Raw genomic sequence first — 57,671 nt, forward strand, 5'->3', positions numbered from 1 at the left:
TGATGAACAGGCTTACTTTATCCCGTTTAGGTCGTCAACTGACCAAGTATTTAGGGGATGCCATTGGTCTCCTCGGCCCGACCATTCGGCTTTGTCCACTATGTGGCAAATCGGCAAAGCCTTTTTCATCCGAATTAACTTCCCTAAAGCCGGGGCAACGGGCCGCGCTGTCCCCAAGCTTTTATAAGCTGATTTGCAGGTCATGTCTATCCTCCATCCCCTGGATTCAGCAGGTACAATGCCGAATTTGCGGACGGGGGGTCTCTTGTCCAGACTGCATAAGACGAAGTGACACAGTCTTTGTTTGTAATAGGAGTGCTGTACAATATAGCAAGGAAATGCGAGAGCTTTTAGCCAGATATAAATATCGGGGAAATGAGACTCTGGAGCCGTATATAGGACAGATGTTGATGTCTCCTCTGACTGGGATGACGCTTGAATTAACGGGCCGGCTAGGGATTTACACGGGCAGCAGGGATTTTTTGGCTCAAAGACACTTTGATAGGCGGGGATTTTCCGTTTGGGATGCAATTACCTATGTGCCTGTTAGCACAGAACGTGCGGAGGAACGAGGATTCAACCAAGCAGAAAGACTGGCGAGAATCGTATCGCGCCAAACTCAAATTCCTCTGATGCATTTATTGGAGCGTAACCGCCATTCAGCTAAACAAAGCTTTAAGACCCGCTCGGCCCGCATGCAGGATATGGAGAGTCTTTTCGCTGCTAAACCGTTGGTTGTGGAGAAGCTTCTATTAGCAAATCCACGGAAAGAAAATCAACATACACTGCGACTGCTGCTCGTGGACGACATCTATACAACGGGAAGCACGATTCAAGCTTGCTCGGAAGCTCTGCAAAAAGCAAGCCCAACATGTATCGATATTTATGCTCTAACATGGGCGAGATCCTAATTGGAATCTATCACTTTTTTCCAGTTCATTAAGATTACTAGTGAAATTATTGTTTGTTTCAGCTAGAATAGATCTAATCATAACTTCAAAAGGTAGATCAGGGAGGTCGGAAATTAATGATGAATTTAGATAATTGTCCACGCTGCGGCAAGCTGTTCTCCAAGAACTTTCGTGACGTCTGTCCGGCTTGCATTAAAGAAATAGATAAAGAGTATGAGCTTTGCTCCGATTATTTGCGTAAAAACAAAGGCACAAATATAAATGATTTATCCAATGAAACGGGAGTATCCGTCCGCCAGATTACGAAGTTTGTTCGAGAAGGACGAATTTCGATTATTAATGCGCCAAATATGTCCTATCCGTGCGAGGTATGCGGTACGTTTATACGGGATAACAATATGTGCGATAGCTGTAGATCTCGTTTAATTAGCGATACAGGGAAGATGCGCAATGAGGATGCCAGAAGGGCTGAGGAGCTGGAAGCGCAGAAGGCTAACCAGAACATTTACAAAGGGATAGATCGCTATAAGGATCGTTAGAATTTATTAATATTTGTCAATCGTCGATATAACTATAAATTTCTTGGGGAATAAGCCGATAATACTGTTAAAGGTTATCGGCTTATTAGCATGTGTCCAAATAAATGAGGTGAATAAATTGAAGATAAATGAACCTGGTCGTATCCACTCGATTAACCAGTACCAGAAGAAGAATGACATGGCAGTGAATAATGCCAATAAGAAGCAGAAGAAGGATGAGGTGCAGATCTCAGCCGCCGCGAAGGAGATGCTCTCTACGAGTCAGACGAATAGCCCCGAACGCGCTAAGCAAATTGAGAGCTTGAAGCAGTCCATAACATCTGGAACGTATCACGTTGATTCAGGCAAGCTGGCTGAGAAGCTGCTTCCTTACTTCAGCAACAATCCAAGTGAATGAGGATAGGTGAACGGAGATGTCTCTTGAGTTAATTGCAGATACTCTGCAGCAGCAGTTAAAGCTTTATAGAACCCTGTTGGAAATTGAACAGAGTAAGAAGGACATGATTATTCAGAATGATGTTCTGCAATTAAATGTACACACTCAGAAGCAGAAGCTGCTTGTTGCAAAGGCAGAAGAGCTTGAGCGTATGCGAACCCAGCTGACCTCCCGTTATTTTAAAGATATCGGTTTTAGAATCCGCAGCGGTATTTTAGCTGAGCTGATTCGCTCCGTCACTGATCCTGTCATCAAATCCCAGCTAATGGAGATGCACGGTCAGCTCAATACGGTATTGGCTCAGCTTAAGGAAGCAAGTACTTTAAACCAGCAATTAATTAATCAATCGTTGTCTTTTCTGGATTTTTCAATCAGCCTGATGATGGATGACCCGAATGAGGATCTTGTCTATCAGCATCCGATGAATCAATATCCAGGCAGTAAGCGCAATGGATTATTTGATAGTAAAGCTTAAGGAGGAGACAAGCAGATGACCTCAACTTTTCATTCATTAGAGACATCGAAGCGAAGCTTGATTACACAGCAGGTCGCTTTGACTACACTCAGTCATAACATTGCAAACGCCAACACAGAAGGATATACACGGCAAAAAGTTACAATGGTGGCAACTCGTCCAATGGAAGCCTATGGCATGACGAAATCCACAGCACCAGGTCAAATCGGAACGGGTGTCGAGTATACATCTATTACACGTATTCGCGATGCTTTTCTGGATGCGCAGTACCGTGATCAATCGGATATTGCTGGAACAACGGCTGTGCAGATGGATACGCTGAGCAAACTTGAATCCTTTGTGAATGAACCTTCGGACACGGGTATTCGTACCGTATTGTCGGATTTCTGGAATGCTTGGTCAGATCTCAGCAAAGATCCAGAAAATGTAACGGCTCGCGAGATACTTGTAGAACGTACTCAAGCACTAACCGATACCTTTAATGGTCTTAGCAAGCAACTGTCCGATCTTGATACTGACATTAATATGACGATCGACACCTCGGCGGAGCAAGCCAATTCCATGATGAACTCCATCGCGGCGTTGAACGACCAAATTAAAAAAATAGAATCGCTTGGCGACAATGCCAACGACCTTCGCGACCAGCGTGATTTGTTAACGGATAAATTGTCCAAACTCGTCAATGTTACCGTTACGGATACAGAGGATGGTTATACCATTAATATGGGAGGTGCAAACCTCGTTACTGGTGGAGAAACGACACCTCTAACGGCTCTTTCGCTGGAGCAGTCCTATAATAATGGCACTCTGACTGGCGGAGAGGTTCACGGGATGTTTGTATCTTTGGATACAGTTGCTGAATTTGTCGGGCAGTTGGATACACTTGCTAATACGATTGTGAACGGCAAGTTCGATGTTACCATTCCTAAAGGCTCTGTCTTGCCGGGAACAACGGTACCTACAACTGCCGATCAAGTGATGACGGTCGACGGTATCAATGGGCTGCATCAGCTTGGATATACACTTGGCAATCCGGCTGCTGCTGGACAACCGTTGTTTACGATAAAAACAGGATCTACAACGTTAACTGCGGCAAGCATCCAAATTAACTCCGACATTGCTGCAGACTCAAACCTAATTGCTTCTTCCATGCGAACAACAACAGATGGTGCAGGTGTTACCACAGTCATAAAAGGCAATAACACTTTAGCGCTGCTCATGTCTCAAATGACCGAAGCAAAGTTCTCCTTCGATGAGACGGCTACTGGTGGCGGAATAAAGGAAGCTACATTAGGAGATTTCTACAGCGCCTTGGTAGGTGCGCTAGGAGTTAAGAGCCAATCAGCTGCCCGGGAAAACTCCAATGCGGAAGCCCAACTGGCTCAAGTAGATGGAAGCCGGATGTCTACTAGCGGTGTTTCCTTGGATGAGGAAATGTCCGATATGATTAAATATCAATATGCTTACAGCGCTGCAGCTCGTTTTATGACGACGTTTGATGAGATGCTGAACAAGCTGATTAATAATACGGGTGTAGTGGGTCGTTAATTTTAATTAGAATAATACTTTTCTCTAAACAGGGAGGTTTTAAGTAATGGCTCTTCGTATTACACAAGGTATGATGCATGCTCAGCTTACACGAAATATCAGCAAAAATTTAAATAAAATGGCGGATATTCAGAATCAGTCTTCCACTGGTATGAAGCTGCATAAGGCGTCTGATAATCCAGTAGGGATAACCTATTCCCTTCGCTATCGTACTGAGCTTGGCTCAAATGATCAGTATGAGAAAAATACAGACCAAGCTTTGTCTTGGTTGGATTATACGGATAGCGTTATTAACCAAGCGGGCGACGTTTTGCAGCGGGTTAAGGAGCTTGCAACCCAAGCGGCTAACGGTACTAATCCTCAGGAAGCGCTTGATGCCATTAAAAGTGAAATTGCTGAGTTGAAAACTCAGTTGGTTGATATTGCAAATAGTAAGTTTAACGGCAAGTATATTTTTAATGGTGAGAAGTTTAATGAGGTTCCTTTCGATACGTCAGCAGCTGGTTTTGATGCTAAAAATATTGTTACCGATACAGAAAGCGTTGAATATGCTTTAGGTGCCAATGTAACGGTGGGAATCAGCTTGACAGGAAATTCGGTATTTGGAGATGCAGATCCAGCTGGAACTGGCAACAATGTGTTTTCAGTCCTGGATCGCCTGATGACGGCTATGACTCCTCCAACTACAAGTTACGATGCTATTTCAAATGAAATTCCCAATATTGAAACGAGCATGGATCGGATGCTTAATGGCCGTGCTGCTATTGGAGCTAAAGTTAACCGGGTTGAGTTGATGCAAAATCGAATCGCAGACTTTAAATTAAGTCTTACAGACATGCAATCCAAAGTTGAGGATGCTGATCTGGAGCAGGTGCTTATTGATTCGACTACAGCGCAAAATATTTATCAAGCTTCATTATCCGTTGGGGCAAAGGTTATCAGCAAATCATTAGTAGACTTTTTAAGTTAATCTCATTAAGTTAGCATGATCACAAGAAGAAAAATAATGTAGAAGCTATGGAATCAGCAACGATGCCGTAGCTTCTTCATTTTTAAATAAAGGGAGCGGAGTTGAGCATAATGATAGTAGAAACAACGCGGTTCGGAGCACTTGATTATAGTCCGGAGCAGGTCATTTCATTCGTAGTGGGTATTCCGGGTTTTAAGCAGTATGACAAATTTATGATTGTTGGCATAGAAGATAGTCCTTTTCAGTATTTGCAGTCATTGGAGGATGGCGAGTTAGCCTTCATTATCGTATCGCCATTTGAGTTCGTTCCGAATTATGAGTTTGATTTATCAGATCAGGTAAAGGATGAACTTGAGATTACGGATGGAGAGAGCTTGGAAATCTATAATATTGTAAGAGTACCGGAAGAGCTGTCATCAGCTACGATTAATTTACTTGCTCCTATTATTATGAATAGGACGAAGCAAACGGCGGTACAATATATTTTGCCAAATAGCCCCTATTCCATTCAGCATCAGCTGTTCAGTGACGATTCGAAGACAGGAGGGGAATAGAATGCTGGTGCTTTCAAGAAAAAAAGGAGAATCCATTCTAATCGGTGAGCATATTGAGCTTACCGTCCTGGAGGTAGTGGGAGATACGGTGAAGTTAGGCATTAAAGCGCCTAAGGAAGTGGAACTTTTAAGAAAAGAGCTATATGTCTCTGTTGAAAATATGAACATGAATGCGGGGCAATCGGTTATTACGGCCAGCGAACTGAAAAATCAATTCAAAAATCTTAAAAAAAATTGATTTGGCTATAAACTCTTGGTTAAATATGCCGATAACTATAATAGAGCAGGATGAGCTTCACAGCTTAATCGGCTAACCACAAGGATGTGGGACTAAATAACCATTTCAGGGAGGAAACAACAATGCGTATTAATCACAACATCACAGCTTTGAACACTCACCGTAACATGACTTTGAACAACGCTGCTGCAGGTAAGAACATGGAGAAACTATCTTCTGGTCTTCGTATCAATCGTGCGGCTGACGATGCTGCTGGTCTGGCAGTATCCGAAAAAATGCGTGGTCAAATCCGTGGTCTTGAGCAAGCTCAAAAGAACGTTCAAGACGGTGTATCCTTCGTACAAACAGCTGAGGGCGCAATGAACGAAGTTAGCTCCATGCTGACTCGTATGAAAGAATTGAACGTACAGAAGCTGAACGACACTTACAGCTCCGGCGACAAAGCTAACATTGACGTTGAGTTGAACGAGTTGGGTTCGCAAATCACAAGCATCATGAATGATACTAAATTCAACGGAATGAATATTACTAGCGGTGCTACAATTCAATCCGATGATAATGCGCAAACGATTTCTATCGCAAGCATTAGCACTTCAGGTTTCAGCTCGCTTTCAAGCACTAGCAGTCTTTCCACAGTTGAAGCAGCTATTAAAAGTGTTTCCACTGAGCGCGCTAAACTTGGTGCTGTTCAAAACCGTTTGGAGTACACTTCCAACAACCTGGGTACAACTGTTGAAAACCTGACTGCTTCCGAATCCCGTATTCGTGATACAGACATGGCTAGTGAAATGGTTAAGCTTACGAAGAACAACATTCTTCTTCAAGCTTCCCAATCGATGCTTGCTCAAGCAAACTCGCAACCACAAGGCGTTCTGTCCTTGCTGCAATAATCGTTGCTCTGAGCGGAGAGGCCTTAGATTATCTAGGGCCTCTTTTTCTATAATTAAATGAAGAAATAGGATTGAAATAACGGTCTAAGGCTAATAAAATATGTGCTTCAATCCGATATTAAATATAGATAACCAATTTCATTTGAGGTGGGGAATGAAGATGAATATTTCATCTGTAAATACCACAGCGGGCTATACATCAGATAAGGCGGCAGGAGCCGCTCCAATAAAGCCGATTACAGGAGCCATTGGTGCAATATCTGGTCCTGGCACTACAATCGACGGATTTTCACAAGTAGCTTCTATTCAGGGTGATGACCAGCAGCTTACGAAGAGCGTTGATCGAGTTATAGAATCGCTTAGTGGGCCAGAGACAACTGTGGATCGCTCCGTACACGAAGAGACGAACCATATTATTTATAAAATTCGTAATAAGGATACGGGCGAAGTTATACGTGAAATCCCCGAAGAAAAGCTGCTAGATATGGCAGCTAAACTGATGGAGCTAAATGGTATTATCAATGGGATTTTAATCGACGAGAAGATTTAGAAGGAGGGGAATATTCATGGCAAACAGAATTACGGGTCTAGCCTCTGGTATGAACGTTGATGATTTAGTCAAGGAAATGATGAAGGCTCGCCGGACAAGTTACGATAATATGATCAAAAAACGCACGAAGCTGGAGTGGCAGCAAGAAGATTACCGGTCAATGAGTAGTAAAATTGTTGATTTCCGGAACAATAAACTATCCTCTTTTAATAAGGATTCAGCCATCAGTGCGAAAACATCGCAGGTTAGTGGAGATACGAATACACTGACTATCAATGCTACAGGCTCTACAGCGAATGGCTCTTTAAATGTAACGGTAGACAAGGTTGCTACAACTGGAAATAGTGTGTATACTTTTTCTGCTGCTGATAAAGGCAAGACCTTGGAAGATTTGGGATTTACTTTATCTGGAGCGGGCTCAAGTACAGTTAACGTTACAATCAACAATCAAACAATCAAAGTAAACAAAGATGCGAAGCTAAGTGATCTTGCAACAGCTATTAGCTCAAATGCAAGCACGCTTAAGGCAACAGCTCTATACGATTCGGCATCGGGGCAGTTCTCTATTTCTGCTACACAAACTGGTGAAAACCAATTGTCGTTACAAGACAACGTATTCACTTCCCAAACTCCGACAGGTGGACAAAATGGTACAGATGCAGAAGTGAAAATAAATGGTATCAGCTATAAACAGGCAAGCAATCGCTTTGCAGTTAATGGATTTGATTTTACAGTTAAAGCACAGTCATCATCAGCAGTTGCTACAACGATTTCTGCTGTACAGGATACAACTAAAATTATCGATACAATTAAATCGTTTATAACGGAGTATAATAGTTTAATTGGATCAGTTAATTCTGAGCTGTCTGAGGCAGTTAACCGCACTTATAAGCCATTGACTGCTGAAGAAAAAAAGGAAATGACCGATGATGAGATTAAGACATGGGAAGAAAAAGCTCGTAGTGGAACGTTGCGTAATGATAGCACACTCAGTACTATGCTTTCCGACTTCCGTATTGCGGCTACCTCGTTAGTTGCTGGAATTGTAGATGGTAATGGAAAAAAGATATCGATTGGAATAACAACTGGAACTTATACCGAAAAAGGTAAGCTAGTACTTGATGAAAGTAAACTTAGAACGGCGCTAGAGACTGATCCTGACAAAGTTATCAGCCTTTTCACTGCTAGAAGTACAGATACTTCACCCGGCAGTTCGACATCGGGAGTATTTGCCAAGATGACTACATCTTCAATGACAGCGTTGAAAAGTATGTCTACCAAAGCCGGAACTTCTTTAGTTAGTTCAGACTCTAGCGCAGCTTTCCTTGAGAGCTCACTCATTAGCGCGCAGCTTCGTACTATGAAAGATCAGGAAAGCCGGATGCTTTCCAGGCTTAATAGTATCGAAAATCAATATTTCAAGCAATTTAGTGCAATGGAAAAAGCAATCAGCAGCTTTAATACACAGTCATCTGCATTATCAAGTTTTACCAGCTAAAGGAGTGAGCCGGATTGTTAAACTCGCCGTATCAAATTTATCAGCAGTCCTCTGTTCAGACAGCGACACCTGGTCAGCTAATTATTATGCTGTATGAAGGAGCCATCCGCTTTACAAAAGCGGCAATTGACGGCTTGGAAAAGAAAAATTACGAAGCTACTAACAAAAACTTGAAAAAGGCACAGGCAATTATTCATGAACTGACAGCCTCATTGGATAACAATTTCGAAATTTCCAAAGAGCTTTCACGTATTTATGAATATATGCTGCATCTTTTAATAGAAGCCAATATGAAAAAAAATATAGCCGCAGCTAAGGAAGCGCTGGGGTATTTGCAGGAATTTCGTGATACATGGAAGCAAGCGATGTTAGCTGCTGCAAATGATGCACCAACAGGAGCTCCTCGATGATATCATCCTTGCAGTCTCTATATGATCAGACTCTGTATATAGCAGAACATATTCAAGAGACGAACTATGAAGAGTTAGTTGAATTTAGTGATTTTAGGCAAGAAGTGATTGTTGAATTGCAAAAGCAAACCCAGGTATCAGAAGAGATGATTGCGGTCATTCGTTTGATTGGCGAGTATGATAATACCATCATGGAACGTATGCAAGATTTGCAGAATGAAGCCGCTGCAGGTCTGAATAAAATCAAAATGCACCGAATACAAAAGCAGAAGTATGAACAAGGTTATTCGGTGGAGAGCTATTTTATTGACTATAAAGAGTAGGTATTCCTTTTATATGATAATGTATTTAAAAACCGTCGGGATGGTACTCTGACGGTTTATATTTTTCCAACAAAAAAATCCACTTTATGTTGTTATAAAAAGAAAGGGATTTTCATCTGATAACAAGCTTTATAATTATTAAAGTGAGGAGATTAGAATTATGGAGCAGCAGTGGGAGATAGAAGATACTTTTGAGGACATCAGCCTGTTTTTGCCTAAGTTGATTGCTGCCTCCGAAACGGTTCAGGATGCATTATACCAGCCAATTAAAGAGCCGTTTTGGGCCATGTTTGCTGATATAGTAGAAGGTGTAGATGACTTGTATCGTACTTTAAATACAATTGACAACCACCTTGTAGAGAATGGTGGTCTTTGCGTGACTCACGAAGTAATACAACGGTTTTCATCAGAACTTGGGAGCAGTTTTCAGCGACTTAATCGACATATGGACGAAGAAGACTATATTAGTGCTGGAGACAGTATGGGATTCGAACTAATCCCACTACTTCAACAGCTTCTATTGGAGTTGGGAGGTGAAGGGGCAAGATCGTATCAGGAAAAGTTGTTTAATAAAAATTTGAAGTATTTATCTGAGAAATATCCTGTAGTATTCGAGCAGATACATAAATTAAAAAGAAATAAAGTAAAATATCAACTGATGAATGCCAGGAATGGACAGCCTAATTTATGTATAGTTGATGAAGAGAACAAACCAACTTACTTATATAGTAAATATGATCCTAACAACGAAATTTTTCATTGGGTGAATCACATACGAGAAAAAGTCCATAACAAAACAGATATTATTATTTATGGAGTAGGATTTGGCTATCATCAATTAGCATATGCCCAAGCGTTTCCAGAGAATCACTTGCATTTTTATGAGCCTGATGAGCAGATATTAATAGAAGCAATGCATGTTGTAGAATTAATAGAGCTTCTTGATTTACCAAATGTAAAAAGCTTCACTGTAGGAGGCGGAGCAGTTACAAGGCATAGTATGCTGTACAGATTTTTAAAGTATTTAAAAGGAGATCCGGCTGTTATAGCACTGCCTGTTTATGAGAAAATTATGAAAGAAGCAGTATATGAATTCAGTAACGATGCTAAAATCACTATAATGAATTATAGCAGTTCGTATTACATGTATGAAAGATTCGGTATGGAGTGGATTGAAAACAGTATGTATAATTTGCCGGCCACACTTAACAGTCCATCAATACATAATTTAAAAAATCGTTTTGAAAAGGTTCCAGCCGTCATTGTTGGAGCAGGGCCTTCACTTACAGCAGATATTGATTATCTAAAAAGTTTAAAAAGTCATGCTTTTATTATTGCTGCTGGTTCATCTATTCAGTCCTTACTGCATTATGGTATTACGCCACATTTAGTAGTTAGTATGGATGGAGCTGAGGCAAACTACGAAGCCTTTAAAAATTTGAATATAGCAGGAGTTCCTTTGCTATACACTCCTCAAGTTAAATATCGGATACTAGAGGGGAAATCTGATTTGTTGTTACATGTTCATTTTAATAATGATTCTGTAACTAAATATTTTTTGAAGCCTACGGAGGATGAACCTGTTTTTTCCTCAAGTCATTCTGTCACGGGAACAGCAATTCAAGCAGCAGTCTACATGGGCTGTAAAGAAATTATTTTTGCAGGACAAGATTTGTCATATTCTCAAGACGCAATGTATGCTCCAGGAGCAAGACATATTACCCAACAATACGTTGAAAAAACACTAGCAGCAGCGAATCTAATGGTTGAAAATGTGGAGGGTTCATATAATCGAACGAATAAGGTTATGAAACTCATTTTAGCAGACATAGAAGATTTTTTAGCAGCATTGCCTGATATTCATTTTGTAAATACTTCCCGCAGCGGTGCTCTTATCCAACATACGAACTTTGAAGCTATGGAGAGTGTTTTAGGACGGTTGCAAAAAAACAAATTAGATAGTCACTTCTTTATCAAAGAAGTTGAAAAATTAACTGGTTACCCTCAAGAAAGAGTTAAACAAGCCACAGAAGCAATTGCAAGGCTGCCTCAGGAAATGTTTGCTTTTGAAGAGCGGTTAAAGCGCATTAGAAGAAATATTGATAAAGCCGTTGAGTACAGCCGGAAAAATCAGAGAAAAAGCTTAGCAGCCATTGATGCAATTGATAATGATTGGAAGGAATTGGTGACCAGCATGCCGTTTAGGGCATTTTGTTTTATGTTATTCCGTAATGAACTGAATGAGTTTGAGCGAGATTTACCCGAATTGGCTAATGAAGAAAATATTATTAAAAAATCGGGTTTGGCTCATACTATTTTGCTGCCGCTGGTCTCAAAAATAACTAAAAAGATTCCGGATTTAAAAGAAGTTATAGAAGGAACTATAAGAAGGTTAGAGGGATACAAAGGATAAGCAAAGGGGATTGTAATGAATAAATCTTTAACTGTTGAAGACTATATTGAAGATATTATACCATTTCTGCCCAAACTTATAGAGGCTTGTGAGTCCGTAGCTCCTCTATTTCATGGACCGGAAATTGAACCTGCGTGGGCTTCTTTTGGAGACCTTGTAGATGGAATGGACGATCTGTATAGAGCCCTACAATCTATTCAAAAAGAGCTGGGGGGTTCATTGATATATAGTGGACTGAACCTAATAATTGAATACGTATTAAATCAGTTTAAACAGAGATTTCAGCTTTTAAATCAATGTATAGATGATGAAGATTATATTGGTGCTGCTGATAGTATTCAGTTTGAGCTTCTGCCCCTTTTTAGACGATTAAAGGCTGAGCTTGGAGAGGAACACTCTGTTCAAGAGAAACGGTTTGCCGCTAATATGAATTTTTTAAAAAAAGGATATCCTGAAGTTCATGCCCAATTGTATTTTTTAACCATAGACTCCTCTACATACCGAATAGAGCATAGTAGAGATGGTGATGCCAATTTATCTATTTTGAAAGAAAAAGGGAATAAGCTTCGGTTTTACATATCTCATAATTTAGAGCTTAGAGTAAACCAATGGTCGAATGAATTATTGGGAAAGTTTTCGAGCGATAAAGAGGTTATTGTGTATGGCTTTGGACTTGGGTATCACATTACGGCTTTTGTTCATTCTTATCCTGAACTGCCACTTTTTATTTATGAGCCAGACCCGCAAATTTTGTTGATAGCCCTTCGAATAGTTGATTTGGAGAAGTTATTTACTAAAGCAAATGTTGTAGGATTTGAACTGTCTGTCGCTAAAGAGCGGCGAAAAGAAATATTTATGCGTTCAATAATTCCAACGCGAGAGCACCCGGTTATCGTCGTAACTCCAACATATGAAAGCTGGTTTGCATCAGAGAAAACAGATTTTATGAGGGAAGCTGAAATGGCTTACTATAACTATGCAAATCATGTTCATATCTATGAACGGTTAGGTATGGATTGGGTTAGAAATGGATTATACAATATGCCAGCTCTATTACAGTCTCCCCCTATATCTCAGATGAAGAAAGCTTTAATTAATAAAACGGTCATTATTGTTGGGGGAGGTCCTTCATTAGAAATGGACCTTGATCACTTGGGAAAAATAAAGGATCATGCTGTTATTATTGCAGCGGGCTCAGCAGCCCAAACTCTGTTGCATCATCATATTAAACCCCATCTTATCGTGTCTATGGATGGTGCTGAAGTGAATGTTCAGGCTTTTAAACATTTGGATCTTTCATCTATTCCAATGTTATTCTCGCCTACAATTCATTATCAAGTTTTGGAGTCGCTTCAACAGGAAATGCTACTTCATTTGTTTGTTGGGAGTGACTGGGTTTCAAAATATTTTCTAGGGCTTGGATTGGAAGATCCCGTCTTACAATCGAATCATACGGTAACAGGAACGGCTATTCAAGCTGCTGTGTATATGGGTTGTAAGGAAATTATTTTTGTGGGACAAGATTTCTCTTATCCTAACAATAGAATGTATGCCGCTGGAACGAAGCATATTACAGAAACGGATATCGCTAGAACGCTAGATGGCGCAAATGTAAAAGTAGAGAATGTGATGGGGACGCTTAATTGCACCACATATACACTGGCACTTGCTCTTGCAGATATTGAGAATTTACTGGCTAGTACTTCAGATGTTCGTTTAATTAACACTTCACAGAATGGGGCGAAAATCAAACACACGCAATGGGAGACGCTAGAAGCGGTTTATGTAAGGCTACAGAGTAATACTGTGGTTGGGAATGAATTTGCCTTACAGCTTAAAGTGGCAGAAAAATATGGGAATAAACGAAAGAAGGAAATAGTAAGCAAATTATCCGATTTGCCGCAAAGTGTATTTAATTGCTCTCAAGCGTTAAATGTTATATTGAAAAACATTAAAAAGCTTGGTCAGTATGGTGAAATGCAACTCGACAAATGTGTAAGCACAATAGATGAAATTGATAATAAATGGGAGTTTGTTGTTAATTGTGACGCTTTCAATGGATTATACATACAATCGTGCCGAGTAGAAATTGAACTATTCCAGTATCAACTTCACCGCTTATCGGAAGCTCGCAATATTAAGCAGCAAATAGCTTTTTACCAGGAGTATATGTGGCCCTTAGTGAAAAAGATGTCCAGTCAGACAGATACTTTGACTGAAATTGTAACAGAGCTTCAACAGCGTTTAACCCAAGTATAGGTGGGTAAATTATGTAAGCATTACAATGAAAAATCATAAAGAAGAAGGACTGCATGGGTACAAATTCCTTGCGGTCCTTCTTATAAATTAAGAGCAAGCAACCGATATACATAGTAGAGAGGCAAACAAAGATAGGCTATGTGTAAAGGTGAAAATGAGGTGCTTGGGTAAATGTATAATAATAAGAAAATTTTAATTACAGGTGGAACGGGGACAATAGGCTATCACTTGACTAAACATTTGCTTGCCTACGATCCAAGCGTAATTCGAATATTTAGTAGAGATGAATATAAACAGTATCAAATGAGCCAAGATTTTCACGAGCATCAAGATAAGATGCGTTATTTAATCGGAGATGTAAGAGATGAACAACGATTGCTGAGAGCGTTAGAAGATATTGATTTTGTGTTTCATCTCGCTGCAATGAAGCATGTACCGTTTTGTGAATATAATCCGTTTGAGGCTGTGCAAACGAATGTTATTGGGACACAAAACGTCATCCAGGCCTCCATTCAGGCTGGTGTGAAAAAGGTGTTATTTACTAGCTCTGATAAGGCGATTTCGCCAACAAATACATACGGTGCTACTAAGTTAATGGGAGAAAGGCTGATTTCGGCAGCAGAAAATCAGAAGGGCTCCAAGCAAACCGTATTTTCTTCCGTTAGATTCGGAAATGTTATGGGTTCCAGAGGCTCTGTCATTCCATTATTCAAGCAGCAGATTGTAAGAAAAGAAGATATTACTGTAACAGACAAAGAAATGATTCGTTATATGATGACCCCTAGTCAGGCAATTCACTTAATATTAGAAGCTAATCTCATGGCAACAGGTGCCGAAATATTTGTGTTAAAAATGCCTTTAATTAGAATTACAGAATTAATTGAAGTTATGCTAGAAGAGCTTGATCCTTCCGGAGAAGTAAAAATTAAAGAGATTGGACTGCGACCGGGAGAAAAAATGAGGGAAGAGCTTATGACAGAGGATGAGCTGCAGAAGGTGGTGGAAAATGAAAAAATGTATATCATTCCTTCTCCATACAGAAAAAATTATGAATTAAGCAAACTTAGTTTGAACTTAGATCGGCAAAATATTGATTTTATTGAAAACGAATTGATTACTAAAGAAAAGCTGAAAATATGGCTTCTTAATGAGGATCTCATTTAATTATATAACTAAGTAATAAGATTAATTTTTGACGGAGGTGGGCTGATGATTGAGTATATATTGGAAAAACTAGTAGATGAGAATTTGAAAATCTCCAATAAAAAAATAATAATATTTGGAACAGGTAGAGGTGCAAAGCTAGTTTTGTCTGGTTTGATTGGAATGAATCTTAAGTGTATGTATTTTATAGATAATAATAAAGCCTTATGGGATGAGTTATTTAAAGGAACTGAAATAGTTATAAGAAATCCGGAATTTTTAAAAAAAGAAAATTTGGAAGAAGTTATGGTTCTTATAGCTAGTTCGTACTATTTAGAAATAAAACCTCAACTGGACGAAATTGGTTTGAATGAAGATGAAAACTACATCCCTATGATCCCTTATTATAGTGAAGAAAATATAGGGGTTTCCGGTAATAAAGCTGCGGCTAGTATCCAGTGTGTTAATGGAGTTGAAATCGGAAAATATACATATGGTTATGAAAGATTATGTTATGATGGAACATTGCTAAAACGTGTAGGAGCATTTTGCTCTATTAATAAGACGGTACAAATTGCCGCAATAAATCATCCGACTGAGTATATCACTACACATCCATTACTTTATACAGATCCGAATAATATAATTCCTGACTCTGAGAATGTTCCTGGGTTGTTGAACACTGAGGATGTCAAGGAGCTTCATTCCATTTCAAATAATGGTGAAATCATCATTAAAAATGATGTCTGGATTGGTGCAGGGGTATGGATTCTTCCATCTATTACTATAGGGAATGGTGCAATTATAGCAGCTGGAGCTGTAGTAACGAAAGATGTTCCGGATTACGCGATTGTAGGTGGGGTCCCTGCAAGGATAATAAAATACCGTTTTGATCAAGAGAAAATTGATTTGCTTCTTGCATCTGAATGGTGGAGCTGGACTGATGAGGAAATAAAAAAGAATGGTGCTCATTTTAGTAATAATGATTCTTTTTTTGAGATGATAGGTCAGGCTGCCATTGTATAAGATTTGTGATGAGTTTGTATAGTAACTTAAATATTAGCTATGGGGTGAGAATGTGAATGAGCTAAAACCTTATTACTTTATCGATCTTAAAGAGCACACAGATGGCAGAGGTTCACTAATTGCTGTTGAAAATAATGCAGATGTCCCTTTTGAAATTAAGAGAGTATACTATTTATATAATTTACAAAAGGAGCATCCTCGTGGTTTTCATGCCCATAGAGAGTTAGAGCAAATCATTGTTTGTTTAAACGGTAGCTTCACAATGGTTTTAGAAGATGCATTTTCTCGGAACAAGCTTGTTTTGAATAACTGTTCTAAGGCTTTGTATATCGGCAACAATATCTGGAGAGAAATGCATGACTTTTCAGATGACTGTATTATTATGGTGCTTGCAAGTATGAAATTTAATGAAGAGGAATATGTAAGGGATTACGTGGATTTTTGTTTGATGGTGAATAAATTTACGGAAGAGGTCAGCTGAAATGATATCTTTTTTGAATTTGAAAGATATTAATCTAAGATTTAAAGATGACATCCTAAATAAGACGGAACAGTTTTTGAATAAAGGTTGGTACATTCTTGGTGACTATGTCAAAGAGTTTGAAAGTGATTTTGCAGCTTTTTGTGGGACCAAGCATTGTATAGGTACTTCAAATGGCCTGGACTCACTCTTGCTTTTATTAAAGGCATACGGTATAGGAGAAGGGGATGAGGTAATTGTTCCTTCTAATACCTTTATCGCTACGATTTTAGCTGTAAGCAGTGCTGGTGCCAAGCCTGTATTAGTAGAACCTGAGCTTACGTCATATAATATAGATTGTAATCTAATTGAAAAAGCAATTACTAAAAATACAAAGGCAATAGTTGCGGTTCATTTATACGGACAGTTATGTAATATGGAAAAAATAAAGAAAATTGCTGATACCTACAATTTAATTGTTATGGAAGACGCTGCACAAGCTCATGGAGCCATGAATGGCGGAAGGCGTGCTGGGAATTTAGGCGATGCAGCGGGCTTTAGTTTTTTTCCAGGTAAGAATTTAGGTGCTTTAGGGGATGCTGGAGCTATTACGACGAATGATGATGTTATAGCCGAAAAGGTTAAATCACTTCGCAATTACGGATCTCTTGCAAAGTATGAATTTGAATATAAAGGATTTAATAATCGTCTCGATGAATATCAAGCCGCTATTCTTCAAATAAAGCTCCCATACTTGGATCTGGATAATGAGAGAAGAAGAGAAATTGCGGCTTATTATAGAGCTAATATCAGCAATGAGAATATCTTATTACCTAAGGTTGTTAACGGCGAGGAAATAAGCCACGTATGGCATTTGTTTATTATTCGGACGCAAAATCGAGAGCAGTTGAAGAGTTTTTTGGAGGAGAACGGTATTCAAACACTCATTCATTATCCGATTCCTCCACACAAGCAGAAATCATATGTCGAACTATCGGATATGGATTTTCCGATAAGTGAAAAAATTCATTTGGAAGTGTTGAGTTTACCACTTAATCCGATACTTTCTGATCAAGAAGTTAGATATATTGTGGATGTGATCAATCGTTATGAATCTTAATGAAATCGTTTCTTTTTATCGTAGCACACCTGTTGAAGGAGAGTTCGTTAGATTACTTCCATATACAGAGCAATTCAATACGAAAGTAGTAGAGTTGAGAAATACAGCAAGAGCAAGGTATTATTTGAATCAAACTTTGGAGTCCTCCATTGAGGGGCAGCAAAAGTGGGACAAAGAATATATAAGACGTTCAAATGATATTTATTGGATGATCGTCGACCGTGAAAGTCGTGTATTGGGTACGACTTCATTGTACGATATTGATATGGTTAAGGGAGTCGCTGAAAAAGGGAGACTGGTTACTGATGAATCATTAGTCGCTGGGAAACCCTACGTTCTTGAAGCGGAACTACTGCTTATGAATACTGCCTTTCGTCATTTAGGTTTGAAATCGATTATTACAACGGTAAGACATGATAACATGAAAATGCAATCTATTAATTATCGTTTTGGTTTTAAAGAATTAAAGAGAAAAGAAATGAATAATGTAGAGTACATTGTGTATAATCTAATCAAAGATCAGTTTAACGAAAAAAAATTACAAGATATTTTATACCACTGGAGGAACAGAAAATGAGTGAACAAAGAGTAAAAGAAGCATTTGTAGAGGCTTTGGAGATTGCTGAGGAGAAGATTACGGATCAATTGGAATATAATTCGCTACCTGAATGGGACTCCATTTCACATATGGCATTGATTGCTGCTTTGGAAGAGAAATTTAACATTATGCTGGATACCGAGGATGTAATTGATATGAGTAGTTATGGTAAAGCAAAAGAAATTCTTTTGAAATATGGAGTGGAGTTTTAATGTTTTTATTATCCGATAAAGTGGCTTGGATAACAGGAGCCTCAAAAGGGATTGGGAAAGAAACGGCTAGAACCTTTGCGGAAGCCGGTTGTCATTTAATTATTAGTTCTCGCAATGCTGATGCATTAACAGAATTAAAGGGGGATTTAGAATTAACTTATAAAGTTAAAGTGATCTCGATTGCTTATGATGTCATGGATTCGAAGCAAATAAGTGCTGCTGCGAATGAAATTAGTAAAACTTTTGGTAAATTGGACATTTTGGTAAATAATGCCGGAATTATGAGAGATAGTTTGATAGGTATGATTAGAGATGAAGATATTCAAGAATTATTTAATACGAATGTCAGCTCTTTGATTCATCATATCCAGATGGCATCACGTCTAATGAGACGTAATAAAGGTGGGGCTATTATAAATATTAGCTCGATTGTAGGCAGATTTGGAAGTCCGGGACAGACTGTATATTCTGCTAGCAAAGCGGCGGTAATAGGACTGACACATTCTTCGGCAAAAGAGCTAGGCCCATATCAGATAAGGGTAAATGCAATTGCTCCTGGATTCATTCAAACGGATCTAGTATCAGGGTATCGAGAAGATAAGGTCAGCTCAATATTAAGTAGTATACCGTTAAGAAGACTAGGAGAGCCTCATGATGTTGCTAATCTGGCTCTTTTTTTAGCTAGTCCAGCATCCTCTTACATTAACTCGCAAGTAATAGGAATAGACGGGGGGATGATCCTTTGAGTTTTTGGAATTTGCCGGAAATAAATCATACAGTATTGTATGATGAGATTAATAATAGTGAAGTGAGCTATAAGGAACTGCAGTTGAGCATAAATGATTATAAAGAATTATGGGGGAAACATTTTAATAGAAAAACCTTAGGATTTATACTTTGTGAAAATAATAAACAATCAATTATATGTTATTTAGCCGCATTGCAAGCCAAGCATGCGGCTACTCTTGTAGATGCTAACATAAATGAAGGTTTGATTGACAAACTAATTCATTCCTATTACCCAGACTGGATTATGGGTCCCAGAAGTTTGTACGCTATTTTCGAGAAGAGTTATACTGTTGTAGTGGAACATGATGAATACTTTATAGCAATAAAAAGCGAAATGCAAGATTTGGAAATATATGAGGACTTAGCGTTGCTGCTCCCGACTTCTGGATCAACGGGCTCTCCTAAATTAGTACGCCTTTCTTATGGAAATTTATCTAGTAATGCGAATTCGATTGTGGAATATCTGAAAATTTCACCCGAAGACATAGCGATTACTTCGCTACCTATGTATTATTCTTATGGACTATCGGTTATAAATACTCATTTGGCGGTAGGCGCGAGTATAGTGCTGACAAAGAAAAGTGTAGTATCAAGAGAGTTTTGGAATTGTATGGACGCTTATAAAGTGAGTTCTTTTTCTGGAGTTCCTTATACTTACCAAGTGTTATGCCGATTAGGTTTAGATAAGATGAATACCCCGCATATCAAATATTTTACACAAGCTGGTGGGAGAATAAATCCTGATATAGCTGAGAAAATAGCGGCGCATGCTTTTGATAACAATCAATCGTTCACAATTATGTACGGTCAAACAGAAGCTACTGCTAGAATAAGCTATCTCCCCTTTGAAAAGTTTGAATCGAAGAGAAAATCAATTGGAATCGCTATACCTGGTGGTAGAATAGAAATTGATTCTCAGACAGACGAGTTAATTTACTATGGTAACAACGTCATGCTTGGTTACTGCAATGATCGAACTGATTTAAACCTAGGTGATGAGTTGAAGGGTGTACTATTTACTGGTGATATAGCTATGCAGGATGAAGAAGGATATGCCTATATTATTGGGAGAAAGAAAAGAATTATTAAGTGCATGGGAATAAGGGTGAATATGGATGAGATCGAAAAACAACTAGAGCAGGTCGTTGATAAAGATGTGGCTTGTTTAGGAACCGACGATCAATTGCTTGTGGTTATATCTAATGATAACGATTATGAAAAAATTAAATTATATCTTTCAAAAACCTATAAATTTCATCATAGCATGTATAAAATAGTGACACTCCCTAATATTTTTTACACGAATGCAGGCAAGAAGGATTATGGGAGAATGAAAGAGGTGTTACTCCATGCTGAATGATGTTGTGTTTAATGCAAATCCCTATTTATTAAAAAAGGAAGAAAAGTCAGCTATTAATAATGTTATATGGAATCAATTAACAGAGTGGCATCGGGCAGAGTCAAACTCGGCATATGCTCAAATTGTCCAGAAATTATTTAAGTCAAGCAGGGAATCGAATATTAGTGAAATTCCGTTTATTCCTGTGCAGCTATTCAAAGAGCTTGAACTAAAGTCTGTTAGAGAAGATCAAATTATTAAAGTTTTAGAATCAAGTGGGACGACTTCCGCGAAGAAGTCTAAAATATATTTGGATAAAGAAACCGCGCTAAGGCAGACTAAGGCATTGTCTACTATTGTTCAATCCTTTATAGGCAATAAACGTATGCCAATGATTATTGTTGATAGTGAAAGCACTTTGAAGAATAGAAGATCATTTTCAGCGAGAACAGCGGCTATATTAGGCTTCTCCACATTTGGGAGAGATCACTTCTTTCTACTAAATGATAATATGGAAATAAAGTGGGATGAATTAAAAGAATATCTAGCGAAATATCAAAATGAAAGCTTTTTGCTATTCGGTTTTACTTATATTATTTGGAACTACTTGTGCAAAGAATTGTTGGCAAAAAATATTGAATTGGATTTAGAATCTAGCATACTCATCCATGGCGGTGGATGGAAAAAATTTGAAGAAGAGAAGCTTGAGCGGGCACAATTTAATAAAATGCTGAAGCAATTATTGAATATTCCACACGTTCATAATTATTATGGCATGGTTGAACAGGTAGGCTCAATCTTTTTTGAATGCGAACATGGTGTACTCCATACACCAGACTATGCAGATATAATCATTAGAGACCCTTACACTTTAGAAATTATGCCATTTGGGAAAGAGGGATTGATTCAAACTCTAAGTACCCTTCCTAAAAGCTACCCTGGACATAGCCTGCTAACAGAGGATGTAGGAGTTATACATGGAGAGGATATTTGTGCATGTGGAAGGAAAGGGAAGGTATTCACTGTGCTAGGAAGATTACCGGCCTCGGAAGTAAGAGGTTGTAGTGATACCTTTACAACATAAAAATAGGAGACTAAAGATGGATTTCATACATCCCGAAAGCTCGTCGGAAGAATGGGTAGGTAAGATACAAGAAGTTTTTTCTAAGGACACCTTAATACCCTTTGATTCAACTGTAATAGGGTTTGCTGTAGAGCTATCTCGACAGCTATTACAAGATAAATCATTTAGGAAATATCCAGAAATGGTTGCACTTGGGTATTGGCTCAGGCGCTCAAATCTTATGAAGTTAAAAGAAGAATTGGAATTACGAAATACTAACCTAATCTATAAGGGTAGAGGTACTGCACTTCATTTTGCTCCAGCTAACGTCGATACCATATTTGTATATTCATTTATTATTTCTCTACTTAGTGGTAATTCCAATATTATTAGACTTTCCTCGAGAAGAAGCGAAGTATTGGAATTATTAGTGGAGGGTATTGTAGCTATTCTAAAAAAAGAGGACTTCATAGAAATAGCTTCCCGTTTATGTATAATAAGATATGATCATTCGGAAGAGATTTCGAGAAAACTATCAGAATGCTGCCATATAAGAGTAATATGGGGTGGAGATCAGACGATTCAGGCTATTAGATCCATTCCTTTGAATCCCCTAGCAACAGAGGTTGCCTTCGCCGACAGATTTTCCAGTGCGGTATTCCTTGCTTCGGGCATTCTTTCGGCAGATCAGGGTGAGTTAAGATCGTTTGTAGCAAAGTTTATGAATGATGTCACTTTATTTGGGCAGCAAGCTTGCTCATCACCTAGGCTTATTTATTGGGTTGGTACTGAAGAAGATGTTAGGGAAGCCAAGGAACGATTCTGGATGTATTATAAAGTGGCATTTGAGGAGAAGCAAAGTCCATATAATCCAGCAGATTTAATTAAAAGAATGACAAGTTCCTTTATTTATTCTGCGAGTGAAGACGTAGGGAATGTGGATTTGTTAGAACATAATGATATAGCCGCTATTATTGATTTAAACGTTGTCAACAACCAAGTGAAAGCTTTACATACCGGACTGGGGTTATTTCTACAAAAAGAACTGAGAGACTTAGATAGTCTTGCAAGTTCGTTTGAAGACAAAGACCAGACTCTATCATATTACGGTTTAAATAAAGAGCAAATAGATAAATTAGCCTACCTAGCATGCAGAAGAGCAATTGATCGAATAGTACCTGTAGGCAGTGCTTTAGAATTTACGCCAATATGGGATGGCATGGACTTGTTCGAAACCTTCACAAGAAAAGTTTTTGTTAAATATTTATAAACGGGGGAATTAGTAAGTGGGCGAAGAATCTAAGCTAGTATCTGTTATTATTTCTGCATATAATCATCAAGATTATGTTCAGTGCTGTTTAAAAAGTTTTATTAAGCAAACTTATCCTAATATTGAACTGATTTTATTTAATGATGGCTCATCAGATCAAACCCATGAAAAAATAATGGAAATCTATGAAGAACTGGACGAGAGGTTCGAGAGATTTATATATCAGAATAAAGAAAATGAAGGTATCAGTGTTAACTTTAATAAAGGCATAAAGATGGCCGAAGGAAACTATATAAAAACATTTGGTTCAGACGATATTCTTATGCCTGATGCTATATCAACTTTGGTAAACTTTCTGGATGATAACCGTGAGTTCCATATAGCGTATGGTGATGGTTATCATGTTCACACAAAAGAAACCTTATTAGATAATATCGTTTTTGAGGAAAAATATAGATTTTCTAAAATTTGTGATTTTAAATCTGGAGATATTTATAATAATTTACTTGAAATGCTTCCTGAAATGTCAACTTGGACAGTTCTGTTTAGGAAAGAGTGCTTTGAAGAACTAGGCTGCTATGACGAAGATCTTCTATGTGAAGATATGGATATATATTTACGTTTCTCTAAAAAATATAAATTTGGTTACATAGAAGAGATTTTAGCTTTGCATCGTTTTCACGGAGAGCACGCTGGATTGAATCCCGATGTCATGCTCTCCAGTCTCGATAAGATGCTACTTAAGTATGATAGAACGAATTTTTTTAATAATCGGGAAGAAAGAGAAAAATTTGTTGCGATTATTGAATGGACAAGAAGAGTGTTACAATACTATGATTATAATCCCCTTATAAACGGCAAGAAGCTTATTATTTGGGGTACGGGAAGTTTTTTTGAGAAATATAAAGACTTTCTACATTATGAAATAGCATATTTTGTTGATTCAAAGGCACAGGGTGAAAATACAAGGGTATACGGGAAAAACGTCTACTTGCCAGAACAGCTATTGCTTGAAAATAAAAATGATATCTTTATAGCTGTAATGAGCTCATTCTATAAAGAAATATATGTTTGGTTAGAAGAAAATGATTTTGAATTTCAGGGCCAGTATTACTAGAAGGGAGTACGAAGTTGGATAGTAACAACGTAGTGAAAATTTCCGTAATGATGACCGTGTATAATAATGAAGATTTTATCAAGGAAGCCATTGAAAGTGTACTTTCGATTGACTATCCCAATTTGGAGTTTGTTATTGTTGATGATGGGAGTACGGATACATCTGCAGATATCTACAATACTTTCGCAAGCGGTGATGATCGTTTTATTATTGCTAAGCACTATGTCAATCAAGGCATTCCACAAGCAACAAAAACAGGGTTGGATCATTGTACAGGAATGTATATTATTTTCGCAGCGGCAGATGATATTACTTTGCCAAATCGCGCAAAGGCGGTTTTGGATAAATTTAATGAGTCTAGTGAAATTGGTATCGTTATGTCAACTGCAATTATCATTAATAATGAATCCGAGGAAACGGGAGCACGGTATGTGTTTCCGGACTATCTTAATGATTCAAATATTACATTGGAGCAGCTTAAAAGGAACTACTGTCTTGGAGCAGCAATGGCATTGAAAAACACCCCTGAAATTTATCGCGCTGAACATTTTCTTCAACACTCTGATGACTACCAAATTGCTTTAGAGTATATCCTTTCAGGTTATAGCATAGGGATCATACAAGAGGAGTTAGTCAAATACCGGATGCACGAGAATAACTTTTCAAATCAGCACGGAGTCATGAAAAAGAATGTTACACGTACTCTGGCCAATTACAAATCTAATCGTTTTATCGAAATTTTTAATAATCAGGGATTTATACAAAGTGAAGTATATCTGAGTATTAGCATTTTTGAATTATTTAGAGGTGGGATTTCTGTGGCTGCACAGTACTTGCTGAAAGTCTCCCCAGATCAGTTGCCCACGAAGAGACAGGCTTATGAGTATTATTTTTATAGTTCAGTTGTGGCCTATAAAGAATCAGATAAGCAAACATGCTATTCATATTTAAAAGAAGCAATGAACTTGAACGGTCAGGAGCCTTCTGGCTTGAACAATATGGCTGTACTTGTGATTGAGTTGTTTAATGATATTGAGAAGGCGAAGGAATATCTGATGCAAAGCATGAGTCTGAATCTCAACTATCAGGATGCATCAAAAAATTTATCATTATTAAATGACAGCACGGCAGCACTTAAATTTACGGAACGTATTATAGAAAGTGCTCAATTCAGAAAAATGAACCTTTAATAGGACCACTTAGATGGTGCTTGTGAAGCCATTGTAGGAAACAGGGAAGGAAGTTGCTTCCCTGTTTTTTTACGCAATGATATTGTATTCCTCTTCACAAGCTAGTATTTTTCGAAAGTAGTTGCATAGGATTTGCCCTTAGCTTTAATGAGCCAATCTTCCTTCAACAACTCCAACGCATAAACATTATGAAACTTATTGTATTTAAAAATATGGTCACGATAATGCCCAATCTCTCTATATCCGTGCATCATATGTATCTTGATGATATTATGATTTCCTTCCATGACTTCGGCATTCAATTTTTGTAGCTCTAATTCATTGAAAACATAATGATAAATATAGGGCGGAATCAACGCTCCACTTATGCCATAGTTAGGCTCACCAATGTAGTAGCCCCAGTAGGCGCGTTTATTGGTCCAATCAATTCCATTTAGGGATACAAGACCGACAAGGGTGTTTTTAATAGAAATCATCCAATACATATCGGTAGAGGAAGCGGTTATTTTTTGAAACCATTTCCTGTGCTTATCAAGGTTGTAAGCAATATCGGTAAACATAAACTTTGTTACATGCTCACTAGTTCTCCATCTCAATACCAACTCAAGGTGTTCTTCCTTCATCTTAATAAATTCAATCATTAGGCTCACCTTTCTGTTCTATTGCATGTGTTGGGCTAATGCTTAATCGTTTCATAATTTTAGGAACAATTATAGCATATTATAATAGTAAGGGAATTTACTCTATTCGGAACGGCTCAGTTGACCGATAAAAATACATATAGCTTATATATCAAAATTGAGAAACGTTATACTTATGGAAGCCGTTAATGAGTAGGAGGAATAGGTTCATGAATATAATTGTTATTATACAGGCTAGAATGGGCTCATCGCGACTCCCAGGGAAAATATTGCTGCCGCTAAATGGTGATTCTGTTCTCAATTATGTTGTGAACCGAAGCAGGAAGATTAACTCTGTTCGAGAGGTTATTGTAGCCACATCTGTATTGCCTGGGGATGATGCGATTGCAAGCTGGTGTGCGGACAATGGAGTTGCTTGTTTCAGAGGCTCAGAGCTAAATGTACTATCCCGATATTACGATTGCGCTGGTCTGTATAAACCTGATTATATTATTCGAGTTACTTCGGACTGTCCGTTTGTTGATTATCAACTCGCCAATCATATTGTGGCGGCTATGCAGGAGCAGGCTTCTGATATTGCGCTTTTGGAAGGATTGCTTCCTAGAGGGCTGGCAGTCGAGATGATTTCTTATGAGGCTTTGACGAGAATCAAGCATGCCCTGACCGAGGAACGCCACCGGGAACATGTGACTTATTATGCATATGAATATGCTGAGCAATTCTCAAGCACGATCATTCAAGTGCCAGAAGAACTGAGGCATCCAGAGTTGAGAATTACACTTGATACGGCTGAGGATTATGACTTATGCTGTGCGGTTGCAGAGGCATTTAAGGGCGATATGGAAGTGGATTCAGCTAATGTTGTACGTTATTTATTAGATAATCCGGATATAGCCCGATTAAATGCTCATATTGAGCAAAAGCCGGTTGTATAATGGGAGCGGCTGTCATCGTAAGAGCAGATGCTTCACAAGCCATAGGAACAGGACATATTATGCGCTGCTTATCCCTTGCGGACGAGCTGGCCGCTTGCGGATATAGCGTTTTATTCATTAGCCGGATGTTGGAAGGCAATCTTCAAGACTATATCATTCAGCGAGGGCATCGTTGTACAATGATTCACTCGTCGGATTCTTTAAATCGAACGGACCGGGATGGAATTCAGGAGGATGCTGAATATACGATCCAATCATGTTTGGCGGAGAAGCCAAAGTTACTCATTGTTGATCATTATGCACTTGATGCGTTTTGGGAAGAAAGAGTAAGGCCGCATGTGGGACAGCTAATGGTGATTGATGATTTGGCTAATCGCCGACATTTGGCACATATCCTCTTGGATCAGAATTTAACGCGAGATCAAAATAGCCGTTACCGGAATTTGGTTCCAGACGACTGTAGGCTGCTGCTCGGCCCTGCCTATTTGCTGTTAAGACCTTCATTTTATGAGCAAAGGGCCTCTTTGAGACAAAGGGGGGAAGAATTCAATCGACTCCTGATTTTTTTTGGCGGCAGCGATCCAACTCATGAAACAGTCAAGGCACTGAACGCATTAAAAGTTCTAGCATCTCCAGCCTCAAGCAATAAAAAACTTTTTCATACTGATGTTGTAGTCGGCACAGCAAATTCTCGCCTGGAGGAAATAATACAGCTTTGCAGTGATATGGCAGATGTTACGTTACATATTCAAATCGAATATATGGCAGAGCTGATAGCAAAGGCTGATTTTGCTCTTGGAGCGGGCGGAGTGGCTATGTGGGAGCGTTGTTATTTAGGTCTCCCTTCAGCGGTTGTCGTTGTAGCCGAAAATCAGGTTGATACCGTCAGCTTGGCTGGCCAACTGGGTGCTATTATCGATATGGGCTCGCATGAACAAATAAATTCAGGGCATTATGCCGATATAATGAATAAAGTTTTGAATTCAGCCTACTCATTAGGTTCTCTGGGTGCCAGAGCATTGGAATTAATGGATAGCCAGCCTGGCCAAATGCAGAGCAGAGTAATTAAGGTTATAACGGAGGAATGATTGCGTAATGAAGGACATTAACATTTTAGACCGTATGATTGGGAAAAAAAATAAGCCCTTTTTGATTGCTGAGATGTCAGGCAATCATAATCAATCACTTGAGCGCGCGTTGGCTATCGTAGATGCTGCGGCAGATGCAGGTGCAGATGCACTCAAGCTGCAAACCTATACGGCTGATACCATGACGCTAGACATTCATGAAGGTGATTTTTTTATTTCGAGCCCAGAAAATTTGTGGCAGGGAACATCTCTATATAAGCTTTATCAAGAAGCCTATACACCATGGGAATGGCATAAGCCGATTTTTGATCGTTGTCGTGAGCGCGGCATGATTGCTTTCAGTACACCTTTCGATGCGAGTGCTGTGGATTTTCTAGAACAGTTGAATGTCCCAGCCTATAAAATTGCATCGTTTGAAAATACAGACATTCCCCTTATTCGCAAAGTGGCTGCTACAGGCAAGCCAGTCATTATTTCGACAGGCATGGCTTCCATCGCTGAATTGGATGAGACGGTACGAGCGGCCCGAGAAGCAGGGTGCGAAAATCTTGTTTTATTAAAATGTACAAGCACGTACCCTGCGACTCCGGCTAACACCAATTTATTAACAATCCCTCATATGGAGCAGCTTTTTCAATGTCAAGTGGGATTGTCCGATCATACGATGGGGGTAGGGGTTTCAGTTGCCAGTGTGGCAATGGGGGCTACTGTTATCGAAAAGCATTTTACGCTTTCGCGAGCCGATGGAGGTGTGGATTCCGATTTTTCTTTAGAACCGGAGGAATTTAAGGCGCTTTCTATAGAGACTGAACGTGCATGGCAGGCTATCGGAACCATACTCTACGGGGCAACAGAGGCAGAACAGGATTCCAAAAAACATCGCCGCTCCTTATATATCGCAGAAGATATGAAGGCAGGAGAAATGTTTACAGAACAAAATGTAAGGGCAATTCGGCCTGGACTAGGTCTCCCCACCAAATATATGGAGCTTATTATGGGAAAACAGGCGCGAACTGATTTGAAGAAGGGTACCCCGCTTTCATGGGACAACCTCTAGGAAACCAACAAAGAAAGGGTAGCCGCTGTGAATAAAGTGAATGAACTAGAAGCAATGGACAAGCTGTTTGACCGTCTTTTCCCAATATGCCGGAGCATTACAGGGGAAGGGGTACGCGAGACCATTGATATATTGTCCGAGTATGTCCCCCTCGAAGTATTTGGCGACCCGACAGGCAAGCAGGTATTCGATTGGGAAATTCCTAAGGAATGGGTCATTCGCGATGGATGGCTGAAGGCACCGGACGGGCGCAAGCTCGCGGATTTTAAAAGCAGTAATTTGCAAATTCTCAATTACAGTACGCCAGTTCATGTCAAACTTTCACTTGCAGAACTGGAGAGTCACTTGTTCTCCATACCGCATCTCCCGGAGGCTGTTCCCTATGTTACCTCGTACTATAAGGAGCGCTGGGGATTTTGTCTGCCCCATCGAGAGCGGGAGCAATTGAAAGAAGGGGAGTACGAAGCATTCATTGATAGCGAGCATATTGTTGGGGAGCTCAACTATGCCCATTGTGTGCTTCAAGGAGAGACGAATGAAGAAGTGCTAATTAGTACCTATATTTGCCATCCGTCGATGGCTAATAATGAGCTCAGTGGGCCACTAGTTGCTGCTTGTTTATATAATCGGATTGCAAAATGGAGCAAACGCCGTTATACATATCGGTTTGTTTTCGTGCCAGAGACGATTGGCAGTATAACATACTTACATCGATTCGGTACAGAATTGAAACAAAATGTTCGTGCAGGTCTAGTATTAACTTGTTTGGGCGGAGCAGAGTCTCTAAACTATAAGCTTTCTCGTTCGGGGGCTAACCCGCTTGATCGGATTTGGCAGCAGCTTCTTGAACGGGAGGAGCTGAATGGCATTACGAGGCCTTTCACCCCAGCTTTTGGATCGGATGAGCGTCAATATTGCTCACCAGGCTTTAATCTCCCTGTTGGCCAGATGGCACGGACAGTATATGGGATGTATGATGGCTACCATAATTCATTGGATACAAAAGAAGCTATGACCATTGAGGCATTACAGCGTAGTGTGAATGAATTGGAAGAACTGCTGAAGCTGAATGAAGCAGAAGGATATTATATAAATCTTTCCCCATATGGTGAAGTAAAGCTAGACAAGCATGGGCTGTATCCGGATATAAATTCACCCGTGAATCGTTCTCAGTCTACGAATGAAGTTATGGACAATCGTAGGCAGCTGAACATTATTTTGACCCTATTAAACTACGCGGATGGTGAGCATTTGTTAACGGAGATAGCTGACTTATGTGAATGCAGTATAGCCACAATCATCCCGTTCATTGAACAATTGAAAGATAAAGGAATTATTCATGGCCCTTATACAGAGAAAGGAAAGCTGCTCCTATGAAATTAATATTTTTGACAGGCTCCCACCCGAGGCATTTGCATATAGCAAAACGATTGCATGAAGAAGGGCTGCTTCAAGCACTGCTGATTGAGAAGCGGGAGGAATTTATTCCAAGCCCGGATCCAAGCTGGGCGAAACTGGACAAAAACAATTTTATTCGTCATTTTCAAGACCGTCATAGTTCGGAAGAGCGGGCATTTGGTGCCATAGATTTAGACGGATTTGATGGGATTATGGTGCGTGAAGTAACGATAGATCAATTAAATAGCAGCGAGACCAGACAATGGGTGATTGAGCAAAATCCCCAGGCTGTAGTGAGCTATGGCATTCATAAGCTTGATGAAGAGACGCTGAGCGTTTTCCCGGAAATATCCTGGAATATACACGGTGGCTTATCTCCTTGGTATCGAGGGAACATCACGCTTTTCTGGCCATTCTATTTCCTGAAGCCGAACTGGGCGGGTATGACGATTCATCAACTGACTTCCCAATTGGATGGGGGAGCCGTCATTCATCATTCTGTGCCTGAGCTGCACCGGGGGGAAGGTCTGCATGATGTTGCCTGTAATGCGGTTAAGCAGGCTGCCGAGGATCTCATCCAACTTTTTAATAAGATGGGTGAAGGTCAATCGTTTAAAGCAATTCCGCAGCGATCCAGCGGCAAGCTGTTTACATCGAAAGATTGGGCTCCACAGCATTTAAGGCTGGTATATAACACATTTAATAATGATATCGTTGATCGTTATTTGGACGGAGAGCTAGGTCATGAAGAACCTAAGCTTGTTAGAGCTTTTTAATTTGATTTCAGGATAAGAAGAATATCCTTTAGGAGGACTACTGTGAATATATTGCTGACCGGCGGAGCTGGTTTTATTGGAAGATGGGTAGCCAAGCAACTGCTTGAGGATGGCCACAACTTATGGATTATTGATGATTTATCTAATGGCAGGGAAGCGAATATTGAGGAATTTCGCCAGCATTCGCGTCTGGAGCGTTTCATTGAGGGTTCAATACTCGACGAGTCTTTGCTGAAGCAGCTTTTCGAAGAAAATAAATTCGACATTTGCTATCATCTAGGCGCATCTATAAATGTACAGGATTCTATAGATGATCCTCGCACTACCTTCAACAATGATACAATTGGAACCTTTCATGTGCTGGAGCGGGCTCGTAAGCATAATGTCAAAGTCGTATTTATGAGCACCTGCATGGTTTATGACCGTTGTACGGAAGAGAGCGGAATTGCAGAGCATCATCCGATCAAACCGGCTTCGCCTTATGCAGGCGCCAAAATTGCTGCTGAAAATATGGTACTGTCGTATTATCATGCATACGGTTTGCCGACGGTTGTTATACGTCCATTTAATACCTATGGTCCGTTTCAGAAGACCGGAGGCGAAGGCGGAGTTGTAGCTATTTTCTTAAAGAACAAGCTAGCAGGCAAAGATTTGAATATATACGGGGAAGGTACGCAGACGCGTGACCTGCTGTATGTGGCGGACTGTGCGAGATTTGTCGTTGAAGCAGGCTATTCCGATAAAGTGAACGGAGAAATCGTCAACGCGGGCTTGGGCCGGGACATTTCGGTTAATGAATTGGCGAAGCTCGTGCTGGAGGGGGATGAATCCCGTATCCGTCATGTTGAGCATATCCATCCGCAGAGTGAAATTCAGAAGCTGCTTTGCAACTCATCCAAAGCCTTTGGGCTGCTTGGCTGGAAGCCAGAGGTGACTCTGGAAGAAGGTATTAAGCGGACAGAGGACTGGATTCGCGTAACGGATTTGATTTAACTTAGGAAAGGCGGCAGATCAGATGGAATATGCGGGACCAGTTAGAGAAACGCTGCTGCCTTATGGCAAGCAGTGGCTGGATGAAGAGGATATCGAGGCTGTGGTGCAGGTTTTGCGCGGCGAGCTTATTACTCAGGGTCCAGCTATTGAGGGGTTTGAGCGCCGGGTAGCGGAATACGCCGGCGTTCGTTATGCGGTTGCTTTTTGTAATGGAACGGCGGCCCTTCATGGCGCCTGTTTTGCTGCGGGCATCGGTGCTGATGATGAGGTTATAACAACGCCAATTACCTTTATAGCCAGCAGCAATTGTGTATTGTATATGGGAGGCAAGCCAGTTTTCGCAGATATATTGCCTGATACCTATAATATCAACCCGGCTGAGGTAGAGAGGCTAATTACGAGCCGTACCAAGGCGATTATTCCGGTGGATTTTACAGGACAGCCTGTAGATATGGACCGAATTAATGAACTGGCTCGCAAAAATAATTTGGTCGTCATTCATGATGCCGCCCATTCTCTAGGAGCCTCTTATGCAGGGCAGAAGGTAGGCTCATTGGCACATATGACGATGTTCAGTTTCCATCCTGTCAAACATGTGACTTCAGGAGAAGGCGGGATGATCGTAACCGATGACGAGCATTATTATAAACGTCTGCTATTGTTTAGAAACCATGGTATGACACGGGATGCTGCTGTTATGCAGAAAAATGACGGCCCCTGGTATTATGAAATGTCGGAGCTAGGCTTCAATTACAGAATGACAGATATTCAAGCAGCATTAGGCCATTCACAAATGGGCAAGCTCGACCATTTTGTAGATCGCAGACGGGAGATTGCCGCGGCTTATAACGAGGCTCTATCCGGCTTGGATGGGTTAGTCCTGCCGTTCCAGCACGAGAAAAGCGACTCCAGCTGGCACTTATATATGATCCGCTTTGAGCAGGGCAAGTTTACGGCTGATCGCAGGGAGATTTTTGAGGCATTTAGGGAAAATAATATTGGGGTTAACGTTCATTATATCCCTGTGTACCACCAGCCATTTTATAAGAATAAGGTTAATAAGGTAGTGCATTGCCCCGAAGCGGAGACGTATTATCAAACCTGCATTACACTTCCATTGTTTCCAAGGATGAATGAGCAGGATGTAGCAGATGTAATAACAGCCGTGTTGAAAATATATAAACAATATTATGCCGTAAGGTAACTCACTGGTGATGGCAATATGGATAAATACTCGATTCTTCATATTGTAAAAGCAGGCGCAGGTACTTTGAAGGGTTGTTCGGTTCTTAGGACAGAAAATAGCCTACACAACAACAATGTATTCGCTTACAATAAATTGTTTGACAATTCTAATAACGCGGTGTTATAGTCAAATTGTGGGCCACATGAGTAAGGTGTTTCACAGTATTTGAAGATGAAGGGACTGTTTATGCATGCAAGGTAAAGTTAAATGGTTTAACGCGGAGAAGGGTTATGGATTTATCGAAACTGATCAAGGCGGCGACGTATTCGTTCACTTCTCGGCTATTCAAACAGAAGGCTTCAAAACTCTTGACGAAGGCCAAGCGGTTGAATTTGACATCGTAGAAGGCGCACGCGGTCCACAAGCTGCTAACGTCACTAAACTGTAATCATCAGGCTGCAATAGCCAGTCTATAGGATTCATTTATATGTAAACTTTAAGCTCCGGGCAACCGGAGCTTTTATTTTGCCGAATGGCACTAGGTGCTTGTTAATCTGTGCTCGTTCAAACCTTCGACATAAATTATTAGAAAATTCTAAATTAATAGAAAATAGTTTTACTATACCTCCCCTACTATGTTATAATAAGAACATGTAAAGGAGGCATGCCCCATGGAATACATCATTCGAGGTCAACATTTACAAGTGACAGATGCACTCAAGGAATATGTCGAGAAGAAGCTCGGCCGCTTAGAGAAGTATTTTGAAGCCCCTACCTCCGAAACAACCGTAACCTTATCGGTGACGAAAGGCATACACGCTGTCGAGGTCACGATTCCGATTGCCCGCAACTTTTTGAGAGCAGAGGAAAAAAGTGCCGACATGTACGCCTCTATTGATACAGTTGTGGATAAGCTGGAAAGACAAATTCGCAAGCACAAAACGAAAGTTAACCGTAGATTCCGCCATGACAGCGGTGTGAAATCGCTATTCAGGGAAGAAGGCTCCGCCGTAGGCGTTCTCGAGCATGAGGAAGAGGATTTCGAAGTCGTAAGAACGAAGAAATTCCTGCTTAAGCCGATGGATGTGGAGGAGGCCATTTTGCAAATGAATATGGTCGGCCATAACTTTTTCGTATTTGCCAATAGCATTAATGAAGAGGTGAACGTCGTGTACAAACGCGATGATGGAACATATGGATTAATTGAACAAGGCTAATACAAGGCCAGTCGTACTTATACATTTATTGCAATTTCAAGCCTTTCCTCCTGCGGGAGGGAAGGCTTTTTCATTTTTTTGGAATGGTGCATTTATCCATAGGAGACAATGCTGTTTTTTAATAGGTAGACGTTTTGATTTCGCCCTCTGCGCGATGTATAATGAACTCAGTTGAAAACATAGACGGTTCGCCTTTTTTCTTTTCGAAAGGTTTATTATATTCTTACCTGAAAATAATGGTGATGCGTTGCGGTGCATCCTGCAAACTGTTACAATTTAAGGCAAACAAGCGTAAGGTGAAAGGGGAAGCCCCATGCTCGGATTAGTGAAAAAAATATTTGGTGATGCGAACGAGCGCGAGGTTAAACGCCTCACGCGTAAAGTAGAAGAAATTAATGCACTGGAGTCAACCGTATCGGCTTTGTCCGATGAGGAACTCACAGCTAAAACAGCACAATTCAGAGCTCGCCTTGCTAAAGGGGAGACGATTGATCAAATATTGCCAGAAGCTTTTGCAGTTACGCGTGAAGCTTCGAAGCGTACGCTCGGCATGCGTCATTTTGATGTGCAGCTGATGGGCGGTATCGTTCTTCATGAAGGCAAAATCGCTGAGATGAGAACCGGTGAAGGTAAAACGCTCGTGGCGACACTGCCTGTATATTTGAACGCGCTATTGGAGAAAGGTGTACACGTCGTAACGGTCAATGATTATTTGGCCTCCCGTGACAGCCAGCTGATGGCTCAGCTTTACAATTTCCTCGGCATGACGGTCGGCTGCAACTTGAACGGCTTATCGCATGAGGAGAAGCAAAGCGCTTATGCTTGCGATATTACGTACGGTACGAACAATGAATTTGGCTTCGATTACTTGCGCGACAACATGGTTCTCTACAAAGAACAAATGGTTCAGCGCCCGCTTTATTTCTCAATCATTGATGAAGTGGACTCCATCCTTGTCGATGAGGCGCGTACACCGCTAATTATTTCGGGACAAGCTGCCAAGTCGACTGATCTTTATTATTCCGCGGACCGCTTCCTGAGCCGTTTGAAGGCGGAAGAGGATTACACGATTGATGTGAAGCTGCGCAACGTTATGCTGACGGAAGAAGGCGTGGAGAAGGCTGAGAAGGCGTTCCATATTGAAAATCTTTTTGATCATGAAAATGTGACGCTCAATCATCATATCCAACAGGCGCTTAAAGCTAATGTTATCATGAAGCGCGATGTCGATTATGTCGTTCAAGATGACGAGGTTATTATCGTCGACGAGTTTACGGGACGTTTAATGTCGGGTCGTCGATACAGCGATGGCTTGCATCAAGCGATTGAAGCGAAGGAACAGCTCAAAGTACAAAATGAGAGCATGACCTTGGCGACGATTACGTTCCAGAACTATTTCCGGATGTATCGCAAACTTGCGGGCATGACCGGTACGGCGAAGACGGAGGAAGAAGAGTTCAAGCGGATTTACGGCCTGGACGTTATTCAAGTTCCAACGAACCGTTCGATGATTCGTAAAGATCTTCAAGATGTCGTCTATAAATCGGAAACAGGCAAGTTTAATGCTGTTGTTGAGGAGATCGTTGCTCGTCACGCGAACAAACAGCCCGTGCTGGTTGGTACGATTTCCATTGAAAATTCCGAGAAGCTGGCAGATATGCTTAAGCGCCGCGGCGTTGGACATAAAGTACTCAATGCGAAGTTCCATGCGGAAGAGGCTGAAATTATTTCGCGTGCCGGTCAAGCCGGATCTGTTACGATTGCAACAAACATGGCAGGACGCGGTACCGACATTATGCTTGGCGAGGGCGTAGCTGATTTTGGCGGCCTCCATATTATTGGTACGGAGCGCCATGAGAGCCGCCGGATCGATAACCAGCTGCGTGGTCGTGCAGGACGTCAAGGTGATCCGGGCTCGTCGCAGTTTTATTTGTCGCTGGAAGATGAACTGATGCGCCGTTTTGGCTCGGATAACATTATGGCCATGATGGATCGTCTTGGTCTGGAAGAGGATCAACCGATCGAAAGCCGGATGATTACCCGTGCAGTAGAATCGGCTCAGAAGCGCGTAGAAGGAAACAACTTCGACCAGCGTAAAGTCGTTCTCCAATATGATGATGTCATGAACCAGCAGCGCGAAGTCATTTACAAGCAGCGTCTGGACGTGCTTACTTCCGATAACATCCGTGAAATCGTCATGGAAATGATTAAAGCGGTTATTGGCCGCACGGTTGAAGCTCATTGTACGGAGGATATTCCGGAAGAGTGGGATTTGGAAGCTATTATCGACTACGTAGATGCCAACCTTCTCAATGAAGGCACCGTCACAAGAGACAACATTTGGGGTAAAGAAATTGAGGAAATTACACAATTTATTTATGACAAAGTCGTTGCTTACTATGACGAGCGTGAAGCTGAGCTAGGCGAAACAACCATGCGTGAATTCGAGAAGGTCGTTTCGCTCCGCGCGGTTGACAGCAAATGGATGGATCATATCGATGCAATGGACCAGCTGCGCCAAGGTATCCACCTTCGGGCATACGGCGGCACAGATCCGCTTCGCGAGTACCAATTTGAGGGCTTTGAGATGTTCAAAGCGATGATTGATACGATTCAAGAGGAAGTTGCCAAATATATTATGAAGTCGCGCGTAGAGAGCAACCTGGAGCGCCAAGAGGTAGCTCAAGGCCAGACGACGACGAACAGCCCAGGCGAAAGCCAAGAGAAACGTCCGGCGAAGCGTCTGGACCGGGTTGGCCGCAATGATGATTGCCCATGCGGCAGCGGCAAGAAATACAAGCAGTGCCACGGTAAATAAGGTACTGATCGGATAGGCAAGGCTTAACGCGCCAGTGTGCGAAAGAGATGCGGCAGAAGCTGCTTCGCTTCGCAGCAGGCGCGTTTATGCCATCAGGAAGCAAAGCAAGTAAAAGCTGGGCAACCAGACAAGATAAGAAATTTGAGGTGAAACGTACGCTATGATAGAACCAACGGTGAAACAGGACTTGCGAGAAATAGCGAAGCGGCTCCAAGATCTCAGGGGGTCTCTTTGACTTAGATCTTAAGAATGAGCTAATCGCAAACTATGAGGAAAAAATGACGGCGCCTGATTTTTGGGATGACAATGACAAGGCGCAAAACGTGATTTCCGAAATGAATGCGGTCAAATCGGTCGTCGATCAATATTTGCGCTTGAATGGCGAGATGGAAGATTTGCAAACGATGCTGGAGCTGGCAGAGGAGGAGCAGGACGTGACGCTTGAGCCTGAGCTGCTGGAAGGAACAGCCCAGCTGCTGCGCAAGCTGAATGACTTTGAGCTGACGCTGCTGCTCAACCAGCCGTATGATAAGCTCAACGCTATCGTTGAGCTGCATCCTGGCGCCGGCGGCACCGAGTCGCAGGACTGGGGCCAAATGCTGTACCGCATGTATACACGCTGGGCGGAGAAAAGCGGCTTCAAGGTCGAGCTGCTTGATTATCTGCCAGGTGATGAGGCAGGCATCAAGAGCGTCACGATTTTGGTCAAAGGCTACAACGCCTACGGCTATCTTAAAGCGGAGAAGGGCGTACATCGCCTCGTTCGTATTTCACCATTTGATGCGTCAGGCCGTCGTCATACGTCCTTTGCATCTTGCGATGTAGTACCGGAAATCACCGATGACATCGATATCGAAATTCGCAGCGAGGATTTGAAGGTCGATACATACCGCGCAAGCGGGGCGGGCGGACAGCATGTCAACAAGACGGAATCGGCGATTCGTATTACGCATATTCCCTCGGGTATCGTCGTTGCCTGCCAGCAGGAGCGTTCGCAAATTCAGAACCGTGAGCGGGCTATGAATATGCTGCGTTCCAAGCTTTATGAGCGGAAAATCGAAGAGCAGCGTCAGCATCTCGCGGAAATTCGCGGCGAGCAATCGGAAATTGCCTGGGGCAGCCAAATTCGCTCCTATGTTTTTCATCCGTACAGCATGGTCAAGGATCATCGCACATCGGTGGAGACGGGCAATGTGGGAGCCGTTATGGATGGCGACCTGAACGCCTTCATCAACGGATATTTGCGCCATCAAATTCGCCACGACTAACAGCTGGTGATTGCTGCGTTCCTATAAGCTAACCCGAGTGCTGGGCATTTGCCGTAAAAGGCTATAAGGATACAGGATATGGATGAATACGCATGGATCAAGCCATATTGACGTAAGCTAAGAAGAGTTCCGACTCGAATAAGGGTGGAACTCTTCTTTTTTTATGAGCGTTTTACATAAGACTTTATGAATTTGGGTGGGATTTGATATGGTGAAAGAAATGAATGATAAAGGCAGCCGCAGGTCGTACACAGCTAAATCGACGGTAATAAATAAACGAATAAAGAAACCGCTCAGCCCTGGAAAACAGCTCTTTTGGAGCATGCTTCAGGTGCTGCTGGGCTCTTTTTTAATGGCGGCAAGCTTTAATTTATTTTTGGTGCCCAATGAGATTGCCTCAGGCGGCGTTTCCGGCATTTCGATTTTGGTCCAGCGTTTTGCTGACATTCCGCCAGCTTATACGCAGTGGGCTGTAAATATTCCCTTGTTTTTTGTAGGGCTATGGCTGCTGGGCAAACGTTATGCGCTTAAAGTGGCGCTTGGCTCCGTTGTGCTGCCGTTATTCGTTCTGTTTACTTCACACTGGGAAACACCAACGCATAATCCTTTGCTTGCAGCTATTTATGGTGGGATCGGTGTGGGGCTTGGACTTGGCATCGTCTTTCGCGGAGGAGGCTCGACGGGCGGGCTCGGCTTGGCTGCGCAAATTTTGCATCGGTACACGGGATTATCGCTTGGGCTCGCCGTTGCTATTTTTGACGGGTGTGTCATCATCGCGGCTGGTCTGCTTATTTCGCCGGAAGTGGCGTTGTATGCTTTAGTCGGGCTGTTTGTAACGAGCAAAACGATTGATATTATTCAAAGCGGACTGCCGGTTTCAAAGGTCGCTTTTATTATTAGCAGCGAGCCGGAAAAATTGTCGGAGACGATCCTTTATGATCTCGACCGCGGTTTAACGAAGCTTGATGGGCATGGCGGCTACAGTGGGGAAGGCCGGACCGTACTGATGGTCGTTGTGGGGCAGATGGAAGTGGCAAAGCTTAAGCAGCTCGTTCGAACGGTGGACCCGTCTGCATTTGTCATCATCAGCAACACATCAGAGGTAGTAGGGGAAGGGTTTAAGCTGGAATAGGAACAGCGAAATTGCTCCATAACAGCGGGTTGTTCGAGCATGCGAGGCACAAAAATACATCCATTCACTCATTGTATTAATATGAAATGACATGTATAATAATACGGAAAAACAGTTTGTTTTAATCGACTGCCGAATCATGTACAATATACTTTTAGATAGTCTCATAGGGAGAGATGATGGATATGAGCGAAAAACTGAAAATAGCTATTATCGGTTCAACCGGCTACGGCGGCGTTGAGCTTATTCGATTGTTAGCCTCACATCCTCTTGCTGAGGTGACCTCGGTTATTTCATCATCCAGCGCGGGGACGCCGATAACGGAAGGATACCCGCACTTAATAAGCATTCGCGAAGAACTGCTAGATGATGTAGAGCCGCAGACGATTCGCAGCAAAGCGGATGTTGTGTTTTTGGCAACACCAGCGGCTGTCGCTTCCAAGCTGGCACCCGGTTTGCTGGCTGTAGGCCTTAAAGTGATTGATTTATCCGGCGATTATCGCCTGCAAGATAGAGAGTTATATGAAAAATGGTACAAAAAGCCGGCGGCGGACGAGGAGTTTTTGAAGCAAGCGGTGTACGGATTGGCTGAAGTTTATGGCGACCGTGTGCGGGGTGCGAATCTCATTTCTAACCCAGGCTGCTACGTTACGGCGGCGCTTCTTGGCCTAGTTCCGGCTGTGCAAGCTGGCTTTATCGATCCGGATAGTATCATTATTGATGCGAAATCCGGTGTTTCTGGAGCGGGCCGCGGCGCGAGTCTTGGCACGCACTATTCCGAGCTGAACGAGAGCTTGAAAGCATACAAGCTGAATCAGCATCAGCATACTCCTGAAATTGAAATGGTGCTCTCTGATGTAGCGGGCCGATCGGTTGTGACGACGTTCTCAACCCATCTCGTGCCGATGACGCGCGGCATTATGACGACGATGTATGCAACGGTGAAAGATGGCAGAAGCGCGGATGATTTTATGGACCTGTATCGCAGCTATTACGAGAACCGCCCGTTCGTGCGCATTCGTCCTGAAGGACAACTGCCTGCGACGAAGGAAGTGTGGGGCTCCAACTATTGCGATATCGGCTTTGCGTTCGATAGCCGTACAGGCAGAATAACAATTGTTTCGGTCATTGATAATTTGGTCAAAGGCGCAGCGGGACAAGCGATTCAGAACATGAACCTTATGATGGGCTGGGATGAGACGCTTGGTTTGCAGTTTGTTCCTGTTTATCCATAAGAACCAGCATAATCTAATTTAGCATGAAGCGAAGGAGAACGATGTAATTATGGGACAGGGACACACGGCACCCCTTTATACGGTTGTGGCGGAAGGCTCGATTACAACACCTAAGGGCTTTACGGCGGGCGGCATTCACTGCGGCCTCAAAAAAACTACGCGCAATGACCTTGGCGCGATTGTATGCGAGGTTCCAGCGGCAGCGGCGGGCGTGTACACGACAAATGTATTTCAGGCGGCACCGCTTAAGGTGACGCGCGAGAGCATTGGCGCGGATGGCCGCCTGCGTGCTGTGCTGGTCAATAGCGGCAATGCCAATGCTTGCACGGGCGAGCAGGGCGAAGCGGATGCTTATGAAATGCGCAATAAATTCGCTGAGCGTGTTGGCGTTGCAGCGGATGAAGTAGCGGTAGCTTCTACCGGCGTCATTGGCGAGCTGCTCAAGATGGATAAAGTACGCAGCGGCATCAGTGAGCTGCCAGCGAAGCTGGCTTCCGATAAGCAAGCGGCAGAAAGCTTCTGCCAAGCGATTTTGACGACCGATTTGGTGCAAAAAATGGTCTGCGTATCCGTAGAAATTGACGGACAGCTCATTCATATCGCTGGAGCGGCGAAAGGCTCCGGCATGATCCACCCAAACATGGCAACGATGCTTGGTTTCGTTACGACGGATGCGGCAATTGGCAGCGAAGCGCTGCAGCAAGTGCTGCGTGAAGCGACGAACCATACTTTTAATATGATTACGGTTGATGGGGATACAAGCACGAACGATATGCTCGTTGCGATGGCAAGCGGACTTGCCGGCAACAGCGAGCTTCATCCGCAGCATGAAGGCTGGGCAGCTTTTGGCGCGGCGCTTCGCCATGTGTGCGAGGTGCTTGCGAAAGCGATCGCGCGTGACGGCGAAGGCGCAACGAAGCTTGTCGAGGTTCAGGTGCGCGGTGCGGTTAGCGATGCATCGGCGCAGGCGATTGCAAAGACGGTCATCGGTTCTTCTCTTGTGAAATCAGCGGTATTTGGCGCTGATGCGAACTGGGGCCGGATTATTGCGGCAGTAGGCCGCGCTGGCGAGCCTGTCAACCCGGATACGGTCGATATTTCGCTGGGCAGCATTGTAACGCTGCAGCAGTCGAAGCCGGTCGCTTTTGATGAGGAGAAAGCTTTGGAATATTTGAAGGGCGATACGGTCGTCATTCATGTGGATCTGCATATGGAAGCGGGCGCGGCAACAGCTTGGGGCTGTGACCTGACTTATGACTACGTGCGAATTAATGCGGCTTACCGTACATAACGGTGCATAAGGCGGGCATTAAGCGATAAAGGAGCTCATAATAGCATGACGCAACGATTTGTAATGAAATGCGGCGGCAGTACACTGGCTGCGCTGCCGGAATCTTTTTTTGGCGAGCTGCGGGAGCTGCAGCAATCCGGCATTAGCCCGGTTATTGTACATGGCGGCGGTCCGGCGATCTCGGAGACGCTGGGGAAGCTTGGCATTGAGACCGAGTTTGTCGGCGGCTTGCGCAAGACGAGCGAAGCGGTGCTGGATGTCGTCGAAATGGTTTTGTCTGGACGCATAAACAAGGAAATTGTGCGGAAAATGTCTTCCTGCGGCGCACAGGCGCTAGGCTTATCCGGTGTGGATGGCCAGCTGATTACAGCCCGCCCGGTCGCAAACGCTTATGAGATTGGCTTTGTAGGCGATGTGACGGACATTAATGCTGCTGTTATAGAAGGCGTGATGGCAATGGGTTATATTCCTGTTATCGCGCCAGTAGGCATTGACGCACAGGGCCAGCGCTATAACATTAACGCGGATACTGCAGCCGGAGCTGTAGCTTCCCATCTGGGCGTTCATCAAATGATCGTAGTAACCGATGTGCCGGGCATTATGCGCACGGTCGATGGCGTGAAGCAGGTACTGCCTGTGGTCACCGTTGCCGATATTGACGAGATGATCGCAAGCGGGGAAATATATGGCGGAATGATTCCGAAGGTCCGCGCTGCTGTGCAATGTATTCAAGGACAGGTGCAGGAGGTAGTCATCGTCAGCGGCGAGGAGCCAGGCGTATTGACTAAGGCAGTGCGCGAGGGCGGAGTCGGTACGCGTATCGTCAAAGGGGTTTAAATCGCGAGAGCGGGAGGGAGGATATAAACGATGAGTGAGAAAACAACATCTGCGGCAGCGGCCAATTCACTGCTGCCTACTTATGCGAGATACCCAATCGCACTTGTGAAGGGCGAGGGAAGCTGGCTGTGGGATGATCAGGGCAAGCGTTACCTTGATTTCATGAGCGGCATTGCCGTTACGAATTTGGGACATGCGCCTCGCAAAATCAAGGAAGCTTTAATTAAGCAGCTCGATGAGCTTTGGCATGTATCCAACCTGTTTCATATTCCGAATCAGGAGGAAGCTGCTAAGCTGTTGACGGACAACAGCAGCGGCGACGCTGTATTTTTCTGCAACTCGGGCGCAGAGGCGAATGAAGCGGCAATCAAGCTGGCGCGCAAATACCAGCAGAAGATTAAAGGCAATGGCCGTTATGAAATCATTACGTTCGAAAATTCTTTCCATGGACGGACGCTGGCAACCTTGACTGCGACGGGCCAAGAGAAGGTAAAGGAAGGTTTTGCTCCGTTGCCGGAGGGCTTCAGATACATTCCTTACAATGATATTGAAGCGCTGGAAGCGGCAATCAGCGATAAAACAGCGGCAGTTATGCTGGAGTTGGTTCAGGCAGAAGGCGGCATTTATCCGGCTGATCCGGCATTTGTGCATGCCCTGTGCAAGCTATGCCGCAAGCATGGCATTTTGCTTATCGTCGATGAAATTCAGACGGGCATGGGCCGTACAGGCAAGCTGTTCGCTTATGAGCATTACGGCATTGAACCGGATATTTTCACGCTGGCCAAAGGGCTTGGCAGCGGCTTCCCGGTAGGGGCAGCTGTGTGCAGGGAAGAGCTGCGTGAAGCGTTTGGTCCAGGAAGCCACGGTTCAACTTTTGGCGGAACACCTATTGCAACAGCTGTTGTGAAGGCGACGCTGGGGACCATTGTCGGCGACCGTTTGTCTGAGCGTGCGGAGGAGAAGGGCGACTACTTGACGTCGCAACTGAAAGCGAAGCTTGAGGGCAATTCATTCGTGAAGGACATTCGCGGCAAAGGGCTGCTTGTAGGTATCGAATGCGCGGAGCCAATCGCTGGATTGCTCACGGCGGCGCAGGATAAAGGGCTGCTCGTCATTTCGGCGGGGCCGAACGTCATCCGCCTGCTGCCAAATTTGCTCGTTACGAATGAGGAGATTGATCAAGCGGTTAGCATTTTGGCAGAGCTGCTGGCAGGTACAGGCGCTGGCGTCAATAAATAACAGCTATTATAAATGAAACGCATAGATGGAAGTGGAGGAGATACGATTGCAAGAAGCAGTAAAAGAAGAAATGGCTGCGAGCCTGAAAGGCCGCGATTTTCTCATGCTGGTGGATTATGCGCCAGCGGAAATCCGTTACCTGATTGATCTCGCTATCGAGCTCAAGCAAAAGCTGAAAGCGGGCGAAACGCATCATTTGCTTAAAGGAAAAACACTCGGAATGATTTTTGAAAAATCGTCGACGCGTACGCGCGTATCGTTCGAGACGGGCATTTACCAGCTCGGCGGACACGGACTGTTCCTGAGCGGCAATGATTTGCAAATCGGACGGGGCGAGTCGATTTGGGACACGGCACAGACACTTTCGCGTTATTTGGACGGCATTATGATTCGTACGTTTGCTCATCGCAAAGTAGTGGAGCTGGCACGCGGTGCAACGATACCGGTTATTAACGGCTTGACAGACCTTTCGCATCCTTGTCAGGCGCTGGCCGACTACCAGACTATTCTGGAGCACAAAGGCAAGCTGGAAGGGCTGAAAGTGGCTTATATCGGCGATGGCAACAACATGGTTCACTCCCTGCTGATGGGAGCAGCTAAGCTGGGCATCCACATGTCGGTTGCGACTCCGGAAGGTTATGAGCCGGATGCAGACATCGTGCAGCAGACGAAGGATCATGCAGCTGAGACCGGCTCGCGCATTCATGTATGCCGTGATCCGAGAGAAGCCATTGAAGGCGCTGACGTTGTTTATACGGACGTATGGGCGAGCATGGGGCAAGAAGCGGAGCAGAAGGAACGCGAGAAAGCATTTGCCGCTTATCAAGTGAATGAAGCATTGACTGCACATGCGAAGAAAGACTATTTATTCATGCACTGCTTGCCTGCACATCGCGGCGAGGAAGTGAGTGAGGGCGTTATTGACGGCGACCACTCGATTATTTTTGACCAGGCGGAAAATCGTCTTCATGCTCAAAAGGCCATTATGGCCGCGATTATGTAACAGAGCTTAATTCGGCGTTATTCAGTTTGCCACCCGCATAGCTGAATATTCGCCGGGATTATTCATCATGATTTTAAGGAGTGCGACAATTACAATGGCTAAGGAAAAAATCGTATTGGCATATTCGGGCGGTTTGGACACGTCCGTCATTCTCAAATGGCTGAAAGAAACGTATGATGCGGAAATTATCGCGTTCACAGCTGACATCGGGCAAAAGGATGAGCTGGATGGACTGGAAGCAAAAGCGCTTGCGACAGGCGCTTCGAAAGTTTATATCGACGATCTTCGCGATGAATTCGCGTCTGATTTTATTTTCCCGATGTTCCAAGCTGGCGCTTTCTATGAAGGTCAATACCTGCTTGGTACCTCGATTGCCCGCCCGCTGATCGCGAAGCGTATGGTTGATATTGCACGCGCTGAAGGTGCGACCATTATCGCTCATGGCGCGACTGGCAAAGGAAACGACCAAGTTCGTTTTGAGCTCGGCGTTGCCGCGCTTGCTCCTGATATTAAAGTGATCGCGCCTTGGCGTGAAGAGCAGTTCCGTGAAGAGTTCCCGGGACGCGCAGAAATGATCGCTTATGCCGAGAAGCACAACATTCCCGTTCAAGCTTCGGCTGCCAAGCCATATTCTACTGACCGCAACCTGCTGCATATCAGCTTTGAGAGCGGCATGCTGGAAGATCCTTGGTTCGATCCAAGCTCCGATGAGAACAAAGATATGTTCGTGCTCAGCGTAGCGCCGGAAGATGCGCCGGACCAATCCGAATATGTGGAATTGTCCTTTGAAGCGGGCAACTGTACGGCCATTAATGGCGAGTCATTGACACCGCTGCAAGTAATGGACAAGCTTAATGACTTGGGCGGCAAGCACGGTATTGGCCGCGTGGATATGGTCGAAAACCGTTTTGTCGGCATGAAGAGCCGTGGTGTGTATGAGACGCCGGGCGGCACAATCCTGTTCAGCGCACACCGCAAAATGGAGTCGCTCACGATGGACCGTGAAGTCATGAATCTGCGTGATTCCCTCATTGCTAAATACAGCCAGCTTGTATATAACGGCTTCTGGTTCGCACCTGAGCGTCTTGCGCTGCAAGCTCTCGTGCTGGAATCCCAGAAAAACGTGACAGGCACTGTACGCCTGAAGTTGTACAAAGGCAATATCATCGGCGCTGGCGTACAAAGCCCTGTGAGCTTGTACAATCCTGAAATCGCTACGATGGAAGCTGATCCGACTCAAGCTTATGACCAAGGCGATGCTACAGGCTTTATCCGCCTGAACGCGCTGCGTTTGAAAGTCGGAACAAAATACAGCGGTAAATAACAATAAAAGTACGTCATTTATTAATAGATGCCGGAAGCAAAGGAGAGGCCGCTGCATGCAGCGGCCTGTGCCTTATCCGGGAGGGAGTGCGATAACGTGAGCAAGTTATGGGGCGGCAGATTTACGAAGAAGACCGATCAGTTGGTGGAGGAGTACACAGCATCCATCCTGTTCGACAAGGAACTGGCGGAAGAAGATATTCAAGGCAGCTTGGCTCATGTGACGATGCTGGGCAAGCAGGGCATTTTGCCAGATAAAGATGTGGAGACGATTCAGGACGGCCTGCACCGCGTCTTGCAGCGCATTAAGCGCAATGATCTGGAGTTCTCGGTGTCCGACGAGGATATTCATATGAATATCGAGAAAACGCTCATTGACGACATTGGCTCCGTAGGCGGCAAGCTGCATACTGGACGCAGCCGTAATGACCAGGTTTCGACCGATATGCATCTTTACTTGCGCAAGCGCGTTGTAGAATTTGTGGATTTGCTGCAAAAGCTGCAAGCATCGCTCGTGGAGCAGGCGAAAGCGAATACGGCTACAATCGTGCCGGGCTACACGCATTTACAGCGCGCCCAGCCGATTTTGTTTGCCCATCATCTGATGGCATACGTAGCGATGTTTGGACGCGACATCGAGCGCCTGCAAGACAGCTACAAACGCATCAATATGCTGCCGCTTGGCGCAGGCGCGCTTGCGGGAACAACGTTTCCAATCGACCGTCATTTTGTAGCCAGCCAGCTGAAATTTGATCGTGTTTATGAAAACAGCCTGGATGCAGTCAGCGACCGCGACTTTATTTTGGAATTTCTCTCACATGCTTCGATCATTATGATGCATCTGTCGCGTCTGAGCGAGGAGCTCATCCTATGGTCCAGCACAGAGTTCAATTTCGTCGAGCTGGATGATGCCTTCTGCACAGGCAGCAGCATTATGCCGCAGAAGAAAAATCCGGATGTTCCTGAACTAGTGCGCGGCAAAACAGGCCGTGTCTATGGCAACCTTGTTGGCCTGCTGACGGTTTTAAAATCGCTTCCGCTCGCGTACAACAAGGATATGCAGGAAGACAAAGAAGGTATGTTTGATACGGTTCGCACGCTGCAAGGCGCGCTGCAGCTGTTCGCGCCGATGATCGCGACGATGAAGGTCAACAAAGAGCGGATGCGCCAAGCGGTTAATCAAGATTTCTCCAATGCGACCGATATTGCCGATTTCCTCGTGGGCAAAGGTCTGCCTTTCCGCCAAGCGCATGAAGTTATCGGTAAAACGGTGCTTTATTGCATCGAGCAGGGCAAATATTTGCTCGATTTGAAGCTGGAGGAATTCAAGCGATTTTCCGAGCTGTTTGATGATCGCATTTATGCGGTGCTCCAGCCGGAGCAGGTTGTCGATGCGCGCAACGTCTATGGCGGCACAGCGACTGTACAGGTTGAAGCAGCTATTGGCCGTGCCGATGAGGACCTGCTGAAGGTAGCCGCTTGGGTAACGGAATACGTAGAGCGCAGCCGTTAAGCTCTGTTTGTGATATAAAATCAAAAATCTCCAAATCCACCTTTACAGTGGGTTTGGAGATTTTTTGCTTTCTCGCGTGAGCTTGTAATTAAAGTAATTGCATGCGTATGCGTATGTGCTGCTTCCTTATGGGGCAAGTACAGGAGCGACGCGATGCTTCGTCCCTTGCTCGTAGGAGTAAGCCAGCTTGAACAGCGTTGGCTCGCTGTATTCGCGGCCCAGGAATTCAATGCTCGCTCCGAGTCCTTCAGCTGTGTAGCCGGCAGGCACTGTAATGGCTGGGAAGCCGGAGAACGGGCTGAGGCGATTATTGCCGCCTGCGCTTTGTGCTTCGCCAATCAATGCTGCTGTTTGCGTAGTGGAAGGATAGACGATCGCATCAAGCTTATGATCAGCCATCACTTTCAGCAGCGCATCTTTTGTCGTTTTGGTGCGGAACAGCACGATATCTTTGTAGTCCTCTGTATTCAGCGATTGTCTGGCATCACGTGTTTTGAGCGAAGCTTCCATCGACTTGTCGAATTGACCGGAAGCAATAATTTCAGTAAGCGAGTGGTAAGGGGCTCTGGAGCCCAGTTCAGCTAAATATTCATTCAGCTGGAATTTGAATTCGTAGCCGCTGAGGCTTGGATAAGCCATAATTTCCTTCAGGTTTGGAATGGTAATATCGACAGTTACCGCTCCTAGCTTAGCTAAATCCTTAACAGCCGCTTGTACTACCTCAGTGGTAGGCTGCTCTGCTTCCGCAGCTCCGAATAGCTCGGTCGCCACTCCAATGCGCGCGCCTTTCAAGCCTTTTGCATCCAGATAGCTCGTGTAGCTGCTCGGAATGTGGCTGATGCTTGCTGCCGTCGCGACATCGTCAGGGTCATAACCAACCGTTGCGTCCAATACGATGGCTGCATCCGTCACGGTCCGGGTCATAGGTCCGCCTACATCCTGCGACAGGGCAAGCGGGATGATGCCGTCGCGGCTGGAGAGGCCGATCGTTGGGCGAATGCCGACCAGACTGTTATAGGTCGAAGGGATGCGGATGGAGCCGCCTGTATCGGTGCCCATCCCAATAACGCCGAAGTTTGCCGCAATGGCAGCGCCTGTACCGCCGCTAGAGCCGCCGGGGTAGTGGTCCAGTGCATAAGGGTTCAAGGTTTGACCGCCCAGGGAGCTGCTAGTTGTAATGCCGAATGCAAACTCATGCAAATTGGCTTTGGCTAAAATAATGGCGCCTGCCGCCTTAAGCTTGGCAACCTGATCGGCATCCTCCGAAGGAATGGAATCCTTCAGGCAGAGGCAGCCTGCCGTCGTTGGCATGTCATTTGTGTCATAGTTGTCCTTCACAATAACGGGAATGCCATGCAGCGGGCCGCGAATGCCGGAGGAAGCACGTTCTTTATCCAGCTCCTGAGCGATTTCAAGCGCCCTTGGATTAATCGTCAAAATCGCGTTCAGCTTAATGCCTTGGTCATCGTATTTCTCGATGCGGTCCAAATATTGTTGAACCAGTTCTTTGTAAGTAAGCTTGCCTTGGCCGACAGCCTGCTGAATGCTGGCAATCGTCGCTTCTGGCAGCAGGAATGGCATGCTGTAATTATAAATGCGATAGGCAAGCGCATAGGCCCCCGCATAAGTTAACGATTGGTTTGGCGCAAAATGGGTCTGGTTAACGCCGAGCATCAGCTTCGCTTCCATGACCGCTCCTACCGATGAAGCATAGGACGCTTTATCCGGCACGTCTTTGTATGGTTCGGTGGCTGGGGATAAATGCAGTCCTTCAGCGATCATAACCGCAGCATCCTTGCGAGTGACAGTCGCCCCTTTCGGTGTGGCTTTAAACGTAGCGTCTCCGCCTGCGAGCTTGGCGCTTTGGTCAAACAGTTTTTTTAGCTCCGCTGAAGGAATAAGTTTATCAGGGGAAATGCTGGCATCCCCCAGCTTCAGCTCTATCGCTTTCGAAGATTCTCCTTGGTAGACAGCTGCTGCCGCAGCAGTAGAGGCTGTTAAAGGCCCTGTGAGCAGCAATGCGCCGACAAGCAAAGCAGCACTGTGTTTTTTCCACGATGAAAGAAGATTTGGCATCTTTAAACTCCCTCTCTATTATGTAATGTAATCTGACATAATTAAAGAGTATAGTAGAGGGCATAAAGTATGCAAGGTTCATAAATCATCCAAGTAAGCGGTTGAATAACTGAATTACTAGATATATCAGCTATTTCATCCCGTTATCTCAATGTGTCAATAAAACTAACATTTATTATAATGCTGAATCTATTAATGTTATATTCATGTTATACAATTATTATATAATTACGATGTTGAATATCGAGATTTAGCTAATGCCATCCTCAAGCAGCGGTTCTGTCGGTGTACCCGATCCGTTGGGTGAGCTTGACGCGCTTGGAGCTGGAGCGGGTTGAGGGACGGGTAGCTGATCGGTGCCCCCTGCTTTCCCTATGCCAATATGAATGACAGTAGGCTGGGCACGGTAAGTGTCGCGCGAAATGCGTTCCTTTAATGGCGGCTTGCCATTTTCCAGCGTCACTCTAAATGTGTCGACGACGTAGCCATTGCGCCCAGGCGCGATTACCTTGCGTGTGCCAGCTGGCAGTGCAGGGTCTTGAAGCTGCTGCACCTCTGGAGACAGCGTGCCGACAGTAACCGATTCAATGCGGTAGTGGACGTCCTCGGACATATTTCCGAATAGCTTGACCGTCAGCTTGCGTCCCTCAGATGTAGCACGAATGACGATGTACTTGTCCGTTGAGTTGCGAAACCGAAAGTTAATGGCGCCGTCGGCATAGGTGGCGTCTTGTCCAACGGGCAAATAAGAAACGGGAAGCGAGTGGTTGCGTCTTTCGACAATTTCAAGTCCGGCACGCAGTGCGGCATTGTAAAGCGTGCTGGACACTTGGCAGATGCCGCCGCCAATACCGGGAACAAGCTTGCCGTTCAAGATGACGGGCGCTTCCCGAAAGCCGTATTTTTCCTCGACCCTGCGAATGACTTTGCTGTAGTCAAAAACCTCGCCCGGAGCCAGCAGCCAGTTGTCGAGAGCAGCCGCCGTTGAGGCGACATTATAAGCGCGGCCTTCTGTGCTAGCGGCGAAGTCGGTCGTGAACGACATCAATTTGCGCTCGACCCCCTGCGCCTTGAGCTGCTCCAGCGTGACGGAAGGAGATAGGGTGAGGATAGGAAGCTCGGTGCGATACGCCGCCTGTTTCACAGGAGAACTAGCATCGTCGGCGAGCCAGAGCCAATTTTTCACTTCCGCAGCGAGGCGGCTCATTTCAATACGGTAGGCTTCTGCCTCCGTCTCATAAAAAATTTCGTCCTGATCCGTGATGGTTCGGGTGGCATCTTTGGGCTCATTTTGCTCTAGCCAGCCCCACTGCTGGCGAACAAGCTTTTCGAACAATGCTTGATCAAACGTCTGCGCAAGCTCAAAGGTTCGCGGAAAATGATAGCGATATTTTGCCGCTTCCCATAACGTTCCTTTGCCAAGCTGCTGCAAAGCCTCACGCACTTCCGCAGTATTTGCTTGGTAGCCGAGCTCCTCCGCCCTCCATGTGCGCCTGTCCGAGCCAGCGTTGCCAGTAGCAACCGTCAGTTCGCGCGCTCCTAGAGCCTGCTCATAGTCACTCAGCAGCTTTACCGCTTCTGTAATAGGCATTCCGCCAATATTAAGCCCGCCCGCTGTTACGCCTGTCGGCACGGTGCGCTGCTCGGCATAATAGGTGAGTCCACCCCAGCTGACAGACGCTGCAAGCAGCAGGGCAAATACAAAAATGCTGATGAGATGTAGTTTTTTCAATGGGACAATCCCCCTTCCTTCGGGTCAAGCAAAAACGACTTCGTCGTCCTTTGGTGGCGCAGCTCGTTTCACTCCGAGAAATATAAACCCATTTATAAGTACGTAACTTATAAATTCTTATATTTCAAAAGCGACTCTGTTATGTATATGCAAGCAGCTAGAATGAATATGAGAATTGTGAAAAATGAGGAAAGAAACCGTCGAAAAGAAAGGATTTGCCACGTCATTGTCGAATTACTAATGCTGACTAAAAACAGGATGTGATAACGTGATTGAAATGCAAGACATTTGGAAGACTTACGTCGACGGTACCCATGCACTGCGAGGAGTGTCCGTACGCATAGATCGTAATGAATTTGTGTATTTGGTAGGGCCTTCCGGGGCTGGGAAATCAACCTTCATGAAGCTGATCTATCGCGAGGAAGTGCCTACGAAAGGGCAGCTTTCCGTAAATGGTTTTAATATAGGCAAGCTCAAGCCACGCAAAATTCCATTTGTACGGCGCAACATAGGCGTTATTTTTCAAGATTTTAGATTGCTTCCGAAGCTGACGGTGTTTGAAAATGTCGCTTTTGCAATGGAGGTTATCGAAGCGCCCAAGCGGATCATTAAAAAACGGACGATGGAGGTTCTCGATCTCGTTGGTCTTAAGCATAAGCATGCCAGCCTGCCGGCCCAGCTTTCAGGGGGAGAACAGCAGCGTGTGTCGATTGCCCGGGCAATAGTGAATAACCCGTCGGTTATTGTAGCGGACGAGCCTACCGGCAACCTAGACCCAGAGACGTCCATGGAAATTATGGCTTTGTTGGAGGAAATCAACTTCCGCGGTTCAACCATCGTCATGGCGACGCATAACCGCGATATTGTAAACAGCTTGCGCAAGCGTGTCATCGCTATCGAGAATGGCTTGGTCGTTCGGGATGAGGCAAGAGGGGAGTACGGTTATGAAATTTAGAACCCTGCTCCGCCACCTTAGAGAAGGCTGTAAAAATATTATTCGCAACGGCTGGATGTCGTTTGCTTCCATTAGCTCGATTTTTATTTCGTTGTTTTTGCTCGGGGCTTTTATGCTGCTGGCGCTGAATGTAAACAATTTTGCCTCCTCGGTGGAGAGCAAGGTGGAAATTCGCGTATTTCTTCAGCTGGATATAGACAAGGCGAAGATGAAAGAGGTCGAGAATAAAATTCTCGCCCTTTCTGAAGTGAAGCAAGTTACGCTGGTTACGAAGGAAGAGGGACTTGAGGAGCTTCGCAAAAACTTGAGTGACGAAGGCTTGCTTGACGGCTATGATGATGCGAGCAATCCGCTGCCGGACTCTTTTACGGTAGAAGTATTTAAACCTCAGTCTGTCAGTATTGCAGCTGCGCAGATCGAGGCGCTTAACACAGGTGATGAATCGGTGCCCATTACGAGTGTGAAATATGGGGAAGGCAAAATTGAAACGCTGTTCAAAATTACGAATGCGGTGCGTACAATTGGCATCGTGATCGTCCTGGCGCTTACGGTAACAGCTATGTTCCTCATTTCCAACACGATTAAAGTGACGATCGTTGCTCGGCGACGGGAAATTGGCATCATGAAATTGGTAGGTGCGACGAATGCGTTTATCCGGTGGCCGTTTTTCATTGAAGGTGCGCTAATTGGCATGATTGCTTCGATATTGACGACGTCGGTATTGCTCGTCAGCTATGCGCAGTTTGTCAAATTGACGCAGGAGGGACTTGGGCTGATGATGCTTAGTCTCGTATCGGTTCAGCAGGTTGGACTTGAAATTAGCGGTGTATTAATTGGACTGGGCTCCTTGATCGGCATATGGGGAAGTACGATATCCATTCGAAAATATTTGAAAGTGTAGGTGGACGCGTCGGTGAAGAGAAGAAATCTAATCGTTCTTATGGTGATAATGACGGTATTGCTTGTTCAGCCACTGAGCAGCAGTGCCGCATCGTTGGACAGCATTAACAAGCAGCTTACAGATGCCAAGAAGGCCATTGACAAAGCGCAGAAGGAAGCTGACGCGACAGAGCAGCAAAAGACGGAAGTATCGACGCTCAAATCTGATGTACAAGCCTCAATTAAAGCCGTATTGGCACAGCTGGATGCGGTTGTAGTCAATATGAATAATACGCAAGCAAAGGTTGACCAAACGGAATCGGAGCTTCAGCAGGCTGGTGCAGAGCTGGTTGAGGCGGAAGGGCGTGTTAAAACACGCGACATTCTGATCCAGCAGCGTCTGCGGCTTATGTATGAGAACGGCTCGGTGTCGTATCTTGACGTCTTGCTGAATGCGAGCAGCTTTTCCGATTTTATCGACCGGTTCGATTCGCTTCAGCTGATTTTAAGCCAGGATCGCAGCATTTTAGAGCAAAACAAAGTCGATCAGGCATTGGTAGAGGAGAAAAAAGCCGAGGTTGAGCACAAGCTTGAAGAAGTTAAAACGATGTATGCCAAGCTGCAAAATTACCAAAGCGATCTAGCGAAAAAAGAAGCCGAGAAAAACAAGCTGGTTGCCGAATATGATCATCAGCTTGAGGATCTCGAAGATATAAGCGCAGAGCAGGAAGCGCTAATGATTGAATTCGCACAGAAGGTATCCGAGCTGGAAGCCGAGAAGGTAGCGAAGCTGGAAGCGGAAAGAATCGCGAGGGAAAAAGCTGCAGCGGCTGCGGCTGCTGCTGCGGGTAAAGGCAATGGCAGCAGTGGAGGAGGAAGCGGCGGTTCGGTCTATACGGGCGGAAAGCTGGGCATGCCTATTTTTGACTCGTATCGTGTCAGCTCAGGGTATGGCTATCGGATTCACCCGATAACGGGCTCTAGGAAGCTCCATACCGGCATCGACTTCGCAGCTCCGCAGGGAACGGCTATACATGCGGCAGAAAGCGGCGTTGTCCTTATGGCGCAGCGCTGGAGCGGTTATGGCAATGCCGTCATTATCGACCACGGAGGCGGCATGTGGACGCTGTATGGCCACATTCGCGAAGGCGGCATTAAAGTAAGCAAAGGCGACAGTGTTACAAAAGGCCAAAAAATTGCCGAGGTTGGCAGCACGGGCAATTCTACCGGACCGCATTTGCATTTTGAGGTGCGGATTAATGGGTCAACAACGGATCCAAGCAGCTATTTAAAATAGGACGATCAGTAACAAGCGGCAGCCTTCGGGCTGCCCTTGTTCGAAATTTAAGCAATGATACGAGTCTTCATAATAAATTAGCTTCTATTTCTGCTTCAGTGCGAAACGGGCGTTGCCATCCTTTGATGGCAACGCCGTTTACGCTTGAAAAATATGGAATAGGTGGGTCGCTGGGCAGACGCAAATAAATGGACAGAACTTGTCATATACTAGGGCGTGTCTTCCAAGCGGGAAGGCATGAACTGAAGTAGGTTCTATTTAATGCTGTGGTCAAACGAGAAGGTGGTGTCCTGAATATGCAGTTTAGAGGCCGTACAGTCATTGCTTTTGTAATGATTACGATGCTCGCTTCTGTTCTGGTCACGCTTGTAGTGGCTCGCGATCTTGTCGTGGGCAGCTATCAGGCGTCAGGCTCCGCTCCGGCAGCTGCCGAAACTAGCGGGCAACATGATCTGAATGAAGCCGAGATTGACAAAATGAATGCGGTGCTGGATTTGATTGAAACCAAATACGTGAAGAAGACGGATCGTGAAGAGCTGGTAGATGGCGCAGTCAAAGGCATGCTGGAATCGCTGGATGACCCTTACTCCGTTTATATGGAGAAGACGTCGGCGCAGCATTTTTCTGAATCCATCGAAGGGTCCTTCACAGGTATTGGCGCGGAAGTGACGCTGCAAAACGGCAAGCTCGTCGTCGTATCTCCGATCAAAGGCTCCCCTGCCGAACGGGCGGGACTGCTGGCGAAGGATGTCGTCATTTCGGTTAATGGAGAGAAGCTGGAGGGCCTTGGACTGAATGAGGCGGTAGACAAAATTCGCGGACCGAAGGGGACGAAGGCCAAGCTGCAAATCCAGCGGATAGGCACAAGTGAATTGATCCAGCTGATTTTAATTCGGGATGATATTGATGTGGAAACCGTATATGCCCATTTGTCCGATGACCGAATTGGTGTAATTGAAATTCGTCAGTTTTCGCTCAATACGGCCGAACGCTTCAAGGAAGAGCTTGCTCGTCTGGAGCAGGAAGCGAAGCAGCAGTCAGCAGGGCAGGCTCAGGTGCAGTCTGGCGCCCGGGGCAGCGAAGGAGCAGCCGATAAGGGACGGCAAGGCCTTAAGGGCCTCGTAATTGATGTCCGCAATAACCCTGGCGGCGTATTGCCGGTCGTTGTGGAAATTGCCGAGCAGTTTATTGCGAAGGGCGATGCGATTGTTCAGGTGGAGGATCGCGACGGCAAGCGGGAGAAGACGTTGTCAAAAGGCAGCAGCAAGGCTTATCCGGTCGCCGTAGTCATGAACAAAGGCAGCGCCAGCGCCTCGGAAATATTGGCTGGCGCGCTTGGCGAGGAAGCCGGTGCGATTCTTGTCGGCGAGACGACGTTCGGCAAAGGAACGGTACAGGTCAGCTATAATAAAGCGCTGGGTGATGGCAGTCTGATAAAAATGACGATTGCCAAGTGGCTGACGCCGAAAGGCATCTGGATTCATGAGAAGGGCGTTGAGCCGACTGTTGCCGTAGCTCCGCCTTCGCTTTACACCGTTGCGCGGCTGACCATAAACGAAACGCTGCAGCGTGATATGAACAATGAGCAAATTCGCAGTGCGCAAATTATGCTTAAGGGGCTTGGTTATGAGCCGAAGCGTGACGATGGTTATTTCAATGAGGAAACCGTGCAGGCGGTCAAGCAATTCCAGAGAGAATCGAGTCTGGCGGTGACGGGAAAACTGGACAAGACTACAGCGACAGCATTGGAGAAAGCAGTTGTTGCTTGGATTAAAGACAAGAACAACGATGTGCAGCTTCGGGAAGCGATTGAACGTGTAGGCAGGAAATAACGTCTCGTTGTCGAATCCCTAACAAGGTTGACTCTGTCTTCGGAGTCAGCCTTTTCTTTTGAGTAGGCAGCAGGTATGAGAGGGGAAAAAGCCGCTAGGGCGGATACAGGAACAAGTTGGTAAAAATGAAGGAGTGTATGCGGTGAATCAGGCTCTTGCTTTGTTGCAGCAATTCCAGTTGGCGTTGCTTCAACTGCTGGTACAACCTTTTTATTATGTGGCTATTTTATTTATATTGCTCCAATACACGAAGCAGATCAAGCTTGAACGGCAATTGTTCGCCGTTAAGCTGCATATATGGCCCCGGCTGCTCGGCCGGGCAATCGTCACAGGCTTGCTGGTAGGCATAGCTGTATCTCTCATAGGGGCTTTTATCGGCGTTTCCGTTACGCAGCAGTCGGTCATGTGGCTCTGGGGCGTATCCGCGCTGCTGATGCTGTTTCGCATCCGATATTTATGCTTTGCTTATGCGGCTGGCGTACTTGGCCTGCTGCAATGGATCGTTGGGTTTACGCCGCTTGCTTCGGGCGAAGGTATAGTCGGTCAAGCAGCGGCCTCGCTCGCTGCCATGGATATGACAGGGCTGTTCATGCTGGTAGCTCTGCTGCA

54 protein-coding genes (1 of these 54 only partly in view) are annotated in these 57,671 nt (G+C 44.2%); 51 read left to right on the forward strand and 3 right to left on the reverse strand.

Translation table 11 applies throughout. From position 1 onward, the window contains the following. Positions 1–482 precede the first annotated feature (482 nt). From ACSR9A_RS07195 to ACSR9A_RS07325, 27 genes are all read left to right on the forward strand, one after another. Positions 483–911 carry a ComF family protein gene (locus tag ACSR9A_RS07195; RefSeq protein ID WP_473756415.1) on the forward strand — a complete coding sequence of 143 codons (429 nt, stop codon included), beginning with the start codon at positions 483–485 and terminating at the stop codon, positions 909–911. Between the two features lie 119 nt (positions 912–1,030). Next, positions 1,031–1,450, forward strand: a complete 420-nt coding sequence (locus ACSR9A_RS07200) for a flagellar protein (protein WP_473756476.1) — start codon at positions 1,031–1,033, stop codon at positions 1,448–1,450. Between the two features lie 109 nt (positions 1,451–1,559). After that, positions 1,560–1,847, forward strand: coding sequence for a flagellar biosynthesis anti-sigma factor FlgM (gene flgM, locus ACSR9A_RS07205; RefSeq protein ID WP_473756417.1), 288 nt, complete (start codon positions 1,560–1,562; stop codon positions 1,845–1,847). 16 nt (positions 1,848–1,863) lie between these two features. Then, positions 1,864–2,361: a flagellar protein FlgN gene (locus ACSR9A_RS07210; RefSeq protein ID WP_473756418.1), complete on the forward strand. Its 498-nt coding sequence runs from the start codon at positions 1,864–1,866 to the stop codon at positions 2,359–2,361. A 15-nt stretch (positions 2,362–2,376) separates the two neighbouring features. Then, on the forward strand, positions 2,377–3,909 hold the full coding sequence (flgK, locus tag ACSR9A_RS07215; RefSeq protein WP_473756419.1) for a flagellar hook-associated protein FlgK: 1,533 nt from the start codon (positions 2,377–2,379) through the stop codon (positions 3,907–3,909). Between the two features lie 46 nt (positions 3,910–3,955). Then, entirely contained in the window at positions 3,956–4,879 is a 924-nt protein-coding gene (gene flgL, locus ACSR9A_RS07220; RefSeq protein WP_473756420.1) for a flagellar hook-associated protein FlgL, read from the forward strand. Positions 4,880–4,989: 110 nt separating this feature from the next. Then, a complete protein-coding gene (gene fliW / locus ACSR9A_RS07225; RefSeq protein WP_473756421.1) occupies positions 4,990–5,433 on the forward strand; it encodes a flagellar assembly protein FliW in 444 nt (147 codons plus the stop codon). A gap of 1 nt (position 5,434) precedes the next feature. Continuing rightward, on the forward strand, positions 5,435–5,671 hold the full coding sequence (gene csrA / locus ACSR9A_RS07230) for a carbon storage regulator CsrA (protein WP_473756422.1): 237 nt from the start codon (positions 5,435–5,437) through the stop codon (positions 5,669–5,671). Between the two features lie 122 nt (positions 5,672–5,793). Further along, the gene (locus ACSR9A_RS07235; protein ID WP_473756423.1) at positions 5,794–6,561 is read left to right on the forward strand and encodes a flagellin N-terminal helical domain-containing protein; all 768 of its coding nucleotides are present in this window, start codon (positions 5,794–5,796) and stop codon (positions 6,559–6,561) included. A 160-nt stretch (positions 6,562–6,721) separates the two neighbouring features. Then, entirely contained in the window at positions 6,722–7,111 is a 390-nt protein-coding gene (locus ACSR9A_RS07240; RefSeq protein WP_473756424.1) for a flagellar protein FlaG, read from the forward strand. A gap of 16 nt (positions 7,112–7,127) precedes the next feature. Further along, positions 7,128–8,609, forward strand: a complete 1,482-nt coding sequence (fliD, locus tag ACSR9A_RS07245) for a flagellar filament capping protein FliD (protein WP_473756425.1) — start codon at positions 7,128–7,130, stop codon at positions 8,607–8,609. 14 nt (positions 8,610–8,623) lie between these two features. Continuing rightward, complete coding sequence (fliS, locus tag ACSR9A_RS07250) at positions 8,624–9,019, forward strand: flagellar export chaperone FliS (protein ID WP_473756426.1); 396 nt, start codon at positions 8,624–8,626, stop codon at positions 9,017–9,019. Beyond that, complete coding sequence (fliT, locus tag ACSR9A_RS07255; protein WP_473756427.1) at positions 9,016–9,342, forward strand: flagellar protein FliT; 327 nt, start codon at positions 9,016–9,018, stop codon at positions 9,340–9,342. The genes fliS and fliT overlap by 4 nt, the downstream gene beginning before the upstream one ends. A gap of 160 nt (positions 9,343–9,502) precedes the next feature. Then, positions 9,503–11,755, forward strand: a complete 2,253-nt coding sequence (locus tag ACSR9A_RS07260) for a motility associated factor glycosyltransferase family protein (protein ID WP_473756428.1) — start codon at positions 9,503–9,505, stop codon at positions 11,753–11,755. A gap of 15 nt (positions 11,756–11,770) precedes the next feature. Beyond that, a complete protein-coding gene (locus ACSR9A_RS07265) occupies positions 11,771–14,014 on the forward strand; it encodes a motility associated factor glycosyltransferase family protein (protein WP_473756429.1) in 2,244 nt (747 codons plus the stop codon). A gap of 171 nt (positions 14,015–14,185) precedes the next feature. Continuing rightward, positions 14,186–15,178, forward strand: a complete 993-nt coding sequence (locus tag ACSR9A_RS07270) for an SDR family NAD(P)-dependent oxidoreductase (protein ID WP_473756430.1) — start codon at positions 14,186–14,188, stop codon at positions 15,176–15,178. Positions 15,179–15,223: 45 nt separating this feature from the next. Further along, a complete protein-coding gene (locus ACSR9A_RS07275; RefSeq protein ID WP_473756431.1) occupies positions 15,224–16,183 on the forward strand; it encodes a CatB-related O-acetyltransferase in 960 nt (319 codons plus the stop codon). Positions 16,184–16,235: 52 nt separating this feature from the next. Then, positions 16,236–16,664 carry a sugar 3,4-ketoisomerase gene (locus ACSR9A_RS07280; protein ID WP_473756433.1) on the forward strand — a complete coding sequence of 143 codons (429 nt, stop codon included), beginning with the start codon at positions 16,236–16,238 and terminating at the stop codon, positions 16,662–16,664. A gap of 1 nt (position 16,665) precedes the next feature. After that, complete coding sequence (locus ACSR9A_RS07285; protein WP_473756434.1) at positions 16,666–17,763, forward strand: DegT/DnrJ/EryC1/StrS family aminotransferase; 1,098 nt, start codon at positions 16,666–16,668, stop codon at positions 17,761–17,763. Continuing rightward, entirely contained in the window at positions 17,753–18,340 is a 588-nt protein-coding gene (locus ACSR9A_RS07290) for a GNAT family N-acetyltransferase (protein WP_473756435.1), read from the forward strand. The genes ACSR9A_RS07285 and ACSR9A_RS07290 overlap by 11 nt, the downstream gene beginning before the upstream one ends. After that, positions 18,337–18,573, forward strand: a complete 237-nt coding sequence (locus ACSR9A_RS07295; RefSeq protein WP_473756436.1) for an acyl carrier protein — start codon at positions 18,337–18,339, stop codon at positions 18,571–18,573. The genes ACSR9A_RS07290 and ACSR9A_RS07295 overlap by 4 nt, the downstream gene beginning before the upstream one ends. Then, a complete protein-coding gene (locus ACSR9A_RS07300) occupies positions 18,573–19,319 on the forward strand; it encodes an SDR family NAD(P)-dependent oxidoreductase (protein WP_473756437.1) in 747 nt (248 codons plus the stop codon). The genes ACSR9A_RS07295 and ACSR9A_RS07300 overlap by 1 nt, the downstream gene beginning before the upstream one ends. Next, positions 19,316–20,722, forward strand: coding sequence for an AMP-binding protein (locus ACSR9A_RS07305; RefSeq protein ID WP_473756438.1), 1,407 nt, complete (start codon positions 19,316–19,318; stop codon positions 20,720–20,722). The genes ACSR9A_RS07300 and ACSR9A_RS07305 overlap by 4 nt, the downstream gene beginning before the upstream one ends. After that, positions 20,712–21,785: a LuxE/PaaK family acyltransferase gene (locus ACSR9A_RS07310; RefSeq protein WP_473756439.1), complete on the forward strand. Its 1,074-nt coding sequence runs from the start codon at positions 20,712–20,714 to the stop codon at positions 21,783–21,785. Before ACSR9A_RS07305 ends, ACSR9A_RS07310 begins: the two co-directional genes overlap by 11 nt. Positions 21,786–21,801: 16 nt before the next feature. After that, on the forward strand, positions 21,802–23,034 hold the full coding sequence (locus tag ACSR9A_RS07315; RefSeq protein WP_473756440.1) for an acyl-CoA reductase: 1,233 nt from the start codon (positions 21,802–21,804) through the stop codon (positions 23,032–23,034). A 16-nt stretch (positions 23,035–23,050) separates the two neighbouring features. Then, on the forward strand, positions 23,051–24,151 hold the full coding sequence (locus tag ACSR9A_RS07320; RefSeq protein ID WP_473756441.1) for a glycosyltransferase family 2 protein: 1,101 nt from the start codon (positions 23,051–23,053) through the stop codon (positions 24,149–24,151). A 14-nt stretch (positions 24,152–24,165) separates the two neighbouring features. Continuing rightward, entirely contained in the window at positions 24,166–25,341 is a 1,176-nt protein-coding gene (locus ACSR9A_RS07325) for a glycosyltransferase family 2 protein (RefSeq protein ID WP_473756442.1), read from the forward strand. 101 nt (positions 25,342–25,442) lie between these two features. Here ACSR9A_RS07325 and pseH read toward each other — a convergent pair whose 3' ends face one another. Continuing rightward, positions 25,443–25,982 carry a UDP-4-amino-4,6-dideoxy-N-acetyl-beta-L-altrosamine N-acetyltransferase gene (gene pseH / locus ACSR9A_RS07330; RefSeq protein WP_473756443.1) on the reverse strand — a complete coding sequence of 180 codons (540 nt, stop codon included), beginning with the start codon at positions 25,980–25,982 and terminating at the stop codon, positions 25,443–25,445. A gap of 209 nt (positions 25,983–26,191) precedes the next feature. Between pseH and ACSR9A_RS07335 the strand changes: the two genes are divergently transcribed. The 19 genes from ACSR9A_RS07335 (at position 26,192) to argH (ending at position 48,291) form a co-directional block, all read left to right on the forward strand. Further along, positions 26,192–26,917: a cytidylyltransferase domain-containing protein gene (locus ACSR9A_RS07335; protein ID WP_473756445.1), complete on the forward strand. Its 726-nt coding sequence runs from the start codon at positions 26,192–26,194 to the stop codon at positions 26,915–26,917. Then, positions 26,917–28,005, forward strand: a complete 1,089-nt coding sequence (pseG, locus tag ACSR9A_RS07340) for a UDP-2,4-diacetamido-2,4,6-trideoxy-beta-L-altropyranose hydrolase (protein ID WP_473756446.1) — start codon at positions 26,917–26,919, stop codon at positions 28,003–28,005. The genes ACSR9A_RS07335 and pseG overlap by 1 nt, the downstream gene beginning before the upstream one ends. A gap of 7 nt (positions 28,006–28,012) precedes the next feature. Further along, on the forward strand, positions 28,013–29,062 hold the full coding sequence (gene pseI, locus ACSR9A_RS07345) for a pseudaminic acid synthase (RefSeq protein WP_473756447.1): 1,050 nt from the start codon (positions 28,013–28,015) through the stop codon (positions 29,060–29,062). Between the two features lie 27 nt (positions 29,063–29,089). Further along, positions 29,090–30,439 carry a DUF4910 domain-containing protein gene (locus ACSR9A_RS07350; protein ID WP_473756448.1) on the forward strand — a complete coding sequence of 450 codons (1,350 nt, stop codon included), beginning with the start codon at positions 29,090–29,092 and terminating at the stop codon, positions 30,437–30,439. Then, positions 30,436–31,236 (forward strand): formyl transferase, encoded by an 801-nt coding sequence (locus ACSR9A_RS07355; protein ID WP_473756449.1) that lies wholly within the window; start codon positions 30,436–30,438, stop codon positions 31,234–31,236. The genes ACSR9A_RS07350 and ACSR9A_RS07355 overlap by 4 nt, the downstream gene beginning before the upstream one ends. A 42-nt stretch (positions 31,237–31,278) precedes the next feature. Beyond that, complete coding sequence (locus ACSR9A_RS07360; RefSeq protein ID WP_473756450.1) at positions 31,279–32,229, forward strand: dTDP-glucose 4,6-dehydratase; 951 nt, start codon at positions 31,279–31,281, stop codon at positions 32,227–32,229. Between the two features lie 22 nt (positions 32,230–32,251). Then, on the forward strand, positions 32,252–33,433 hold the full coding sequence (gene pseC / locus ACSR9A_RS07365) for a UDP-4-amino-4,6-dideoxy-N-acetyl-beta-L-altrosamine transaminase (protein WP_473756451.1): 1,182 nt from the start codon (positions 32,252–32,254) through the stop codon (positions 33,431–33,433). 232 nt (positions 33,434–33,665) lie between these two features. Continuing rightward, positions 33,666–33,863 (forward strand): cold shock domain-containing protein, encoded by a 198-nt coding sequence (locus ACSR9A_RS07370; RefSeq protein ID WP_056036940.1) that lies wholly within the window; start codon positions 33,666–33,668, stop codon positions 33,861–33,863. Between the two features lie 223 nt (positions 33,864–34,086). Then, positions 34,087–34,632, forward strand: a complete 546-nt coding sequence (hpf, locus tag ACSR9A_RS07375; protein ID WP_046229713.1) for a ribosome hibernation-promoting factor, HPF/YfiA family — start codon at positions 34,087–34,089, stop codon at positions 34,630–34,632. A 313-nt stretch (positions 34,633–34,945) separates the two neighbouring features. Further along, positions 34,946–37,450, forward strand: a complete 2,505-nt coding sequence (gene secA, locus ACSR9A_RS07380) for a preprotein translocase subunit SecA (protein ID WP_473756452.1) — start codon at positions 34,946–34,948, stop codon at positions 37,448–37,450. A 160-nt stretch (positions 37,451–37,610) separates the two neighbouring features. Then, positions 37,611–38,718, forward strand: a protein-coding gene (gene prfB / locus ACSR9A_RS07385; protein WP_473756453.1) for a peptide chain release factor 2 whose coding sequence is annotated in 2 segments (ribosomal slippage) — positions 37,611–37,682 and positions 37,684–38,718 — 1,107 coding nt in all. Because the reading frame shifts where the segments join, the coding sequence is not laid out codon by codon here. A gap of 208 nt (positions 38,719–38,926) precedes the next feature. Then, positions 38,927–39,850: a YitT family protein gene (locus ACSR9A_RS07390; protein WP_473756454.1), complete on the forward strand. Its 924-nt coding sequence runs from the start codon at positions 38,927–38,929 to the stop codon at positions 39,848–39,850. A 185-nt stretch (positions 39,851–40,035) separates the two neighbouring features. Next, positions 40,036–41,085 (forward strand): N-acetyl-gamma-glutamyl-phosphate reductase, encoded by a 1,050-nt coding sequence (argC, locus tag ACSR9A_RS07395; protein WP_341279840.1) that lies wholly within the window; start codon positions 40,036–40,038, stop codon positions 41,083–41,085. Positions 41,086–41,134: 49 nt separating this feature from the next. After that, positions 41,135–42,376 carry a bifunctional glutamate N-acetyltransferase/amino-acid acetyltransferase ArgJ gene (gene argJ, locus ACSR9A_RS07400; protein ID WP_473756455.1) on the forward strand — a complete coding sequence of 414 codons (1,242 nt, stop codon included), beginning with the start codon at positions 41,135–41,137 and terminating at the stop codon, positions 42,374–42,376. A gap of 45 nt (positions 42,377–42,421) precedes the next feature. Beyond that, positions 42,422–43,213: an acetylglutamate kinase gene (gene argB / locus ACSR9A_RS07405; RefSeq protein ID WP_473756456.1), complete on the forward strand. Its 792-nt coding sequence runs from the start codon at positions 42,422–42,424 to the stop codon at positions 43,211–43,213. Positions 43,214–43,243: 30 nt separating this feature from the next. Then, positions 43,244–44,452, forward strand: a complete 1,209-nt coding sequence (gene argD, locus ACSR9A_RS07410) for an acetylornithine transaminase (RefSeq protein ID WP_473756457.1) — start codon at positions 43,244–43,246, stop codon at positions 44,450–44,452. A gap of 25 nt (positions 44,453–44,477) precedes the next feature. Then, positions 44,478–45,455 carry an ornithine carbamoyltransferase gene (argF, locus tag ACSR9A_RS07415; protein ID WP_473756458.1) on the forward strand — a complete coding sequence of 326 codons (978 nt, stop codon included), beginning with the start codon at positions 44,478–44,480 and terminating at the stop codon, positions 45,453–45,455. Between the two features lie 94 nt (positions 45,456–45,549). After that, positions 45,550–46,779 (forward strand): argininosuccinate synthase, encoded by a 1,230-nt coding sequence (locus ACSR9A_RS07420; protein WP_046229721.1) that lies wholly within the window; start codon positions 45,550–45,552, stop codon positions 46,777–46,779. Positions 46,780–46,875: 96 nt separating this feature from the next. Further along, positions 46,876–48,291: an argininosuccinate lyase gene (gene argH, locus ACSR9A_RS07425; RefSeq protein ID WP_473756459.1), complete on the forward strand. Its 1,416-nt coding sequence runs from the start codon at positions 46,876–46,878 to the stop codon at positions 48,289–48,291. A gap of 126 nt (positions 48,292–48,417) precedes the next feature. On the opposite strand, the gene ACSR9A_RS07430 is transcribed toward argH, so the two are convergent. Both ACSR9A_RS07430 and ACSR9A_RS07435 read right to left on the reverse strand, forming a co-directional pair. Next, a complete protein-coding gene (locus ACSR9A_RS07430) occupies positions 48,418–50,367 on the reverse strand; it encodes an amidase family protein (RefSeq protein WP_473756460.1) in 1,950 nt (649 codons plus the stop codon). Positions 50,368–50,617: 250 nt separating this feature from the next. Then, positions 50,618–52,099: a VanW family protein gene (locus tag ACSR9A_RS07435; RefSeq protein WP_473756461.1), complete on the reverse strand. Its 1,482-nt coding sequence runs from the start codon at positions 52,097–52,099 to the stop codon at positions 50,618–50,620. Positions 52,100–52,367: 268 nt separating this feature from the next. On the opposite strand from ACSR9A_RS07435, the gene ftsE reads away from it, so the two are divergent. The 5 genes from ftsE to ACSR9A_RS07460 all read left to right on the forward strand — a co-directional run. Then, a complete protein-coding gene (ftsE, locus tag ACSR9A_RS07440; protein ID WP_046229739.1) occupies positions 52,368–53,054 on the forward strand; it encodes a cell division ATP-binding protein FtsE in 687 nt (228 codons plus the stop codon). Then, complete coding sequence (gene ftsX, locus ACSR9A_RS07445; protein WP_473756462.1) at positions 53,044–53,955, forward strand: permease-like cell division protein FtsX; 912 nt, start codon at positions 53,044–53,046, stop codon at positions 53,953–53,955. Before ftsE ends, ftsX begins: the two co-directional genes overlap by 11 nt. Positions 53,956–53,967: 12 nt before the next feature. Further along, entirely contained in the window at positions 53,968–55,230 is a 1,263-nt protein-coding gene (locus ACSR9A_RS07450) for a murein hydrolase activator EnvC family protein (RefSeq protein ID WP_473756463.1), read from the forward strand. A gap of 296 nt (positions 55,231–55,526) precedes the next feature. Continuing rightward, positions 55,527–57,062, forward strand: a complete 1,536-nt coding sequence (locus tag ACSR9A_RS07455; RefSeq protein WP_473756464.1) for a S41 family peptidase — start codon at positions 55,527–55,529, stop codon at positions 57,060–57,062. Between the two features lie 142 nt (positions 57,063–57,204). After that, positions 57,205–57,671, forward strand: the 5' end (the start) of a protein-coding gene (locus ACSR9A_RS07460; RefSeq protein ID WP_473756465.1) for a PDZ domain-containing protein. Its footprint extends 871 nt past the window's final position; 467 of the gene's 1,338 nt are visible here — the first part of the coding sequence; the start codon lies at positions 57,205–57,207; the stop codon falls past the right edge of the window.

It is taken from the genome of Paenibacillus sp. R-74696, from assembly GCF_055814915.1.

Coding starts and splice junctions, on each gene's coding strand:
- ACSR9A_RS07290 (WP_473756435.1), top strand. CDS start 17,753: ATGAATCTTAATGAAATCGTTTCTTTTTATCGTAGCACACCTGTTGAA.
- argC (WP_341279840.1), top strand. CDS start 40,036: ATGAGCGAAAAACTGAAAATAGCTATTATCGGTTCAACCGGCTACGGC.
- ACSR9A_RS07430 (WP_473756460.1), bottom strand. CDS start 50,367: ATGCCAAATCTTCTTTCATCGTGGAAAAAACACAGTGCTGCTTTGCTT.
- argF (WP_473756458.1), top strand. CDS start 44,478: ATGGAAGTGGAGGAGATACGATTGCAAGAAGCAGTAAAAGAAGAAATG.
- pseC (WP_473756451.1), top strand. CDS start 32,252: ATGGAATATGCGGGACCAGTTAGAGAAACGCTGCTGCCTTATGGCAAG.
- ACSR9A_RS07310 (WP_473756439.1), top strand. CDS start 20,712: ATGCTGAATGATGTTGTGTTTAATGCAAATCCCTATTTATTAAAAAAG.
- flgL (WP_473756420.1), top strand. CDS start 3,956: ATGGCTCTTCGTATTACACAAGGTATGATGCATGCTCAGCTTACACGA.
- ACSR9A_RS07200 (WP_473756476.1), top strand. CDS start 1,031: ATGAATTTAGATAATTGTCCACGCTGCGGCAAGCTGTTCTCCAAGAAC.
- argB (WP_473756456.1), top strand. CDS start 42,422: ATGACGCAACGATTTGTAATGAAATGCGGCGGCAGTACACTGGCTGCG.
- flgK (WP_473756419.1), top strand. CDS start 2,377: ATGACCTCAACTTTTCATTCATTAGAGACATCGAAGCGAAGCTTGATT.
- ACSR9A_RS07285 (WP_473756434.1), top strand. CDS start 16,666: ATGATATCTTTTTTGAATTTGAAAGATATTAATCTAAGATTTAAAGAT.
- ACSR9A_RS07390 (WP_473756454.1), top strand. CDS start 38,927: ATGGTGAAAGAAATGAATGATAAAGGCAGCCGCAGGTCGTACACAGCT.
- argJ (WP_473756455.1), top strand. CDS start 41,135: ATGGGACAGGGACACACGGCACCCCTTTATACGGTTGTGGCGGAAGGC.
- argD (WP_473756457.1), top strand. CDS start 43,244: ATGAGTGAGAAAACAACATCTGCGGCAGCGGCCAATTCACTGCTGCCT.
- ACSR9A_RS07235 (WP_473756423.1), top strand. CDS start 5,794: ATGCGTATTAATCACAACATCACAGCTTTGAACACTCACCGTAACATG.
- ACSR9A_RS07315 (WP_473756440.1), top strand. CDS start 21,802: ATGGATTTCATACATCCCGAAAGCTCGTCGGAAGAATGGGTAGGTAAG.
- ACSR9A_RS07420 (WP_046229721.1), top strand. CDS start 45,550: ATGGCTAAGGAAAAAATCGTATTGGCATATTCGGGCGGTTTGGACACG.
- ACSR9A_RS07275 (WP_473756431.1), top strand. CDS start 15,224: ATGATTGAGTATATATTGGAAAAACTAGTAGATGAGAATTTGAAAATC.
- ACSR9A_RS07260 (WP_473756428.1), top strand. CDS start 9,503: ATGGAGCAGCAGTGGGAGATAGAAGATACTTTTGAGGACATCAGCCTG.
- fliW (WP_473756421.1), top strand. CDS start 4,990: ATGATAGTAGAAACAACGCGGTTCGGAGCACTTGATTATAGTCCGGAG.
- ACSR9A_RS07370 (WP_056036940.1), top strand. CDS start 33,666: ATGCAAGGTAAAGTTAAATGGTTTAACGCGGAGAAGGGTTATGGATTT.
- ACSR9A_RS07455 (WP_473756464.1), top strand. CDS start 55,527: ATGCAGTTTAGAGGCCGTACAGTCATTGCTTTTGTAATGATTACGATG.
- ftsX (WP_473756462.1), top strand. CDS start 53,044: ATGAAATTTAGAACCCTGCTCCGCCACCTTAGAGAAGGCTGTAAAAAT.
- fliD (WP_473756425.1), top strand. CDS start 7,128: ATGGCAAACAGAATTACGGGTCTAGCCTCTGGTATGAACGTTGATGAT.
- pseG (WP_473756446.1), top strand. CDS start 26,917: ATGGGAGCGGCTGTCATCGTAAGAGCAGATGCTTCACAAGCCATAGGA.
- ACSR9A_RS07335 (WP_473756445.1), top strand. CDS start 26,192: ATGAATATAATTGTTATTATACAGGCTAGAATGGGCTCATCGCGACTC.
- ACSR9A_RS07265 (WP_473756429.1), top strand. CDS start 11,771: ATGAATAAATCTTTAACTGTTGAAGACTATATTGAAGATATTATACCA.
- fliT (WP_473756427.1), top strand. CDS start 9,016: ATGATATCATCCTTGCAGTCTCTATATGATCAGACTCTGTATATAGCA.
- pseI (WP_473756447.1), top strand. CDS start 28,013: ATGAAGGACATTAACATTTTAGACCGTATGATTGGGAAAAAAAATAAG.
- ACSR9A_RS07355 (WP_473756449.1), top strand. CDS start 30,436: ATGAAATTAATATTTTTGACAGGCTCCCACCCGAGGCATTTGCATATA.
- ACSR9A_RS07295 (WP_473756436.1), top strand. CDS start 18,337: ATGAGTGAACAAAGAGTAAAAGAAGCATTTGTAGAGGCTTTGGAGATT.
- ACSR9A_RS07240 (WP_473756424.1), top strand. CDS start 6,722: ATGAATATTTCATCTGTAAATACCACAGCGGGCTATACATCAGATAAG.
- csrA (WP_473756422.1), top strand. CDS start 5,435: ATGCTGGTGCTTTCAAGAAAAAAAGGAGAATCCATTCTAATCGGTGAG.
- ACSR9A_RS07300 (WP_473756437.1), top strand. CDS start 18,573: ATGTTTTTATTATCCGATAAAGTGGCTTGGATAACAGGAGCCTCAAAA.
- ACSR9A_RS07210 (WP_473756418.1), top strand. CDS start 1,864: ATGTCTCTTGAGTTAATTGCAGATACTCTGCAGCAGCAGTTAAAGCTT.
- hpf (WP_046229713.1), top strand. CDS start 34,087: ATGGAATACATCATTCGAGGTCAACATTTACAAGTGACAGATGCACTC.
- secA (WP_473756452.1), top strand. CDS start 34,946: ATGCTCGGATTAGTGAAAAAAATATTTGGTGATGCGAACGAGCGCGAG.
- ACSR9A_RS07270 (WP_473756430.1), top strand. CDS start 14,186: ATGTATAATAATAAGAAAATTTTAATTACAGGTGGAACGGGGACAATA.
- pseH (WP_473756443.1), bottom strand. CDS start 25,982: ATGATTGAATTTATTAAGATGAAGGAAGAACACCTTGAGTTGGTATTG.